Below are 57,671 nucleotides of genomic sequence, written 5' to 3' on the forward strand. Positions count from 1 at the left end.
TGGCTGTGTGTAAGAAGAAGTCTAAATCATAGTTTAAGACATTTGCTCCTGTCCAAGTGATACCTTTATCATAGATAGAGAGAAAGTTTAGCCACTCAAAGATGTCAGATTCTACCTGTGTGGCATTAGATTGGGTTAGAGTGGTGCTTGATTCTGTGATGTTGTTGTCTTTTTTACATTGCTCTGCATCAGTAGAGTTGCAAAAGACCTTATTAAGCTTGCCACTAGAATCTGTGTATTCATACACATAGATTTGCTTGCCATCGCCACTAAGCTGTGTTTGCACTTCTTGAGTGATTGTAGCAGTGTTAGAGATAGAGCCTATCTTCTCTACACACTCTTGCCCACATTTCTCATAGAGATAGTAGCGGATATCGCCGATTTCATAGGGGTTATTAGCATTATTAGAGCTAATCTTTAGCCCAATGTAGTTGTAAGTTAGCACCTTTTCGTATTTGAGTCCCATAGCAGAGAGATCATAGCGATCTTTGGCATAGTCTGGGTTAGAAGAATCTTGGGTAGGGGCATTGCCTGCATAGATTGCGATAAGCTTTTCAATTTGGGCGCACTGCTCTTTGGCACTGCCATCACAATGGATCATCCGCTGTTTCCCAGTAGAATCTACAAAGTTATACTTAATCTCGCCTGCATCAATGAGTCGCTTGACTTCTCCAGGTTTAAAGTGAATGTTCTTTAAATTACTCCCAGCATTAGTGATAGCAAGTAGGGGCTTGCCATAGCCATTGTGCAAGCTAGAATCCTTAATCGATACACCTAGCTCTAGCACACCTGCTTGGTTTTTGCCATTGACTAGTTGATTATCTAGCACGAGCTGGGCATTGGTAGCATCCATCACAATCTGCCCACCCGGAGTTAGGGTTAGGTGGTGGAAAGAGGCAGTGGAGTTAGAGTGCAAGGTGATGTTAGTAGCGGTGGTGTGGTGGATATTGGAGGCGTAGAAGCCGCCTTTGACCCCCACAGAAAGCGAGCCTAGCTCTAGCGTGCTATCTTTGACAAAGGCATTGCCACCGCCGCTATTGACAAAGGTCATTCTAGCCGTATCTGCGGCGAGATCTGTGCCATCATCTAACTTAATAGAGTCAAACTTATACTTCCCGCCCTCTTGTGCCCAAAGCTTCGTGCCTAAGCCATCTTGCCCGCCATTTGTCTGTCGCTTTTGCACCACTAGAGATTTGGCAGAGAAGTCGCTATTCATTCGCACATTAGCAGCGACTATTTCTATATCGCCTACACTTGCTTTGCCCTTGACTTTGCTAAAGTCAAAGGTCGCCCCACCCCAAGTCTGCTGGGCTGTGGCGGTGGTGAGCTTGCCTGTGTGAGTGAGATCCCCACCACTCTCAAACACCGCATAGTCCGACGAGCCCACACCTTCTAGCTGGTTGGTAAGCTTGATATTGGTATCTTTTAGCGTGATAGAATCTTTGGCGATAAACTTCACCACAAATGCCCCGGCATTATCGGTGGAATTATTGATACCGCGCGTGGAGTAGATCTCTGCTTTATCAAGGTTTATGGTATTGGCTTCAAAGGTGGCATAAGTCTCATTGACCGCTGTGCCGACATTGCCGTGTAAGGTTAGATTCTTTATTGAGAGATTTTCTCCAGCCTTGGCGATAAACTGCCCCTTGCCAGAGTGCAGCGTGGCATTAAGATTAGCTATATCGATATTTTTACCCGCGGTAAAATTGATATATGCATCTTTGCTTAATGTGCCAGAATTAAGCGTGGTGCTACCACCATCGATCTTTATATCTCCATTTTTAGATTCAAACACCAAGCTATCGCCTTGTATGTTTGTCGTAGTATTGGTGAAAGTAAGAGAAGATTCTGCGCTAAATTTTGTTTCGTTTTTGTTCCACGCAATATCAGGTCCTGCTATGTTTAGGTTGCTGTTTTTAAATTCGATTATATTCCCACTGAAATTCACCACGACTTTTTCGCTATTTGAAGGCATTTCAAGCGTAAATTTGTCGGCTTCAAGCTTATTTTTGGCACTGACTTTTAGCTCGGAATTTGAGCCTTTAATTTTAAAATTAGAATCCTTGAGAGAAACATCGCCATTTGTTGAATTAAGCGTCAAACTATCGCCTTGTGTATTTGACCACATATCGACGGTGAGATCTTGGGCAGTGAGATTTTCACTCGCGTTAAAGACCAAAGTCGCCCCAGCTCCTGCACCTGTATTATTCCCTGCGCCTAATCGCGATGTGAGATAGACTTCTTTGGCATTAAAAGTGCCGGTAACATAGCCTGTCCAGCCTCCATTGCCAAAGTGGATACCATCATCTCTATTTGTATTTTCCGCTTTTTGAGTATTGCCAAAGACTAGTGTACCGTTATTGTAGTTTTGTGTGAAATTTGAGCCTGTAATACTATATGGATTCTGCCCCTTGGCATAAAAAATATCCGACTCATCCTTAGTTGTAGAACTTAGCCTGTAAATATCACCACCTATATCCTGCGCACTCTGTGCATAGCTAGGCATACTAAGACAAAATGCGCATAAAGCACTAGATCTTATCACTGCGCTACATTTTGTATAGAATCCTAATTTCACCACACACCCCACAATATCACTTACCAGCAATATCGGCTTTTTATGTTAATGATGATCTAATGCAAATCCGCGTTTAGCTCGATTTTGCGATTGCTTCTAAAGGCGATCATCTTGCCGCTTTTAGAGTCCTGCCTGTAATGCACCCCGTGCTTGCCTGAGAGCTCGCGCCCCTTATATAGCCCGCTATCTTTGATAGCAAAGTCCGCATTGATTTGCGCGATTTTCTCCGCTTCTGCTTTATCGATAGCAAATATCGTGCCTGCAAGCACTGCGATACCGCCATCGACTATACAGCCATCACCTAGGCTTATGCCAGTGGAGCTATTGACCCCTAGCAAGCAGTTTTTGCCAATGGTGATAGGCTCGCTATTGCCCCCACTTAGCACACCTAGGATACTCGCCCCACCGCCCACATCGCTGCCTTCACCCACAATCACGCTAGAGCTTATGCGCCCCTCATTCATACAAGCCCCAAGAGCGCCAGCGTTGAAATTCACATAGCTAGCACCGGGCATTTGCGTGTAGCCGCCGCTGCCAAGATATGCGCCAAAGCGCGTTTTGGCAGAATCTAGCAGGCGGATATTGTCGTATTGGGGGATTACTTGCATTAAATATCGGGGGAATTTATCCACAAAGTCAATCGCAGGGAAGCTGCCCTCCATTTTTAGGCGGATTTCATTCTCGCGCAGCCACTCTAGCTCATAAGGAGTGTTCCCACTCCACGCGACATTTTGCAATAGCCCAAAGATCCCATCAAGCTGGAGTGAGCGCAAGGGGGCTTTGCCAAGCGATAGGGCTAGGAGCTTTAAGTAGGCAGACTCTACGCTTTCGCATTTTTCATCGTTGTAAATCACGCAGAATCTAAACCTAGCATTGCAGCCTTGTGCGAGTAGCAAGCCGTTTTTAGCGTGCTTTTGAAGCTCTAAAATTACTTGGATATTTTTATGCGTGGCGGGATTTGCCAAAGATTCTGCCAAAAATGGCTCATACAGCTCTAACGCACGCTTGATGAAGCCCTCTGTAATACCAAAAATCGCTTCACTATCACTAGAATGCAGCGGCGCAGCAGCCTTAAGCGCGTCAAAAAACACCGCATAGCTGCCGAGATTCTCATCTGTCCAATTTAGCAAGGGGTAGGTGGCACTAAGCACAGCTTGGGACTTCTGCCCATATTCTATGCGTGCAATCCCAAAGGCTAGTGGCTTTCTATACTCGGGGAGATTTTGAGTCGCAGCGACAAAGGCTTTAAAAGAATCTTTCATCATAGCTCCTTGAGTAGTTTGAATAAGGGGTATTATATTATAAATGGCTTATATATAGCCAAAATGGCGTGCTAAAAGCTGCGAGTGGCACACCAGCCACGATACAAGAAATCGCCAGCCTAGAATCCAGCCCTGCGCGTGCGATCACCGCGACTGCGCTAATGAGTGGGGGCATAGCCACTTCTAGTAGCACCATTTGGTGGTCTTCTTGCACCCCTATGCCAAACACATACAAAAACCCTAAATACAACATCGGCGTAAGTACCATACCAAAGCCTAGCACGACTCCCACTCTCCTCCACTGCAAGCGCAAAAAATCAAAACGCAGCTGCACCCCTATGGCAAAGAGAGCCACCGGCGTAGCGCACGCTGCTAGAGACAAAATCGGCGCGAAAAGTAGCTCTGGGATACTAAAGGGCATAGCCTTAAGCCCAAAGCCACAAAGCATAGAGAGAAAGAGAGGGTTTGCAAAAAGGCGCACCCCCACCGCGCGCAAGCGGAATTTCGCCCCAGAGCTTAAGCTAAGAAGCAACGGAGTCAAAATAGCTAGCGGCAGCCCCGTGCAAAACTGATCAAGCACGATCGCCTTATGCGCAGCTTGCTCGCCTAGCGCACCCTGCACGATAGGCACACCCAAAAAAAGCGTATTGTGCAAAGAGACTAGAAAGGCGATGGTAAGCGCAGTGGCAAAGCATAAGCGCAAAACCTTTAAGACAAACACAAACGCCAATGCGCCAGCTGCGAGATTACACACAAGAGCTAGGGCAAAAAGCCCCAAAAGCTCTAAGCTCACGCTTGAGTGATACACCCCTGTGAAAATCGCGCTTGGCAGAGCGAAATTGAGCAAGAAGCCTAGCAGGATATTGCCCTGCCTATCGCCAAGCAGGCGCATTTTCTTCGCCAAGTATCCCAAGGACATAAAGACAAAAACACTATACATCGCCACAAGCACGGCTGCCCCCTTATACGCTAGAATCTAGTTGCACGCTTGCGCTCCTTTGCTTGCTTAAAGCAATCCCAAGCCTAGATTCTAGCACTTTCTTCATAAGCTAGCGCAAAAGCCAGCATAGCACACAAAAGCTTCTCGCCAAACTCATCAAAAAGCGAAGTGTCTGGCTTTTTGTCTTGCAAAATCGCATAGGCACGCGCGATTTCTTTCCCCAAGCTAGAATCCACTTTAGATTCTAGTGTTATGCCTTGGGTGATATGAGCTAGGTCGCGCTTGGCTTTAGCAAACACTTCTTGTGCGTTATAAATCGTTGTCTCATCATAATTCATAAGCTGCATATAGGACTCTAGCAGGGCAAGAGTAAGCTGCTCTAGGCTTATGCGCTGGGCGTTGTGGGGCTTTAGCGTGCTTAAAAGGAGGTCGCAAAATGGCGTGGTAGAAGTGAGCTTAGAAATTAGCCCTGTGCTTGCAAGCTGTGTGCCAAAGCGTGCTAGAGTGCTACTAGGCAGAGCGTTTTTGTCAAGCTCCTTTGCCAAAAGGCTAGCAAGCAGCCTGCTTGAGAGCGTGCGAAAGGTGCTAGAATCCACCTCATCTAAAGGCATAAACGCAAAACGCAAGCCCACAAGAGAGCCAAAATACCGCTTTGTGTCTAAATAGCCTAGCTGTATATTGCGCGCGATGGATTGCGGCGTGAAGTCCAGCATCGTGCCTAGATAGCGCGAGGGGCGGATATGGCGCACAAGCGGGTTGCTATCGTATTTGGTTACAAAGTCATTATGCAAGGAAATGGCGATGACTTCACTCGCCCCCATTTTAAAGGCTAAATCGATGGGCAAATTATCATAATACCCCCCATCAATGTAGCTCTTCCCGCCAATTTCATAAATGGGAAAAGCCGGGAAGCACGAAGCAGAAGCCATAACCCAATGCGCGAAGCTCTCTTTAGTCAAACTAGACTTTGTCTGCTCGCACGCTTGAAAGCTAGGCACCTCCAAGCACAAAAGCCCAAAATCCAGCCTTGAATGCACAAGCTTTGCATAGTCTAAATGCGTGGTGATGATCTTCCACAAGGGCGCAGTGTCCATACCTTTGTTTTGCGTGTAGGCTTTGAGAAATGGCAGGAGCTTTTGGGCGTTGTCAAAATAATAGTCCATATCAGTGGTGAGATTTAAGCCACTGCCTATGACTTTTTCTACATCAAGGCTCTCCCACAGCGCGCTAGCCTTATCAAAGTCTCCTTGCGCGATCATCGCGCCATTTAACGCACCAATGGATACGCCTGTAACAAGGCTAAATGAGAATCCAAGCTCGCGCAAAGCCCTATACGCGCCTACTTGATACGCACCTTTGCTGCCCCCACCGCCTAGCACGAGTGCGAGCTTTTTAGCGGGGGTGGGGGCTAGATTCTGGGTGTGCATAGTTAGTAGGCTCGTGCAGAAATTATGCCAGCAGCCACATCATACGCAAAAAGCACCAAAATCCCAGCAGCCCCAGCCACAATCCCGGCTACTACATCATCTAGCACCACGCCAAGACCGCCTTTAAGCTTTCTATCAATGCGCCCAATGATAGAGGGCTTCCAAATGTCAAATACGCGGAATAGCACAAAAGCTAGCATAATATGCGCAAAATGCCCCTCGTGCCATAGAGTGCTCATAGTCAGCCATATATCCGCGCTCTTATCGATAGTGAGCCATAGCGAAGGATTCCCATAAGATAGGATACTCATCGCCAGCCACACGCCCACAAGCTCATCGATGACTATCCACTTTTCATCGTGCTTTTTGCTATATGCTTCCCATTTGTCGATCTCGCGCACCGCGATTATCCCAAGCAAGCACGCAAGCAGGAAAAGCGTCTGCGCAGAGTAGAGCAAAATGGGCAGCCCAAGTAGCACGGAGAGCGCGCTGCCAGCGGTGCCGGGGGCTTTGGGGGATCGACCACTATATAACACACTTAGAAATACCACACGGAGTGTTTGGGGCGATTGAGCTTTTTTTGTTTCTGGCGTTGGCTTTGGGGCTAAAAATGGCGATTGCTGCGGCGAGTCGGCGGTTACATACGCTCTAGTATGCGCCCAAGTCTGCTCTTGCAAAGCCCCATTTTTATCACCCAAATCCTGCCGCCTAGCTGCTTGGCTACAAGACACATTTTGGACTTTGTTTTCAGTAGAATCTTCTGGCTCGCTTACACTTTTGGCGTTTTTGTCAAACGAGGATTCTAGGGCTTGGGCGTTGTTTGGCATTGCTACTTCCTTGAGAATTTATTTTTAAACGAGAATTCTAGCCTAGAATCCATTTTATGGATTGCCACGACTTGCTGGCGCAAGTCTCGCAATGGCAGAGAGATCGGCAGGGCTAGAATCCACTTTTTGATTCTCAGCCCCTTTTTTCTTCAAGGATTCTAGGAATTAGGGCTGATTTTTTATTTTTAGCTTGTTTTGTAAAGCCACTTTGGGATTCTAGGAATTGCGGTAGTGCTAGTGGGGCTTTTTAAGGATTTTAGGGCAGAGCTAGACTTGGTGGTCTGCGGTTGCCCTAAAATCCTTAAAATCGCCGCTATGATTACCCAAGACCGAATCCCCCTGTGTTAAGCAAAATACCCCCTTAACCTCTGCTTCCCCAACTCCACCCCAGGCTGATCATACGCATTCACCCCCAGCAGCACCCCCGTGCAAGAAGTCAAAAGCTCAAAATACACCACAAGCGCGCCGATATGCCACGCATCTAACCTCTCTAGCACGATAGAATCTGTGGGGATAGCAAGCGACTCCAAAGTCTCTAAAGTCGCTTGCTTTTGAAGATTGAGCAAGCGTAAAAATGGCGTGCCATTGACAAAATCGGTGGATTCTAGTCCTGCTAGATGACAATGCGGCACGATAAAGCCAGAATCCTTACTAGAATCCACCTTATCACATTCATCACTTAAAGACAAAAAGCTCACCACCTTATCACGCGCCCCTTGCACGATGAGCTGCAAGAATGAGTGCTGATCGATACTGCCCACAAGTCCCACAGGTGTAAGCCCCACACCCTGTGTGCTACTAGAATCCGCTTGGCTCAAACTTTTGCCCAAGCTTTCCCCCCAGAGCTGCACAAACCAGCGATTAAGCTCACTAAACACACTCCCATAAGAAAACAGCACACTTATGGGATACTGCTTGTGGTGCTTGGCTAGAAAGGCGGCTTTATCGATGATATGCCCCTCTTTGCCAGCAAAAAAGCTCTCCATCATCGCCCTAGCACCTTGCAAAAGTGCGCTAATATCAAGCCCAAGCAGGCTCAAAGGCACAAGCCCCACTAAAGATAGCACCGAAAATCGCCCCCCCACATTAGCAGGGATTGTAAAGCACTCTAGCCCTTGTGCTTTGGCAAAGCTCTCTAGCGGCGAGCCAGAGTCTGTGATACAGGCTAAATGCTGCTTGTTCGCGCTGCTTAGTAAATCAAAATGCGTGATAAGAAACTTCACTAGAGAAATGCTCTCAATGGTCGTGCCAGATTTAGAGATAAGCAAAAAGTGCGTGTGTTGTAGCGCGATGGATTCTAGCACGCGGCTTGTCTCAAAGGGATCTGTATGCTCCAAAAAATGCACGCGCCTAGCACAATCCCTGCAAGAATGCCCCAAAGCCGCTTGCACCGCACGCACCCCTAGTGAGCTACCACCTACACCGATGATGACAAGATCTGTGATAGGAGAAAAATACTCGCGCGTGCTATATGCTAAAGCGGATTCTAGGGCAAGTGTGTCAAAGGGGAGCTTGTAGTAGCCGCTTGCTCCACTGCTAGATTCTGCCTTGATAGCTTCAAGCACAGAGCTAGAATCCACTTTGGCATAGGAAGTGTGGAAGCTAATCATAACCGCACCTTAACGCCCTAGCACAAACGCCGCCATATCCACAAGCCGCGTAGTGTAGCCAAACTCATTATCATACCACGCAAGGATTTTGGCAAATCGCTCGTGCAGCACCATCGTTTTATCCGGCACGATAATCGCGCTATAAGGCGCGCCGATAAAATCGCTTGAGACACATTGATCATTATCGATGTGGAAAATCTGGGGCTTTGCTTTAGCTTGTGCGGCAAAAAGCGCGTTTAGCTCATCTTTGCTTGTGGGCTTAGAGAGATTGACACTTAAATCCACCACGCTTACATCAGGTGTAGGCACACGCATAGCATAGCCGGTAAATTTGCCCGCAAGCTCTGGGATCACAAGAGCCACCGCCTTTGCCGCGCCGGTGGAAGTGGGGATCATACTTAGGGCTGCGGCTCTTGCTCGGCGCAAATCTTTGTGCTTGACATCTAGGAGATTTTGGTCGTTGGTGTAGCTGTGGATTGTCGTCATAAGGGCGGATTCTATGCCTAGATTCTCGTGCAAGACTTTGGCGATAGGGGCTAGGCAGTTTGTGGTGCAAGAGGCATTAGAGATGATAGGCTCGCCCTTATAGCTTTGCTCATTGACCCCATAGACAAAGGTAGGTGTCTCATCAGCAGGAGCAGAGATCACCACTTTTTTGACACTGCCTTTTAGGTGGGGGCTAGACTTTTCTAGGGAGTTAAATTTGCCCGTGCATTCAAGCACGGCTTGCGCGCTGCCAAAATCTAGCGCGGTTATATCGCGATTGCTTTGGATTCTAACGCGCTTGGAGTTGCCGATCTTTAGCGTAGTCTCATCGAGCTTTTCTACATCATATCTGCCATGCACAGAGTCATAGCGCAGTAAATGCACCAGCGTATCTATGCTTGCGGTGGTATTCATACTCACAAGCTCCATATCATCGCGCTTGCCGATGATCCTAGCCGCACAGAGTCCTATGCGCCCTGTGCCGTTGATCGCTACTTGTTTCATCAAACTCCTTTAAAAGTGGATTCTAGTAGTCGCTAGACTTTTGCTCGCTTAAGTTCGCGCGCTTGGGGCTTTTCCTCTCGCATTTTCTCTTCTTTCATCTTTTCTTCCTCTTGGCGCATAAGCTCTTCTTCAAAGGCGTGGGGGTATTTATCCTTGCCCTTAAACTCTATAATCGTGCATTCTGGATAGACTTCTATCAGGTGGAATATATTATCCACGCGCGCTTTGAGTCGCCCTGCGGTGGCTGGGTTGCACTTGGGATTCTCTGCTAGCTTTTCAAAGTCCTCCGCATCAACTACGACATCTGGCTGCTCCTCTGGCACATCGCCCCAGCCATAGTGCTTCATCGCCGTGCGCACCCAATATTTGCCATCGGTGATTTTTACAAGTCGCTTCATTAAAGGATTGTGCTTAGAGGAATTTTCTAGCACAGGCGAAGCAGTGATCCAACCCTTTATGCGAAAGGTATAGTCTTTGTAGCTTTTTTGCTTAGGCATTACATTGACCAAATCTTGTAGCAAAATCGTTAGGCGGAAGGTTTGGTATTTATCTTGCTGGGAGAGGGCATTGCCATAAGCATTAGCAAAGACAATGAGCGACCACGAGAAAAACCCAACCACAACCGCTGAAGCGACAAAAAACGAGCGAGCATAAAAGGGGCGCGAGACAAGGGCATTAGAATTTGTCTGGCGCGTGTCTTCTTGCTTATACGCCCATCCTCGCCACGCGCTCACCACATAGATTGCCATCGCCGCACTCCACACGCCAATACCAATAAATGCGCGCGGTCTTTGCAGCGGCTCTGCAAGCACCAAATACACCCCATAAGAGAGCATTATCCCAAGGCTAAGCAGCAGCACACCTAGAAGCAAGGCTAGAATCTTACTGCGCTTAGATTGATAGATGATTGATAAAAGAAACATTCCCATAAGGGCGAAAAAGCAGATTTTAATCCCCGTCCAGTCAAAGTCGCTCCACAAGTAGCCAAGATACATTTGCATATTGCCAATAAAGCCGCTTGGCAACTCACTAAGAGGAAATGTCGAAGTGCCTGCTTGTGCGTGAGCAAATGGGTGCATAATAAAGACTTTAAAAATCCCAAGTGCAGTGGCATAAGTGAGAAATGAAACGCCGATGAAAGTTAGGGTTTTCTTAATGCCTGCGTTTGTTTGATTAAACATCAAAAAGCCAAAGAAGAGCACAAGGATAATCTCCACCCCACTGCTTGCCTGATAGGTCATACACATACCAAGTGATGAGAGAATCGCCACAGGGATATAAGCGCGAATATGGTGGATAAACACAAAAGGCAGCACACCAAAAAGCACCGATAGTGCCATATAGGGCGAATCGTATTTAAACGATAGCTCTTCTAAAAAGTAAGGAGAGAGCCCAATAGGGATTGAAGCGATGATGGCAAGCGCGGTTAGGCGTTTTTTATAAGGCTGCTCAGCAGAATCCCACTGGGACTCTTCATTTTTCCAAATAACCTCGCGGATACTCCACACCAAAATCAACGATGCAAAGCTCAAAAACCCTATGGCGACAAACTGCGTCAAAGGCGAGACATCTGCTAGCACTGTGTCCATATGCATAAAGGTGGAGAGATAGTAGCTAATGTAGCGCGAGAAGTTATCCCACTCCTTGTAGCCGATGATAGAGCGATTTAGATCATCGATATAATACACATCTGCACGGATAAGGCTAATGATCCCAAGCAAATACAGCCCAAAGGCGATGAGAAAATACTTCCAAAAGCCCTGCGTGTGAAAAAACGCCCAGCACGCCGCTTTAAACTCTTCAAGTGTTTTTACAAAAAGATTGTCCTTAGATTTTGGTGGCATTAACTCTCCTTTGTAGTAGTAGAATGTGCTAGGCTAGATTCTGCTGCGCTAGGGTGTGGCTGCTCTAAAGTGGCGCAAGAGCTTGGCGACTTTTTGCGCGCATCAAGGATAAAATGTGGGCGCATTTTGACCTGCTCATAGATTCTAGCGATATACTCGCCAATGACCCCAAGCAGCATAAGCTGAATCCCACCGATAAAAGTGATGATGACAATAAGACTAGGGTAGCCAGCCACGGCATTGCCATATAAAATCGTATCGATAATGCGATATATGCCAAAGCATACCGCAAACACCGAGATGAAAAACCCAAGCACAAACGCTATGCGCAGTGGCATCGTGCTAAAGCTTACAATCCCCTCAATAGCGTATTTAAACAGCTTCCAAAAGCTCCAGCTTGAAGACTCTTTAAAATGTGGGATATACTCATACTCCAAGCACTCTCGCTTAAAGCCCACCCACGCGAACATCGCTTTAGAAAAGCGGTGGTATTCTCTCATCTGCAAGAGTGCTTCTATTACTTCTCTATCCATTAAGCGGAAATCACGCACGCCAGATTCTATCTTGACTTCAGAGATAAAGTTTGAAATCTTATAAAACGCCTCGCTAAGTGCAGCGCGGAGCTTAGACTCTCCAGCGCGTGTGGTGCGGCGCGCGTAGATGACTTTGGTCTGCCTGCTAGATTCTAGCCAGATTCTAACCATATCGACAATCATATTTGGCGGGTCTTGCAAGTCTGCATCAAGTAGCACGACCCCTTGCCCCTGTGCTTGCTCTAAGCCAGCTAAAATAGCCGCCTCTTTACCAAAATTGCGCGAGAAAGAATGCACACACACCCTGCGATTTTTATTTGTGTCTTTGGCAGCAATATCTTCTAGCAGAGCCAGAGTGTTATCGCGGCTACCATCATTGACAAATATCAGCTCATAGGGGATAAGCTGTGATGGCGTGGCAGTAAGCTGCGCACTATGCTCCAAAACAAATGGCACAAGAGCGTCCATAGTTTTTGTGATTTCTGTGAGAAATACGGGGAGCGAGACCTCTTCATTATAGCAAGGCACAACTATGGAAATACCAATAGTAGTAGATGGGTTCATAGATATACTCTCTAGGGCAAATGTAGTAAGCAGTGGAGCGATTATAACCACATCAAATAAACCAAGATTAAACCCTGCCCCTGCCCCAAACCTTACATAGAAGCGAAGTCGCGCTCATAGATTCTAACCATTACGATAAAAAACGCCGTAATCGCAGGTCCTATGATAATCCCCCAGAATCCACACGCGCTAAGCCCTGCAAAAATAGCAAAAAATATCACAAATTCATTGATATTAAGCGGCTTATCTAAAAGCTTGCGATTGACTATGCGGATAAGGAAAGGCTTGACAATATTATCAATAATAAAGCCGATAAAAACAACACTATATAGCACCAAAACCACCGCTTGCACAATCTCGCCTTGCACATACAAAATAAGCCCCACAGGCAGCCACACAAGCGCACCGCCCACGATTGGGATAAGCGAGCAAAGCCCATACAGCACGCCAAGCAGCACGCCATCTAGCCCAAACACGCTAGCAAGCAGCCCAAAGGCAAAGCCCTGCAAGCAGACATTTAAGATTGTGGAGAAAAACACCACGCGTAGCACGCCACTTACATCTGCGGCTATAAGGTCGATTTGCTCATCTCTAGCGGGCAAAAGTTTGCAAAAATACCCATACCACGCCCCACCATAGTAGAAAAACACCGATAAAAACAGCACGATGAAGCACGCATCAACTACAAACCCCACGCTACTTTTGCCAACTATGGTGCTAAGGCGGCTCACAAAGCCAGCAATCGATGAGAAAGAGAAGTTTGCTAGCACATCTTGTGCTTGGATAAAGGGTAGGTAGTGTAGCGCACTGCGGATAAGCTCTTTGATTTGGACAAACCACACTTCCGCCTGCTTCCAATCCACCCCAAGCAGCCCAAGCGCGCCACGATGGATCACAAAATACAACGGGATAATAAATAACGCCAGCAAAACAAGCACGCTAAGACCAGAGGCAAGGAGATTGCTCTTTAGCTTTGTGTAAAAAAACTCCTTGATCCAATAAGTCGCGATACATAGCAGTGCCGCGATAATTATCGTGTATAAAAAGGCGTAGTAAAGCCATACGATTAGTCCAAGAGATAGCGCAAACGCACAGGTGAAAAATATCTTAGCCCCAAGGGTAGCGCGCGGATTTGGTGGGGTAGAATCTAGCTTATTAGATTCTAGCTCTGGTTGCTTGCAGCAGGATTTTTCTAAAGAAACCTGCTGCGGCTTCGCCTTGCACCGCTGTCGCTGGTTTTCTAAAAAAACCTGTGGTGGCTCACCTGAAGCCAAACTTTCATCAAGGGTAGAAGAAGTTTTAGAAGTAGTATCTGCTTGCATTACTCCCCCACGCTAGATAAGCGCGCCTAGTGGCTCACCGCCTAAAATATGAAAATGCAAATGTGGGACTTCCTGCCCGCTATGTGCGCCTGTGTTGGTGATAAGCCTATATCCGCTCTCTTTAATCCCTGCAACTTCTACGACTTTTAAGATAAACGCGCTAAATCGCTCCATAAGGGCTGGGTCTATCTCATTAAAGTCCTTTAGCTCGCGCTTTGGGATCGCTAGGATATGCACCTTCGCCTTTGGGGCGATGTCATAAAATGCCAAAAACTCATCACTCTCATAGACTTTTTTGCAAGGAAGCTCGCCTCGCACAATTTTGCTAAAGATTGTCATCGCTACTCCTTTGGGGTATGTATATAAGGCTTATGCACTACACAACTCATAGCACCGCTAGAATCTAGCAGCTATAAGTTGTCAAAAACTCAAACGGGTGAGGGCGGGCTTCCCAGGGCCAGATTTCTGTCTCAAACTTATAAGCCTTGTAAGTTTGGATAAACTCTTCGCTAAACACCCCGCCCTCTTTCAAATACGCCTTATCAGCTAGCATTTCTTCAACAGCGTGGCGCAGCGTGTGGGGCAGCTGCTTAATGCCCTTTTCTCTAATCTCATCAAGAGTGAGCTCAAAGAGATTGATCTCCATAGGCTTGCCCGGATCAATGGTGTTTTTAATCCCATCAAGTCCTGCCATAAGTAAGCTTGCAAAGGCAAGGTAAGGATTTGCCGAGCTATCGGGGAATCTAAACTCCATTCTTTTAGCTTTCTCGCCGCTGTTGTAGGGGATTCTAATGCTTGCACTGCGATTTTGCGCAGAATAAGTCAAAATACTTGGTGCTTCAAAGCCCGGGATTAGGCGTTTGTAGGAGTTTGTGCTAGGGTTTGTGAAAGCCGCCAATGCCCTTGCGTGCTTTAGCACACCGCCTAAGAAATGCAATGCCATTTGGCTTAAGCCTTGATAAGCATCACCGGCAAAGAGATTTCTGCCACTTTTCCAAATGCTAATATGCACATGCATTCCGCTGCCATTATCGCCATACAAAGGCTTTGGCATAAATGTCGCGGTCTTGCCATTTAAATGTGCCACCATTTTGACGACATATTTGAACTTTTGCACATTATCGGCTGCTTCTAGCATATCACCAAACTTCACGCCAATCTCGCCCTGCCCCTGTGCCACTTCGTGATGCACGACAAATGTTTCTAAGCCTACTTGATTAAGCACTTTTACCATCTCTGCACGCAAATCCACCATAGAATCCACAGGAGCCACAGGGAAGTAGCCGCCCTTAGTGCCGGGGCGATGCCCGATATTCACGCCCTCAAACTCTTTAGCACGATTCCACTCACCTTCTTCAGAATCTATCTCATAGTATTGGCAATTCACCGCATCTTTAATCTTAATAGAATCAAAGACGAAAAATTCATTCTCTGGTCCATAATACGCCACATCGCCAATACCACTCTCCTGCAAATGCTTCATCGCACGCTTTACGATACTACGCGGGCATTTCTCATAAGGCTCATTCTTATAAATATCCCACACATCGCAAAACACCACCGCAGTCGTATCAGCAGTAAAAGGGTCGATGAAGTAGCGCACCGGATCGGGGATTAGCATCATATCGGACTTATCCACGCTCTGCCACGCTGGGATTGAGCTGCCATCAAAAGGCACACCTTCAAAGCTCTCTTCATCAATCGCGGAGCGTGAAAAGCTCACATGATGCCACACGCCCTTAATATCTGTGAAGCGGAAGTCGATAAACTCCACTGCAAACTCATCACAGAATCTAAAAAACTCCGCCACTGCTGCTTTATCCACCGCCACTTTATCAGTGTTTGTTGCTGCCATTATCGCTCCTTGCTTATAATGCGCGAATTGCGCGAAATCAAAAGTCAAAACAAAGCCGCAGTATAGCAAAACTAAGGTAAAGCTAGAATCCAGTGCTTGTGCCTTGCTTGCAGATTCTGCGACTTTGGAGATAGTTTTGATAGCTTTAGATATAGTGCTGGCAGCTGGTAATAGACTCTTTACTTATTGCTTGATACTTTTGGCTACAATTGAGTGCAAATGTTAGTAAGAGTTGTTTCACCTTAGCTATGAAGGATTCCAATGTATCCCCTAAATCTCCCCGAAGAAGAGCTTAAAAACAAAGTCGCAGCTGATTTTTTCAGCCCAAACCCACAAAGTGAAATTATAAAGCTAGACAAAGAGCAAAAGACCCTTTTGAAAAGCCTAGATTCTACCCAGATTCTAGGGCGGATTGACTTTTGCATAAGCTACAACGCAAAGACGCTTTTCCAGCCTATAAACTTCTTATGGGCAGAAGCCAAAAGGGGCAATAAGGCAGATATTATAGAATCTTTTATCCAGCTAATCCTAACCATAGGCAAGGAAAAAACCTATGAAAACAATCTCCCGCCCATTTTCTTAGGAGCTTTTGATTGCGAGAAAATCGCCTTTATCCCCTACCACGAGCTAGATTCTATCTTCACGCAAAATGACTTTAATTGGCTCGTAACCCCAAGTAACCACGACACAAAAGAGTTTAAAACACTCCACACCAAAACAAAAGAGCTTTTAGAATCTAAAAAGCTACAATTTAACTTCAAAAGCGACTATAAAGAATTACAATCTTTCATACAAGCAAATTTCACGCTAAATAATGAAAACATCACCAAAATCCCCATTACTAAAAACAACTTCACTACCATTTATCAAAAATGGCTTTTAAGCGTAGCCCCTAGCATTAGCATTGATTTTGAAGCAGAAAAGCCAGATATTTTAAGCAGTGATTTCTATCTAGCTGATTTATTGAGTAAAAACAACAACACAAAAGAGATTCTAAAATCCCTTAGAATCCTACTCCAAAACGACTTTTATAAAGTCAAGCTTGACAAACGCGCAAATAGCACAAGCTTTAATTTCACAGAATTTGGCTTTAATGATAATCAAAAAGCCCACACAGCCTTTTGGAATCTCTATGAGAGACCGCCTAAAGAAGAGTATTGGAGCTACATTATAGATAGGCGAGACTTGCTAGTGCCTAGCGACATCAGGGAGCGAAAAGGCGCATTTTTCACCCCGCAAATTTGGGTTAGCAAAGCCCAAAGCTACCTAGAAAAAGCCTTAGGTGAAAACTATCAAAGCGAGTATTATATATGGGATTGTGCCGCAGGGACGGGCAATCTACTCACAAACCTTACAGAATCTCACAGGCTCTATGCCTCTACCTTAGATAAAGCCGATGTAGAAATTATGCAAGAATTATCAAGTGAAAATGCCCTGCACCTACTGCCAAAGCATATTTTTCAATTTGACTTTTTAAATGATGAGTTTTTTGACAAACCTTGTGATAAACATATCAAAAATGAACTAGATTCTAAATGCCCTAATTGCGTAGAATCTAAACTGCCAAAATCCCTGCAAGAGATTCTAAAAAATGATGAAAAACGCAAAAAACTCATTATCTTTATCAATCCACCCTATGCAGAGGCAGCAAGCACCAAAACAACTACTAGCACCAACAATCAAAACAAGACAAATGTCAGCAATCAAACTTTAATTTCTCAACGATATATGGGAGATTATGATAAATCTGTTAGAGAACTTTTTGCCCAATTTTTTATTAGAATTAACGAAGAGATTCCACACTGCATTCTTGCAAGTTTCTCAACGCTTAAATATGTCAATGCTAGTAATTTTGTAAAATTTAGAGAGAAGTTTAAAGCTAAATTTTTAAAGGGATTTATCTGTCCAGCCTATACCTTTGATAATGTCAAAGGCAACTTCCCCATAGGCTTTTTAGTATGGAATCTAGCTCAATCTCAAGCAATAGAAAAAATCACGCTTGATATTTTTAATGAAAAAGGGGCGAGTTTAGGGAAAAAGCGATTCTATCCAGCACAATCTACAAAAAACAATCTTAATCAATGGCTAAAAAGATTTATAGATACAAGCAATGAGCAACTATGTGCGATTTGCTGCAAGGGGACAGATTTTCAAAATAATAATTTCTGCAATATCAATTTTTGGGATTCTATTAAAGGGGTGGGAAATGCAAAAGGAATCACAAAATTTAAAATCACACCAAATAATCTCATTCCAACAAGCATTTATTTCTCCGTCCGTCATTGTATTAAAGCCACTTGGATAAATGATAGAGATCAATTCCTAAGCCCAAATAAAAAATGGGAAAAGGACACAGAGTTTCATAGCGACTGCCTTGCCTTTATGCTTTTTCACGGACAAAATAGAATCACTTGCAAAGAGGGCATAAATCACTTTATCCCCTTTAGCGAAAAAGAGTTAAACGCAGCCGAAGCCTTTGAATCTCACTTTATGCAAGACTTTTTGAAGGGTAAAATCAAGCAAGAGCAGTCATTGCGAGGCAGTGGCAACGCCACAACGAAGCAATCCAAACATAAAAGCATAGATTGCCACGCGGCTCACGCCGCTCGCAATGACAAAGTAAAATCTAAACTCCTGCAAACAAGTCTCTTTAACGATGAGTTAGAATCCTCGTTTATCCCCACAAAGCCGCTAATTTTTAGCGATGAAGCAAAAGAAGTGCTACAAGCAGGAAAAGAGCTTTTCAAGCACTACCACGAACAAACACGAGATTCTAAAGACTATAACGCAAACGCCGCACTCTATGACATCAAAGCCCACTTTCAAGGCTTTAATGACAAAGGCAAAATGAATCCACCCCAAAGAGCCGATGATGAAGCCTACAAAGAAAGATTAGGCACACTCAACTATGCCCTAAAAAACTTAGCCAAAAGAATAGAATCTAAAGTCTATGAATACGGCTTTTTGCTAAAGTAGATTTAAGGCTAGCCTACCAAGTCATTTGGCAAGATTAGCAAGGCGGCTTGCCTTTGCCACTAGCCCTAGGAACTCCTGCTTATAGCTATCATCGCATACGCCCTGCTGGCTTAGAGTGTCAAGGATTGTTTGATAGCCGTTTCTGCTCTGTGTGCTATTTTTGCTACTTGAATCGCCCCTAAAGCTAGAATCCACAAACTTAGAGTCCATAAGCAGCAGCCCAAAGCCCGCCACACTCTGGGCGAAGCGCATATCTGCACTAGGTGTAGCCAAAATCGCGCTAGAATCTAGTGCGCGCTCAATAAGCTTGCTACGCTCATCATTGCGCGCTTTGTTGGCAGGCTCTTTGTAGCGGATTTTGACATTGAGCCACTCGGCACTTCCTGTGCCATTTTCATTTGCGCCATTTGCTTGGCTTGGTGATTGTGTCTTGGTGGTTTGGGTGTATTTGAGCGGATCTATAATGCCCTTGGCATCTGGGGCGAGCTTGGCATTATTGAGAGTAGCTAGGCTAGATTCTACCCCCACAGGGACAATCTCATAAAGCGCGGTAACGCGATGGGAGCTTCCCATTTCACCTGCGTCCTTGCTATCATCGTTGAAGTCTTCATCATTTAGCAATCGCTTCTCATAGCCGATAAGCCGATATGCAGCGACTTTAGCAGGGTTAAACTCCACTTGGATTTTCACATCTTTTGCCACGGTGATGAGCGTAGCACCTACTTGCTCGACTAGGTGCTTTTTGGCTTCAAGGAGTGTGTCGATATAGCCGTAGTTACCATTGCCAGAGTCGGCGAGCTTTTGAAGCATAGAGTCTTTGTAGTTCCCCATACCATAGCCAAACACCGAGAGATAGATCCCGCCCTGCGCCTTTTGCTTGATGAGGTCTAGCAAGTCTTTTCGCTTGTGATCCCCACATTGAAATCCCCATCAGTAGCTAGGATCACGCGATTATATCCGCCCTTGATAAAATGCTTTTGCGCAAGCTTATAGGCGTCCTCTATCCCAGCACTTCCGTGTGTGCTGCCACCTGCACTAAGCGAGTCGATAGCTTCTAGGATCTTTTTCTTATCGCTTGTAGGCTTTAGCGCGATTGTAGAGCTTCCAGCGTAGGTAACAATCCCCACAGAATCTTTGGAGCTTAGATTTTCTACTAGGAGTTTTAGGGACTTTTGCACAAGCCCTAGGCGGCTCTCACCTTGCATAGAGCCAGAAGTATCGATAAGGAAGACAAGATTAAATGGCTTGCGTTTATCCCAGTCAATCGCTTTTGCCTGCAAGCCTATGCGCGCGATTTTGTGCGCAGGATTCCACAGAGCGGGTGCGAGCTCTAGGTTTATGGAGATTGGCTCATCGCCCTTTGGTGCTTGATAATTGTAGGAAAAGCTATTGAGCAGCTCCTCTATACGCACCATATCAGGGCTAGGCAATCTGCCAGACTCTATGACTTTGCGCACAATGGCATACGAAGCGGTATCGACATCGGAGCTAAAGGTAGAGAGCGGATTATTTGCCACAAGTTTGAAGGGATTTTCATCTTTTTGCACAAAAGAGTCGGTGGATTTTGCCATTTCTCTGCGGTTTGGCGCGACTCTCATAGCGTGGGGAGCTACTTTGCTGACAACCGGACCGACATTCGATAGACTTTCATAGTGGAGGGGCATATCGACCATATTGGGCATTCTCTCTTGCAAGCTGCTTTGATGATCAAAAAAGCAGGCGGTAAATATCCCAGACCCCACTGCTACGAGTATGGCAAAGCTTGCTAGGATTTTGCTAAGTTTTTTCATTTTCTATCCTTGGGCTTGGGTTTTATTAGGTGGGAGTGCTTTTTTATAACCTTATCCCTAGAATCCACTTTTATGCCTTGCTTTATGGATTACTAAAGAAGCTACGGCTTTGCCTTGCTTTGCCACGACTTGCTGCCACAAGTCTCGCAATGACAGAAACGCCGCTAGTGAAAAAGTGGATTCTAGGGATAACGCCAAATATTTAACCGCACTGCAGGCGGCGGGATTTTGCGATGATTTTGTGGGTTGTCAAGGTGGGGGCGAAGGGATTTACCTAAGCGGTAATGAGCAAGCCCCCGCCGCAGACTCCCACAAAAGCGCGCAAAAGCCAACGCCAAACATAGAAAGCTGAATCGTTTAAAAACTAAATATAGCCTGCCACCATCGCCAGCACATACCCAACACAGCAAGAGCTAAACACCCCGATAAGCCCGGGCAAGATAAAGCTGTGGTTGATGACAAATTTGCCAATATGTGTCGTCCCACTTCTGTCAAACTGAATGGTCGCTAGATCGCTTGGGTAAGTTGGCAAAATATAGTAGCCATAGCACGCTGCGGCAAATGCCACGATGATCCCGGGCTCCACGCCAATGCTTAGGGCGATTGGCACAAATGCCGCAAGAGCTGCGGCTTGAGAATTAACAAATTTTGAAATAAGCAGCAGCATAATCGCATAAGTCCAAGGGTGTGCCTTAACAATATCACCTAGAGCTGATTTCATCATCGGCGTATGCACGGCAAACATCGTATCCGCCATCCAAGAAATCCCAAACACCGCCACAAGTGCTATCATACCGGATTTGAAAATCTCGTTGCTACCGATCTTTTTGGGATCAACTTTGGTGAAAATGATGATAAGCGAGCCAGCTAGGAGCATAAACATTTGGATAATATGCACCATAGAGATTTTATCCATATCAGGGTTGCCAAGTTTATCGGCTTTATAGACTTTCTCTACCTTGCCTTCTTCTACTTTGCCAAGCTTATCAGCTTTAATCGCCTTATCAAGCCCGATTTTTTCTCCGGGATTATCCACATCAGCGATTTTGACATCTTTAAGCGTGAATACTCCTTTATCGCTCTTTTCTGGAGTCCATTTCAATGTAGTGCCAGACTCTAAAGTCGCCTTGTAGTCATACTTCTGCCCCCACGAAGGCTTGAGCGAGTCAAACGCCCCAATCAACGCGACCACACCGATAGCCCCTAGGAATATCCACATCGCTACCCAGTCTTTCTTAGGAAGTTTTACGCCTAGCAGCGTTTTAGAATCCCCATAGACATATTGCTTAAACTCTGGGTCTTTGAGCTTTGCTTGAAACACTGGATCTTTGTCCAAATCTTTCCCCCTAAACCAGCTAAAAATCCCAATCATCAGCACGCCAAACAATGTGCTAGGGATAGTGATTTGCAGCAAGTTGATATAGCCATCAAATCCTGCAAGCTTATGATCTGCATTGAGAAGTAGCGCGGTTAGGCTCACTACCGCCACGGATACAGGTGAAGCCACAACCCCCATTTGCGAGCTGATAGACGCTGCTGCCATAGGTCGCTCCGGGCGGATATTGTTTTTAATCGCAATATCATAGATGATAGGCATAATCGTATAAACAACATGCCCTGTGCCACAGAGCATTGTAAGGAAGCAGGTAACAAAAGGGGCAAGAATAGTTAGAAACTTTGGATTGCGGCGCAGGATTCTCTCCGCAATTTGCAGCATAACATCTAGCCCACCACTTGCCTGCAATGTCGCACTCGCCACCACAACCGCCAAAATCGTAAGCATAACATCAATGGCAGGCTTCCCGGGCTTAATGTCAAAGCCAAACACAAGCACAAAAATACCAATCCCACCAAGCAGCCCTAGCGTGATACCGCCTTTTTGCGCACCATAAAACAAACAGACAAGCACCACTAGAAGCTGAATGGTAAATTGCCAGCCCTCGCTAAGATTTACAAGAAAATCCATACATAACCCCTTTACTAAATTAAATTTAACTCCTTTTGCAAACGACATTTGCCATAATTTGCAAAATCGGCGGCGATTATAGCAACATTTACATAAAAATCGTTACAATGTGCGCCAATTTTGCATAGTTAAGCACAGAGTAATGATAATTTTAAGCAGAAATAAACCCAACGGATTTCAACAGAATATGCGTAAGCTACATAACAAGTAAATATAAGGCGATAGTATCTATGGAAGACATACTACTACAATGGTTTTATAGCGGCAAAAGTGGAGTAGTGTGGCTTGTGGCATTTGTCGCTGGGGTGCTCTCCTTTCTCTCGCCCTGTATTCTCCCTCTTGTGCCAGCGTATATGTCCTATATCTCTGGGGTTTCGCTAGAGCAGCTAGATTCTAGGAAGCTTGCTAGACATAATCTTCGCGTGGCGATTGTGGGGCGGGCGTGCTTGTTTGTGCTTGGATTCTCCTTGGTATTTGTGGGTATGGGGCTAGCACTCTCAAGTGTCATCTCTGTGCTGCAATCGCCCATCACAAATGTGATTGCTGGGGGGATTGTGGTGGTCTTTGGGGTGCATTTTTTAGGGCTATGGCGGTTTGGCTTGCTTGATAGAAGTGCGCGCTATGAGTTTGCACTGCGCCATAAAGCCCTAGAGATTCTAGCTCCATTTGTGCTAGGCATTAGCTTCGCGCTTGGCTACACACCTTGCACGGGGGCGATATTTGGGGCAATCACGCTGCTTGTAGGGACAGGTGGCTATGGCGCGGGGCTACTAGTGATGTATGCGTGTGGTTTGGCTGTGCCGTTTTTGCTCGTGGCATTGATTTTGGAGAGAGGCTTTTCTCTGCTGGCTAGAATCAAGCCTTTTATGCGCTGGATTGAGCTTATATCCGGAGGGATTTTGGTGGCGATGGGCGCGCTGATTATGAGCGGTGAGCTTGGCACGCTTAGTGCGTGGCTTGTAAGCTAGAGTTATAAGGAGAGATTATGCTGCTAAAAAATGCCCTGCTATGTGATGCGTTAAAAGAGTGCAAGGCGGATTTGCGCGTTGATGAAGAGCGCGGGATCATTAGTGAGATTGGAGAAAATCTAGCACCACAAAGTGCAGAAAGCGTGCTTGAGTGCAGCGGCAAGGTGATCTTGCCTGCTCTTATTGATATGGCATACCCTAAAAACCAAGTCCTATCTCGCAAAAACCTAGAATCCCTAACGCAAAAGGCATTGCGCGGAGGGGTGGGGAGCTTGCTACTACGCCCAGAAAGCACGCCGCGCATAGATCACGCAGCCATTATCGAGCTTGTCTCTTCGCTAGATTCTAGCTTAAGCGTGCATTTTCTCCCAAGCCTAGCCCCCACCACCCTAGAGTCCCCAGAATCTAAGCCAAAAATCGCAGAAATCGCCTCGCTTATTGCATCTGGTGCGCGCGCGATCTACCTAGAATCTAGCGCGCAAAACATCGATGGCTACACACTCTACAAAATCGCCCAATACGCCCAAATGCTCCAAGTCCCCATCATCGCCAGCCCCCAAGAGCCAAGCCTAAGTGAAGGCGTGATGAATGAGTCGCAAGTAAGCGCGCAGCTAGGGCTTCCAGCTATCCCCCCTCTAGCACAAACTATGCAAGTAGCAAAGCTCTGTGAGCTAGCGCGATATAGCGGGACAAGGTGGGTGTTTGATGTCATTAGCGAGATAGAATCCTTACAGACTATCGCGCATTTTACGCAAATGGGCGCGCAGATTCTAGCGCAGACCTCCTTGCACCACTTAATCCTAAGTGATGAGCATTGCGCGGCTTTTGACACGAGATTTAAACTCTTCCCTCCGCTTAAAGACCCTGCCACACGCGAGCAGCTTCGTGCGCATTTAGATTCTGGCATTAGCCTGCTTACTTGCTTGCAAAGCGATAGCTATAAGTCTAAAAAAGACCAAGTCTTTGAGTTTGCTAGCTTTGGGATAAACGCGCTAGAGCATTACTTCTCACTAGGCTTTAGCCATCTTGTGAAGTCCGGGCTAATCACACTCCAACGCTTTAGCGAGCTTACTTCTTATGCACAAGCTAGGCTTCTCTCCCTGCCAAAAGGTGCGCTAGAAGTGGGGCTAGATGCCGATCTTATCATCGTGGATTTACAGGAGAGCTTTTGTGTTGAAGATACTTTCAGTCCTTATAATGGCGAGCGTCTCTCTGGTGTGGTTACACAAGTGCTACTTGGTGGCAAGATCAAAAGTCTTTAACAAGATTTACAAAGGATAGCGATGATTAAAGTCCTGCTTCAAGGTGGTCTTGGGAATCAAATGTTTCAATACGCCTTTGCATGCGCCTTAGCGCATAGAGGGTTTAGCGTGGGCTTAGATGCGAGCTTTAACTATGTAACGCTAAAAACCTTGCGCGCTAATCGTGCTAAAAGCACTCTTAAGCAAAATCTCATGGGGGGCAGAGGGATTTAGCTTGTGAGCTAAAATCGCCGATTCTGCGCGATCTTGAGCTTGCAAAGTTTCGCATTACACTGCCTATTCTCCGGCATTTTTCATTAGCGCAGGACTCTAAAGCAGACATAAGCACACAAGCATATTGCCAAGCACTCTGCACCAAAGCCTTGCGCAAGATCCTCCCGCCTAATAGCAATCCCGCGCGCTATCTCCGCAAGCTCTACACCACACGCGACTCCCCCACCCTAGCGCGACTATTCCAAGCGCACTATCCATTCTCACGCAATGCACGCTTTGAAGGATTTTTCGCTAATGAAGTGTATTTTGCCGAGATAGAATCTATCTTGCGCCAAGAATTTACCCCAAAATGCTTAAGCCCTAGTGCCAAAGCCTTGCAGGAGCACATACAATCCACCAGCGACTCTATCTTCCTCCATATCCGTAGGGGCGACTACCTAGCGCAAGAGAATTGGGAGTATGTCAAGCTAGGAAGCGCGTATTATGATACTGCCATAGCTCTTATGCGCGCAAGGCTTGCTAGCCCGACATTTTTCATCTTTAGCGATGATTTGGAGTGGTGCAAAAGTGAGCTTTATACAAGACTAGGGTCGCTTAAAGGTGCAAAGCTACACTTCATCGGCAATAATGATCAAGGCGATGCGATCAGCGATCTTATGGCTATGGCAGCTTGTCAAAATGCCATTATCGCAAACTCCACCTTTAGCTTCTGGGGTGCGTATTTGATCGACAATCCTGCAAAGCTTGTTATCCGCCCAGCTCAATACACTTGGCGCGGAGATAGCCCGCTATGCTACCCAGAGTCGTGGTGCAAGCTTGATGTGATTTGGGGCGATGTAGTGCGCTAGCTAGAATCTAGGTTTGTAGATTCTAGCGCGGTTTGTTCTGTATGCTCTAGGATTCTAGGAGTTCTAAAGAAACTGCGGCTGCGCCTTGTTTTGTGGATTGCCACGCCACTGCTGGTGCAGTATCTCGCAATGACGGAATAAACGCTAATGCGCCAAAAGTGGATTCTAGCGATGAAGCTCAAAGTCTAAACAAGCCAGCACAAGGATTCTAGGATTTTGGAGCTAGAATCGGGGTTTTGCGAGCGCGTGCAAGGGCGCATACTTGGCGTATGTAACCGCAGCACGCGCGAAGCAATCCACGATTTATCGCGCAAAGCTGAATCCCCCAAGCTAATGCTTTTTGCCTAGGACATTGATGATATATATACTCCCCACCGCTAGCCCTCCCCCCACAATCGTATGCCACCTTGGCACTTCTCCTAGCATTAAAAAGGCAAAGCCTAGCGCAAACACCGGTGCTAAAAGCGCGTAAATCCCGCCCTCTACCACCCCTAGCACAAACAGAGCTTTATAGAAGATCGTTGTAGCAAATACCGTGCAAAACACCGAAGCCACCCCAATAAGCAAGAAAAACTCCGCACCCTGCCCCCAAATGCTTGTGATAAACGCCGCGCTAGAATCCTTAGCGTCCAAAAAAAGTGCCGGAGCAAGCAGGGCAAAAGTCATCACACTTGTGTAGAAATTGAGTGCTATGGCATTGATCTTTTCTGTGGCAAGACGCGAGCTAATCATAAGAGCTGCCCAATCAAGCGAAGCTAGCACATAAATGACATAAAACGCGCTAAACATTGATCGCCAATTCCCAAACAAATCCACCAGAAATGCCCCTGCCAAAAGCCCTAGCATAAGCCCGATTTTGGCTGATTTAGCAAGTGATTCTCTTTTATACACACTCCACAAAAACGCCGCGATAATGGGGGAGAGCACTTCAGTGATCACCCCTGCATTCCCAGAGTCCCCATAGGGCATACCCGCATACATTAGATAGGAGTAGAGCGCATTAAGCGCGCCTGTAAGCAGCGTGGGGACTAGCACGACTCTTGGAATCTTAAAGGAGATTTTCCATAGCCACATAAGCGGCACAAAGCATAAAAACACAAGCAAATAGCGCAAACTTGCAATCTGCGCAGGCGAGCCATACGCTAGGAGCATTTTTGATAGGGGCCACACAAGCCCCCAGCCCATCATCGCTAGCACAAGCAAAATGCGCATAGCCGCTTCTCCATTACTTTTGCGCAAATATGGCTAATTGTGCTAGCACTTCTGCTTGCTTTGCCTTAGCTTCTGCAAGTGCGCTAGCGTTAGATTCTAGGATATCTTTTGGCGCGTTGGCTTTAAATTTCTCATTAGATTCTAGGGCTTGGAGCTTGGTGATTTCTTTTTCAAGTTTTAGATTCTGGTTGTTTAGGCGCGTGATAATGGGAGCTAGGTCAATGCCTTGCAATGGTAGATAGCTTTTGACTAGCGATCCAATATCTGCCACGCAGTCTTTATCGAGCCCATTTTGCGCCTTTGTATCCACGCATTCAATCACGCCCACTTTAGCAAGCTTGCAAATAGCTTGTATCGCGCTAGCAGAGAGCCTAAAATCTGTGGCGATATAGGCAGAGTCAATAGGCTTGTTTGCTAGATCAATTAGTGCTTTCGCACGGCGCAAGGAGACAATGGCATCTTTAATATACTCAAACTCACGCTCCCTAGCACTATCTTGCTCTATCTCACTAGGGTAGCGTGTAATCATTATAGACTCGCTAGATTCTAGTGTGCTGCCGCGCAAGGTGTGGTAGAGTGATTCTGTGAGAAATGGCATATATGGGTGCAGTAGCTTCATCGCTTCTATCATCACGCTTCCAAGCTCGGCAATGGACTCCTTTTGCGCCTTTGCTAGCTCAATGCACCAATCACAAAACTCCCCCCACAAAAAGCGATACGCCACACTTGCGCCATCATTAAAGCGGTAGGATTCTAGCGCGGCTTTAAGATCTTTTGTCGCGCTATTTAGGCGCGATTTGGCATAGCGACCAAGCGGCGTGTGGTAGGCGTTTATAGACTCTAGCTCGCTAAATCCGCCAAAGCTAGGGTCTGCTTGCTTGGCATAGAGTAGGAGAAACTGCGCGGCGTTATAGAGTTTATTAGCAAAATTTTTGGCAAGCTCTAGCTGGGATTTAGCTAGGCGCACATCTCGCCCCTGTGCGCAGGAATATGCTAGGGCAAAGCGCAAAGAATCCGCCCCAAACTCCTCTATCATCGCTAAAGGATCGATGACATTGCCCTTAGATTTACTCATCTTTTGCCCAAACTCATCACGCACAAGCGCGTGCAAATACACATCTCTAAAGGGCAGCTCCCCTAGCAGACTCTCCCCGCTAAAGAGCATTCTAGCCACCCAGAAAAAGAGAATATCAAAGCCTGTGATAAGCAAAGAGTTAGGATAAAAGCGCGCAAGATCAGTGGCATTATACTGCTCCTTACACGCGCTGCCATTCCCCCAGCCAAGCGTGCTAAACGCCCACAGCCCCGAGCTAAACCAAGTATCTAGCACATCAGGGTCTTGCAGCACGCTAGAGTGGCATTTGGGGCAGGTGGATTCACTCTCGTTTTTGCTAGCAAATATATGCCCACACGCGCTATTTTGGCAATACCACACCGGAATCCTATGCCCCCACCATAGCTGGCGTGAGATACACCACGGGCGGAGGTCGCGCATCCAAGCGTTGAAATTATTTAGCCACTGCGGCGGATGGAAACGCGCTTGAGCTTCTTTGGTGGATTCGGCTTGTAGCGATAAATCGGCGATTTCTGCGGACTCTCTGCGGTTACGCACGCCAAGTGCGCGCCCTTGAGAGTCCTTGAAAAGCCCCGATTTCTCATCTACAATCCTAGAATCCTTTGCTTGCTCGCTTAGAGTTGCGGCGGTGCTAGAATCCGCCCTCGTGGATTTGTGGATCGCCACGCCGATTTCATCGGCTCGCGATGACGATTCCTGCGCGTTTTGCTTGTCTTCTTCAAGGATTCTAGGATTTGCGGTATTGCTAGTGGTGCTTTTTGTGGATTTTGGGGCAGAGCTAGACTGATGGTCTGCGGTTGCCCCAAAATCTACAAAATCACTGCTATGACTACCCAAAGCCGAATCCCTTTGAGCATTAACTTTTTCTATCGTGTTTGCGGCTATCCCCTCACCAATAAACCACTGCCTAGAAATGTATGGCTCTATCACACTCCCACACCGATAGCACACACCTACTTGATTGCTATAAGGCTCGATTTTCTCCACCGCGCCTGCCTCTTGCAATGTGCGCACAATATCTCCGCGCGCCTCTAAGCGATCGCGCCCAGCAAAGCCCAATGTGTGGGAGTTTAGCACGCCTTTTTCATCAAAGATTACAATGGATTCTAGCGCGTGTGCCTTGCCTACTGCATAGTCGTTTTCATCGTGTGCTGGAGTAACTTTCACCACCCCTGTGCCAAACTCCATATCCACCGCACTATCGGCGATTATGGGGATTTCTGCGCCCACTAGAGGCAGCCGCACGCGCTTGCCAAGCAAATGTGTATAGCGAGAGTCGCTAGGGTGTATCATCACCGCGCTATCGCCGAAAAATGTCTCCGGGCGCGTGGTAGCCACAATCAGCACTTCACTAGAATCCACCACAGGGTAGCGCAGGTGGTAGAGATGTGTCTCTTGCTCTTTATACTCCACTTCAATATCCGAGAGCGCGCCATCTTTGACACACCAATTCACCATATAATCCCCTTGGTAAATCAGCCCCCTTTCATACCACGCCACAAAGGCTTCTCTCACGGCATTTTGCAGCCCAGAGTCCATCGTAAAGCGCAGGCGCGACCACGCTGGGCTAATGCCTAGGGCTTGCATTTGCTCAACTATCTTGCCCCCGGATTCTTCCTTCCACTGCCATACGCGCTTGATAAACTCATCGCGCCCAAGTGTCTCCTTGCTTAGTCCTTGTGCTAAAAGCTGCTTTTCTACGACATTTTGCGTGGCAATGCCGGCGTGATCGAGCCCGGGCTGATAGAGTGTGGCAAAGCCATCCATCCGTTTAAATCGCGTGATGATGTCTTGCAGCGTGAAAGTAAGCGCGTGCCCTATGTGTAGCACGCCTGTAACATTAGGCGGGGGCATCATTAGGGCAAAAGTTTTATCGCTCTTAGCGATATTGGCGTTGCCCTCTATTTCAAAATACCCACGCTCTTTACAAATGCGATAAATGCGCTGCTCTATGGATTTGGGATCATAGCTCATTAGAATCCTTTATGATGTGGTGCTTGGGGCAAGGCTGCGTGCTAGGGACTTAAACCGCTCGCCGCGCTCCTTGTAGGAGGAGAATTGATCTAGGCTGGCGGCGGCAGGGGAGAGAAGGCAGACGAAATGGTTTTGCTTGGAGGATTGGGCTTTGCTTGGTTTGGGCGTTGGCTTTTGCGCGCTTTTGCGGGAGTCATCGCGCAAAGCTGCGGTTACATACGCCAAGTATGCGCCCTTGCTTTGCGCTCGACAACCCACAAAATCATCGCAAAATCCTGCCGCCTGCGGCTCGCTTACATTTGGGGCTTTGTTGTCAAAAATCCTAGAATCCACTTGTGGCGATTCAGCTTTTGGGCTAGAATCGTGGATTTCATCGCCGCACTGCGTCGATAGACCCCAAGTCTTATCTTCCTTGCGCGGCTCGAAAAGCCCCGATTCTAGCTCCAAAATCTTAGAATCGCTTGGGTTTTTACTAGAATCTAGGTTTGCTCGTGCTTGCGGCGTGTTGAGAATTGGGGCGTTTTGAGAAAACACATTTGAGTCTTTGCTCTTTAAACTCCTAGAATCCTGTGCGGAGTCGCTTAGAGTTGCAGCGGTGCTAGAATCCACTTTTTGACTTGTGGCGTGTTTTTCGTCATTGCGAGCAAGTGCGTTAGCGGTTGCGTGGCAAAGCGCAGCTTCTTTAGAAAACAAGGGATACCGCTCGGCGATAGCCGATGTTTCTTTAGAATCCATAAATCCTGCGATTATCGCCCAAATCTTTTCCATAGCGCAATCCAGCGTGCCGCATTTATGCGCTTTGACACTATGGCGTGCGGCGAGATCTAGGAGCTTTGGCTCATTGCTACCGATAGTGAAGATCTCTACGCGCTTAAGCCCTGCTAGCAGCGTGAAAATCTCACTGCAATCCGCCCCTTTATCATCACCCCCTAGGATCAAAAACAATGCGCGATCCTTATAGCGCGTAATCGCCTGTAAAGTCGCATCAGTATTTGTGCCTTTGGAGTCATCGACAAAGAGCCATTCCGCCCCAAACGCACGGACATAAAACTCCTCCATACGATGTGCGCCGATTGTGAAGCTAGCAAGCGTGGGGAGAAAAGTAGCAGTAGTGATATGGGGACATTGGCGCGACAAAGCAAACGCACAGCAAAGCGCGATATACGCATCTAGCAAAAATGGCTCAAAAAAGGGCAGAGAATCTAGAGCTTTTTCATCTCCTAGCCCATTATCAAGCAAATATGCGCGCAAATCGCTAGAATCCGCATAGTAAATCATCTCCCCTGCAAACTCCTTACACAAGCGATGATCTTTTAAGGCACTAGGCAAAATCGCCACGCTATGCGCTCCCATTCGCGCCAGCGGAGAGAGCTTATCGCATACATAGTTTTCAAAGCCATTGTGCCAGCTGATGTGATCAGGGCTTAGGGGCAAAAGCGCGTAGATACTAGGCGTGGCGGTCCTTGTGTAGTGCAGGGCAAAGGAGCTAGTCTCTAGAATCCACAAGGGCGCGTTTTGCTCATAGAGTGTGATAAGCGGTGTGCCGATGTTACCCCCAGCGCGTGCGCCAAAGGGGGAGAGGATGGATTCTAGCATTTGGGTGGTGGTGGTTTTGCCGTTAGTTCCGCTTACCCAAATTTGTGTGTGGGGCGATTCAGCTTCTTTGGTGGATTCGGCTTTGCGCGATAAATCGGCGATTTCTGCGGACTCTCTGCGGTTACGCACGCCAAGTGCGCGCCCTTGAGAGTCCTTGAAAAGCCCCGATTTCTCATCGCAAATCCTAGAATCCTTTGCTTGCTCGTTTAGAGTTGCGGCGGTGCTAGAATCCACTTTTTGACTTGTGGCGGTTTTTTCGTCATTGCGAGCAAGCGCGTTAGCGGTTGCGTGGCAATCCATAGATTCTGTGATAGCGGAATGGTCTCCCCTAGAATCCACTTGCGTGGATTTATGGATCGCCACGCCGATTTCATCGGCTCGCGATGACGATTGATTTTCTTCTTCTAGGATTCTAGGATTTGCGGTATTGCTAGTGGTGCTTTTTGTGGATTTTGGGGCAGAGCTAGACTGATGGTCTGCGGTTGCCCCAAAATCCACAAAATCACTGCTATGATTACCCAAAGCCGAATTCTCTAGCCACCAGATGAAGTCATACTCACTAACTGCCCTCCTAGCCCCCCCAAAATACCTATGATCTGGCGGAATCCCCGGGCTTAGAATCTCTAGCGCGCTAGATTCTGCGCAAAACTCCCTAGAATCTAGCAAGATATTTTCCACATCGCCCCCGCTGCTAGAATCCGCATTTTTCATCTCCACCCCTTTCCCCTCTGGCTTATCATCATAAATCGCGCAAGCCTTCCCCAATGCGTTCAAAAACGCCACAATCGGCTTGGTCGTAACGCCATAGCCCAAAATACTAATAGAAGGGCGGCTAGTGGGCGAGCTAGATTCTAGGGCATTAGCGATGGCAGCGGCTTGCAGCTCTTTAGGCAGTGGCTCTAGCATACTCGCTCCTAGCGCACTTTCAGGCTTAGGAGCGCGATTAGGTTTGAGAGCAGCGCGATAATCCAAAAGCGCACGATGATTTTGTTCTCCGCCCAGCCCTTTTGCTCGAAGTGGTGGTGGATAGGTGCCATAAGAAACACGCGTTTTTTGCGCATTTTGTAGCTGCCAATTTGCAGCATCACAGAGAGCGTCTCAATCACAAAGATTAGCCCAATGAGTAGCAGCAGCACTTCATTATTTGACACAATCGCCATATACGCCATAAAGCCGCCAATGCTTAAGCTCCCACTATCGCCCATAAAGACTTGGGCGGGGTGGCAGTTATACCACAGGAAGCCTAGCAGCGCACCTATCATCGCCACACCCACGATCATAAGCTCCCCAGCATTCACCACGGGCAAGAAGAGATACCGCCCAAACTCCACATTCCCAGCAAGATACACAAACACGCATAGTGTGCCAATGGCGAAAATAGAAGGCACGCACGCCAAGCCATCAAGCCCATCGGTGATATTGACTGCGTTTGTTGTCGCTAGAAAGACGAGAATCCAAAAGGCAATCATAAGCGCAGGATACGCACTAAGGGAAAAAAGGGGCTTTTTCATAAAAGGGATATAAAAATCACCGCTTAAATGCGCCCCGTAATGCAGCCCAAGACTAATCCCAAATGCTGCTAGCAGCAGTAGCAGCATTTTTGCCCTAGCACTCATACCGGCGTTGGATTTTCTAGCGATTTTCATATAGTCATCACGCGCACCAATAAGCCCAAAAACTACCATCGTTACCACGCCTAGCACGGCAAAGAGATTGCTAAGCTGGATACACAAAAGCGCGGCGATACACGCAGAGATGATAAACACGCTTCCGCCCATTGTGGGGGTGTTCGTTTTGCCTTGATGTGCTGGGACATAGCTGGAGATAGGCTGATTTGCCTTGCGTGCCTTAGCCCATAGGATAAAAAATGGCATACACCACGCGCACAACACAAACGCGACAAAAAAGCTCACCCCTGCGCGGAAAGTAAGGTATTTGAAAATATTTATATCAAAATACGAGTAGAGATAATACAGCACACACACTCCTTAACACAGCTGCCGCAAACCGCAGCACACACAAGCCTAAAATAAAGCGCAAATTATAGTAGTTTTACCTTAAAAAGTGTAGAATGCGCGTTTTTAGCAGCTACCTAGAATCGCAAACTATACGCTATCAAACAAGGAGCATTTGTGCCCATCAAGCCCCTAGAATCTAGCGCGTTTAAAACCACCGCGCTGTATATAAGCCTAGCACTTGTAATCACTAGTATTGCGATTTTGCCTTTTTCTTACTCTGTGGTTTCTATCAAGCTTCCTGTTAATTTGCTTTTCATAGCGTTTGGGGTGTTTGCGCTTGGATTTTGGCGCGAGTATAGGGGGCTAGGGCGTGCGCTTGGGGGGATATGGTTTGCGCTTGTGTGCTTGCTTGTGGTAATCATTATGGCGTATATCTCGCTATTTTGGGCGGTGGATTCTAGGGCGACTTTGCAGGCGATTCGGCAGTATTTGCTAGAGCCTAGCTTGTTTCTTGTGCTTGGCTTTTTTCTCACCACCAAACTTGATGAAAGGGGGCTAAAACTCCTGCTCATAGGGCTTTGTCTAGCACTAAGCTACCACCCCATTGCTACGATATGGGATTTTTTCACTTCTGCGCAATTTAGAGAAAATGGCTTTGCCATTATGGGCTATTATCGTGCGATGAGCCACCTTTTTCACACGCCAGATGCCACGCTTTATGCCTTTTGGCTTGCTTTAGGGTTTTGTATCACACTTGCTTTTGTGGTGTATGCTAAAGGCTTAGGCAGAATACTAGCTTTCATCGCGCTTGTTGCGATATTTTTTAGCTCTTTGGCAAATGGTAGCCGATTTTTAGTCCTTACCTGCTGTGTTTGCTTACTATTGCCATTTATCCTACTTTCTTACAAACACAAGGCTAAGATTCTACTAAGCGTGGGGTTATTAGTATGTGTCGCTGGTTTTGGGATATATGTATTTAGCGATAAGCTCAATCCGCGCTTTAATGTAAAAAATATGATTGATAATTTCCGCATCGTGTGGAGCTACTATCCTGCAGAAATGGGGCGATTTAGCCCAGATTGCTACACATATTTGGATTGTTCAGTATATTCTAAACAAGAAGATGAAAATTCTAAGCATATCCGCTATGAAGAAAGCTCGCTTTCAAGAATATCAGCGATGAAAAGCGGGCTAACAATCGCTTCGCTTAACCCCTTTATCCCCCACGGATTTGGCTCGCTTAATGAGCTTATGAAAAATCTTCGAACAAATTTTGATGAAAAACTTCTGCCTTATCGCTATATGATGATAAACGGCGAGCGATTGCCAATGTTACACATTCATCATCAATGGATTTCTTTCCTTTGTGAGACAAGTATCATAGGGCTAGTGGCTATCTCACTATTTTTTATATATTTTCTCGTGCAAACACAAAAGGCTCTTGTATGTTCTGCAGACAGGACAGCAAACATAATTATTCTAAGCTTGGGGTGCTTTGTCGGTGCGCTGATGTTTATGTTTAATTTTGACATTATGCTGTGGCGAGAAGAGAATCTAACGACTTTTATCCTGCTTGGTTTCCTGCTTGGAGCACGCTATGGCAAGCACTAGCTCTCTAGTCTCTATCATTATCCCTATCTACAATGTAGAATCCTATCTCGCGCAGTGTTTAGACTCTGTGCTAGAGCAGAGCTATAAAAACATAGAAGTCATTTGCATAGATGATGGCAGCACAGATTCTAGCGGAGCAATCGCCAAAGCCTATGCAGACAAAGACCCAAGACTCCGCATAATCACCCAAGACAACGCCGGACAGAGTGCCGCGCGCAATAGGGGGCTAGAGCAAGCAAGCGGAGAGTATGTGTCCTTTATCGATAGTGATGACTATATCGATAGAGAGTTTATCAAAGAGCTAGTAGAGCACTCATCAAGCACCACACTTGCCTATAACTTCAATGTAATATTTGAGTATCCACACGCCCAGTCGCGCTTTAATCTCACTCGTGCTTTTACGGGCGAGTCCCCTATCAATCAAGCCCTAATTTCTAGGCTGGATTTTTTCGTATGTAATGGGCTGTTTTCTATGGAGATTATCCGCGCATACTCCTTACGATTTTTAGAGGATAAAATCTGCGAGGACGCGGATTTTTTGTTCCGCTATTTGGCTTTTATGGATAGGGTGTCTTGCTTTGATTCAAGCGCGTATCACTACCGCCAAAGACCCTACTCTACGACTTGGCAGCTCGCGCAAAATGCAGTGGTCTCTATGGATAGAATCTATGTTTTTAACAATATCGTGCAGTGGTATAAAACGCACGGCATACCACTCCAAGCCCTACCATTTCAAATCCTAACAGATCTACACCCCACACATCATAATGCCGACACCTTTATGGCACAAGCGCACCAAGTAGTGCAAGACCTCCAAATCCCGCGCGCTCTAATCGCTCAAGATACCATTATGCAAGCCTTTATGCGCGCCAAAAATGCTAAAGACTTTTTACTACTGCGATCTATGCTCGCACGCTCTGGTTTGAAGCGGCTTTTTAAGCTTCGCGTTAGGCGCGATGAGTGTATATGCGTAGCATTCGGCTATGTGCTAATCAACTACAAAAAGGAGAAACAATGAAAATCAGCTTACTGCGAAACTCTCTTTTTAGAGAGCGATATATACGGAGAAATAAAGACATAGATCTCTATACACATTCTATGAAAAATCCTTTAGGGGGGGGGGCAGCATATAGGCTAAAGTGCAAGCTACTACAAAAGCTTGGGGCTTCACTTTTCCGCCTGCGATTTTTACTAGGGAAAGTAGATATACCACAGATAGAGATTGTCCTAACGACTAAATGCACGCTTCGTTGTGAGTCTTGCGCAAATCTTATGCAGTATTTTTCAAACGACAAACAATTTAGCACAGATTTTGCACATATCAAAGCCAATTTAGACACTATCTTACGCCAAGTAGATTCTATAAGATTGTTTAATATCTTAGGCGGAGAGCCGCTACTTTTCAAAGAACTGCCACAACTTATAGACTATCTCACAAAAGAGCCAAAAATCAAAGCAGTGGAGCTGATCACCAATGCTACAATCCCCTTTAAAGATGAATTACTAAAAAGCTTACAGCACCCTAAAGTGCGTGTAGCTATGAGTGATTATAGCTCCAATCAAGCCCTTGCAAAAACCTTGCACCAGCAAGAAATCATACAATCTTTACAATCCTTTGGGATTAACTATATCGTGCGTGATTCTGCAGCTGTGTGGAAAGATATAGGCAAAATCTACAAGCGCAATCGCTCCCAAGAAGATGTTAGGAGAAATTATCTTGCATGTAAAATGCCTTGCGTAAGTCTGCTGTGTAATGACAAGGATAAGCCAAGCCAAGCGACCATAAGCGTCTGCCCTATCGCTTCTGCATTGACAAAGCTCCATAATATCGATGAGTTTGAAGGAGATTTTGTCCGTGTGGATTCTAAAAATTTTAGAGAAGACATTGTGCGATTCTATGCGCAAGACTACTATAAAGCCTGCGATTATTGCCCAAACAAATGGGAGCAAGCCAAGCCTATCCCCCCAGCTATCCAAACAGACCAAACCCTAAGCTTAACTCCCTAAATCTCTATCCTAAATAGCCCTGCTTGCTCTGCAGGCTCTATACTCTACCTTAAGAGTGCCTATTTCGCGCCAATTGCGGCGTGCCTGTATCAAAAAAAAAAAAAAACAGCTATAATTCCGCCAATTCACACGATCGCAGCCCAAAGCGCGCATTTGAGATCGAAACTTTCACACTTAGGAAAACTTATGCCAGAGCCCAGTCCAAGCCCCCACGCCACGATCCTTGTGTGCTACCATAAATTTTCTAAGCCTATCATCGCTAGCGAGATCCTGCGCCCTATCATTGTCGGCGCGGCGAATATGGGCGAAGAAGCAAAGATCCTGCAAGAGAAGCTAGAATCTAAACTGCCTAGGAAATTACGATTAGGGGGGGGGCAGCAGATCGCGCTAGATTCTAGCGGGGAGAATATCTCTCATCTCAACCCCCACTTCTGCGAGCTTACGGCGATGTATTGGGCGTGGAAAAATGTGGATTCTAGCTATTATGGGCTGTTTCACTACCGCAGAGTGCTGGATTTAAGCGAGCGAGCTCAGCATATCCGCACCGACTATCCTATCATTGTCTCGCCTCGCAGCTACAACCCCGAGCGCCAAGGGCTCACAAGCGAGAATATCACTAAGCTTTTAGGGCAATACGACATAATCCTCCCACAAGGCTACAAAAACCACTACGATCTCCCTTGTGATGAAGGGCTTGATAATTATGGAATCTATGCGCACTACCACTATGCCAAGGATTTAGACAGGATCATCGAGCTTATCAAATCTCGCCACCCAGAAATGCAAGCTGTGCTAGAATCCACTCTTTTCACCTATCCGCCTAAGTGGCATATCGCTAATGTATTTATAATGCGCAAGGATTTGTATAATGAGTATTGCCAGTGGCTTTTCTCTCTGCTTTTTGATTTAAGCAAGGAGACTGATTTAAGCGACTATACCCCTTATCAAGCTAGGATTTATGGCTTTTTAAGTGAGAGAATGTTTAATATCTGGCTCGCTTATCGCAAGCAAAGAGAGAATCTAAAAATCCTAGAAGCACCGATGCTGCTCTTTGCCAAGCATACTAAGCCCCTAATCGGCTGGGATACAAACTCTCTATACAAGCGATTCTACTTCTTTGGGCTGCGTTTGTATAAAGCCCCCATTAAGCCTAAGAGCTAGAATCCACTTTTGAAAGGTTGATTTTAGCACGATTCTAAGGGTTGCGGTGGGACTGTGGTTGATTGCTCACCCAAGACTCAATCGCAAATCCACTTTACAAAGGACATCAACAATGCCTAACTTACCGCCCAAGTCATTACACATTCTAGTTTGCACCCACCAAGATAGCTATATCTATGGCAGCGAGATCCTGCGCCCTATCATTGTCGGCGCGGCAAATATGGGGGAAGAGAGAGTGCAAAGCTTGCAAAAAAGTATCGCGGCTAAAACGGGGGGGGGGGGAGCAGATTTTGCTAGATTCTAGCGGCGATAATATCAGCCACCTAAACGCAAATTTCTGCGAGCTTACGGCGATGTATTGGGCGTGGAAAAATGTGGATTCTAGCTATTATGGGCTGTTTCACTACCGCAGAGTGCTGGACTTTAGCGGCAAGATTAGACGCAAAAAACGCCTTGATGTCAATCGCAAATCAATCGCGCCTAAGAATATCGCTAAAACTTTCAAGCTCGATCGCCCAAGCATACTCAAAAGCCTAGAAAAGTCCCCCATAGTCCTAGCTAGCCCTATGATCGTCCCGCACGGCTTTGAGCTCTCACACGCGATGAATCAATACGAGATTTACGCACGCGATCATCGCAAGAGGGATTTAGACATTGTCATAGACATTATCCGCGAGCGATTTCCGCATTTGGTCGAGTCTATGGAAGCAGTGCTTTTCACGCCCGGCACGCCTCTTAGCTGGTGCAATATGTTTATAATGCGCAAAGATCTCTACCACGAATATTGCGCATTTCTCTTTGGCACTCTGCTAGAAGCAAGCCAAAGAATCGACCTAAGCGGCTATAATGCCTACCAAAGCCGCATTTATGGCTTTATCGCCGAGCGGCTGCTCAATATCTTTGCGCGGTATAAGAGCTTCTCTGCTGGGATTATGCCAAGCTACAAGCACCACTTCGAGCTAAAAGAGCCTAAGCCACTCTTTGGCGCGCAGGTTACAGGCGATACCAAGCGCATTTATGCCTTTGGGCTGCGCGTGCATAAATCTAGGCTACAAAAATCTTAAAGGAGCAAATGTGAGAAATCTCATCATAGGCGCAGGGCTTAGCGGACTTGTGCTAGCAGAGCGGCTAGCAAATGATAGGGGCGAAGAAGTTCTACTCATCGATAGGCGCGATCACATCGGCGGGAATTGTGCGGATAAGGATTGGGGCGGGATTTTGGTGCATAGCTATGGGGCGCATATTTTCCACACCAAAAGCCCTGAAGTGTGGGAGTATATCACGCGCTTTGCTCTTTTCTACCCCTATATGCACAAGGTCTTTGGGCTAGTGCAAGGGCAGCTAATCCCTATCCCTTTCAATCTCAACGCCTTGAACGCCATTTTCCCCCACTCTCAAGCACAAGAGCTAGAATCCACTTTATTACGCACCTTTGGCTTTGGCTCTAGGGTGAGTATTTTAGAGCTAAGGAAGCATAAAGAGCTAGAGACAATCGCAGAGTTTATCTATGAAAATATCTTTTATCACTACACTTTGAAGCAGTGGCAGTGCGCGCCTGAAGAGCTAGACCCTAGCGTGTTTGAGCGCGTGCCAATCATCATCGCTAAAGATGATCGCTACTTCCCAGCCGACCCATATCAAGGCATACCATTAGAGGGATATAGCGCGGCGTTTGCCAAGATGATTACAAGCAAGCGCATAGAAGTGCGGCTAGGCATTGAGTTTGCCGAGCTAGAATCTAGCGGGATTGATGTGGGGGCATTTGATAGGGTGTTTTATAGCGGGGCGATTGATGAGTATTTTGGCTATAAATTTGGCGAGCTACCCTACCGCAGCCTAGAGCTAAAGACACTGCGCCTAGAGAGAGAGTATTTTGGCAGCAGCTCTGTCATCAACTACCCTAAAAACTACGACTTCACGCGCATAATCGAGCATAAATACTTCCTAGATACCAAATCTCCTCACACCATCATCACCTATGAATACCCCAAAAAGTGGCGACTTGGCGATGAGCGATACTACCCCCTGCCCACCCAAGCCGCCAAAGCCGCCTATGAAGCCTACGCCAAGGAAGCCAAAAAGCTTAAAAATGTCTTTTTCATCGGGCGTTTGGGGGCTTACCAATACTACGATATGGACAAGGCGATAGAAGCAGCACTTAATCTCTATGCAAGCTTGTAGCGATACAATTCGCACATTTCACCACAAGGAGACACAATGCTACACATTCTAAAGCGCAAGCTAACGACACTTCGCCATCTGCTAAGCCAGCTCCACAGGCTTCCCTACTTGCAAGAAGCCCTAGCCGATCCAAATGGGCTTGGTGGCTTGCAGCTACGGCTCTTTAATGCGCACATTCCGCAAGCATACTACGGGATTTTCTACAATATGCTTCTACACACTGATAAAAACTCCTTAAGGGGGGGGGGCAGAATCTAGCTAGCCACAAGCCTGTCTGTGTCGATTGTGGTGCGCACGCTGGGCTCATTAGCGATATTATCCTGCGATGTGGTGGGGTTGTCCATAGCTTCGAGCCTAATCCTTTCCTTTTCAAACTCCTAGAATCTAAATATGCTAATTACACCGATGTCATCTTGCACAACGCCGCGCTCTCCACGCAAAATGGGCAAATGGAGCTACACCTTGACTCACTCGTCTCACAAGGAAGCTACCTTGCAGGCAGTGGGGATAGCAGAGACTGGGAGTGCGGGATCACTCATCAAGTAAAGACCATAGACCTATGCGAGTATTTGCAAAAGCTTTTGCAAGAAGTCCCTAGAATCTACTTCCTAAAAATCGATATAGAAGGCGCGGAGTTTGAGATTATGCATAAGCTTTTAGACCTAGACTTGCACGAGAAAATCAAGTATATCGCGTGCGAGACACACGAGCGGTATTTCAGCGATGGAGAGCAAAAGATAAGCGACCTACGCGCGCACATCGCTAGCAAAAATGCGAAAAATATCTTGCTTGATTGGATTTAGATTCTAGGAGCTAGAATCTAAACGCTGTGGATTACTAAAGAAGCTGTGGCTGCGCCTTGCTTTGCCACGCCACTGCTAGCGCAGCGGCTCGCAATGACAAAGCTTAAATTCTAGCTCTATCTTGCTCGCGGTAGGATTTTCAAAAGTGGATTCTAGGGTTTGCAATTTGCTATCGCCCTGCAAAAGATTCTAAGATTTGCGGTGGGGCTGTGGTTGCTTTGCGGATTTTCTAAAGAAACTTCGCTTCGCTCGTTTTGGGGAAGGTTAGCGACCTTGGCGGTCGTGCCTTTCACAAAATCCGCAACACTGCGAAACACAAAACTGAAAGCGTGAGATAGCCAAGCAACTAGGCAGCAAGATTTTCAAAAGTGGATTCTAGGATTGTAGATGAGAAATCGGGGCTTTGCAAGCGCGTGCAAGGGCGCATACTAAAGCGTATGTAACCGCAGCGCGCGTGAAGCAATCGCCGATTTATCGCTACAAGCCGAATCCACCATTAAAGCACATAGTGCGCTATGTCGATAATCCTATGCGCATACCCCCACTCATTATCATACCACGCCATAACCTTGCACATATTCCCTAGCGTGAAGCTTAAATCCTGCGCGACAATCGCACTACGCGTATCGTTGATAAAATCACTGCTCACCCCATAGCTAGAATCTATGCCCAAAATCCCCTTTAACGCGCCCTTAGATTCTGCTTCAAAAAGCTCATTGATCACGCTAGAATCCACCTTTTGCGATAAATACGCGCTTAGATCTACCATAGAGACATCAGCCACAGGCACGCGCACACTATGCCCGTGGATTTTATCCTTTAGGCTTGGTAGGACTTTGTAGAGAGCTTTTGCCGCGCCTGTGGAAGTAGGGATAATGTTTAGCCCAGCGGCACGCGAGCGGCGTTTATCACTTGCGTGAGCGACATCTAAAAGGCTTTGGTCATTGGTGTAGCTGTGGATTGTTGTAAGGCTTGCACGATCGATCCCAAACTCCCTCTCAAGCACCATAGCAATGGGAGCTAGGCAGTTTGTCGTGCAAGAAGCATTGGAGATGATTTGCTGCCCAGAATATGCAGTGTGATTAACCCCTAGCACAAAGGTAGCGGTATCATCAGTAGCTGGTGCAGAGATGATGACGCGCTTGACACCTTTATCAAGGTGGTGGGCGACATCGCTAGAGCGCAAAAATAGCCCGCTAGATTCTACCACTACTTCTGCCCCTAGCGCGCCAAAGTCTAGCTCCAGCGGATTTGCGCAGGAAAATAGCGGAATTTCGCGCAGGATTTGGGGGGCTTGCTTGGTGGATAAATCTTGCAAGGCTTGATCTTGGCACTTTTGCTCGATGACAAGCGCATTATAGGGGCTGCCTTGCTTAAATCGCACGCTTTGTCCTAGTGCGCCGTGCATAGAATCTTTCTCAAACAAATAGGCTAGATTCTCACTATTTGCTATGTCATTGACCCCTACTATTTCTACGCCTTTTGCAAGTGCAGCGCGTGCGATCGCTCGCCCAAGTCGTCCAAATCCATTGATAGCAATCTTCATCAATGCGCCTTTGTAGGTGGGAATTTTGCGCGTATTATACACCACTTCACACACATTGCGCGCCCTTAGGCTTTAGCAAAGATTTATTAGACTTCGCCTATAATGGCTAGATTTTTTGCCCGCCTAGATTCTACTTACAGATTCTACTTTGCAAGCGCAAAGAGTTAGACTTCACATAGGAGCTTTCAATGCCTAAACGCACGGATATTAAAACGATTTTGCTCATTGGCTCAGGTCCCATTGTCATAGGGCAGGCGTGTGAGTTTGACTACTCGGGCACGCAAGCGGCTAAAACGCTCAAAAGCTTGGGGTATCGCGTGGTGCTTATTAACTCCAACCCCGCTACGATTATGACAGACCCAGAGCTAGCCGATCGCACCTACATCGAGCCAATTACTAAAGAAGTCGTGCATAACATTATCAAGCTTGAGAGAGTCGATGCGATTTTGCCCACGATGGGCGGACAAACCGCGCTTAATATCGCTATGGAGCTGCACGAGAGTGGGCTGCTAGAGGGCGTGCAGTTTTTAGGAGCGAAGCCAGAAGCGATCAAAAAGGGGGAAGATCGCCAAGCATTCAAAGAAGCAATGCTAAAGATAGGAATGGATCTGCCCAAAAGCCACTACGCCTATACAGAAGAAGAAGCCCTAAAGGCTGCTAATGACATCGGCTTCCCGCTCATTATCCGCGCGAGCTATACGCTAGCAGGCGGGGGCAGCGGCGTGGCGTATAATATCGAGGAGTTTAAGGCATTGGCAAAGGCTGGGCTAGAGGCAAGCCCTATTAGTGAGATTCTCATCGAAGAGTCTTTGCTAGGCTGGAAAGAGTATGAAATGGAGGTTATCCGCGATAGGAATGACAACTGCATCATTGTATGCAGTATTGAAAATCTTGACCCTATGGGCGTGCATACAGGGGATTCTATCACCATAGCCCCAGCACTCACACTTACAGATAAAGAGTATCAAAGAATGCGCGATGCGAGCTTCAAAATCCTAAGAGAAATTGGCGTAGATACAGGCGGGAGCAATGTGCAGTTTGCCATAAATCCCAAAAATGGCAGAATGACGGTGATTGAGATGAATCCGCGCGTATCACGCAGCTCCGCGCTTGCGAGCAAAGCCACAGGCTACCCCATCGCCAAGATTGCCACCTTGCTAGCGGTGGGCTTTAGCCTAGATGAGATACAAAACGACATTACCGGCACGCCTGCTAGCTTTGAGCCTAGCATTGATTATATCGTTACCAAAATCCCGCGCTTTACCTTTGAGAAGTTTCCAAAGGCAGATTCTACCCTTAGCACGAGTATGAAGTCTATCGGCGAGGTTATGGCGATTGGCGGGAGCTTTAAAGAGAGCTTGCAAAAGGCGTTATGCAGCCTAGAGTGTGGCTACTATGGGCTAAACTCACTCACAGATGACCTAAGCCTAGCGCGTAAAGAAACCCGCCGCCCAAATGCGCAGCGGCTACTCTATATGGCAGATTGCTTCCGCTTGGGGCTTAGCGTGGAAGAAGTGCATAGTCTCTGCCAGATTGATAGGTGGTTTCTCCACCAAATTAGCGAGCTAGTCGCCGCGCAAGAGTCTATCACCAGCGATGTGCTAAATGACCCAGCAAAGCTACGCCGCCTAAAGTCGCAAGGCTTTAGCGATAAGATGATTTGCTACGAGCTGGAGAGAAAAGAGCGGCTAGAGATAAGCGAGAGCGAGCTTTATAATTTGCGCAAAGAAATGGGCATAGTCGCTGTGTATGAAGAGGTGGATACTTGTGCGGCGGAGTTTCTTGCGAAGACGCCTTATCTCTACTCAACTTTCACCTTAATGGATTCAGCTTTACTAAAGAAACCTGCTGCGGCTGCGCCTTGCACCGCTTCGCTGGTTTTGGGTGAGCATTCCGCAGATTTGGCAAATTTTGGGGCAACCGCAGACCACAATTCTAGCTCTCCGTCATTGCGAGACACTGCGGAAGCAGTGGTGCGGCAATCCGCACAAACCCCAACGCCCAGCGATTCTAAGATTTTAGATGAAAAATGTGGGTTGCAAGGAAAATCACAAGGGAGTTACCTAGATGGTAATGACCGCAGGGATTTTTCGCCGCTCCCGCATTTTTCGCTAAAAGCTGAATCGCCACAAGTAAAAAAGCCAACGCCAGCTAAGGTTATGATTATCGGTGGTGGTCCTAACCGCATCGGTCAAGGCATCGAATTTGATTATTGTTGTGTGCATGCGAGCTTCGCCCTAGCAGATTTGGGCGTGGAGAGCATAATGTATAACTGCAACCCAGAGACCGTAAGCACCGATTATGACACCAGCGATATGCTCTACTTTGAGCCAATTGATTTTGAGTGCGTGCGAGCAGTGATCGAGCGAGAGAATCCCGATGGCATTATCGTGCATTTTGGCGGGCAGACACCGCTAAAGCTCGCCCACTCACTCACCAAAATCCACGCCAACATCATCGGTACAAGTGCCAAAGTCATCGACACTGCCGAAGATAGAGAGAAATTTGCCCACTTTATCAATGCGCTTGGGCTAAAGCAGCCAGAAAATGGCATAGCCTATACCAAAGAGCAAGCCTTCAGCGTGGCAAGCCAGATTAGCTACCCTGTGCTTGTGCGCCCTAGCTATGTGCTAGGGGGGCGGGCTATGCGGATCGTGCAAAATCCCGATGAGCTGCGCGTATATATGGAAGAAGCGGTGAAAGTGAGTGAGGACTCTCCTGTGCTAATTGATAAATTTTTAGACCACGCTATCGAGCTTGATGTCGATGCCATAAGCGATGGCAAGGAAGTGTATATCGGCGGGATTATGCAGCATATCGAAGAAGCAGGAGTGCATTCTGGAGACTCTACGAGCGTGCTGCCAAGCGTGAGTATCGCGGAAAATTTGCTTGATGAAATCCGCCAAAGCACGCGCAAAATCGCCCTAGAGCTAGGCATTGTAGGGCTTATCAATATCCAATACGCTATCCACAAAGACACGCTCTATATCATCGAAGTAAATCCGCGTGCGAGCCGCACTGTGCCATTTGTGAGCAAGGCTAGTGGCATACCGCTGGCAAAGGTCGCTACACGCGTGATGTGGCAGGGCGATTTGCGCGAAGCCTTGCAATTTTATGACAAGCATAAGCGCATAGACTTCACCAAATCTCCCCTAGAATCCAAGCCCTACACACATATCGCAGTCAAAGACTCTGTCTTCCCATTCCACAAGCTTAGTGGCGCAGACTTGCTGCTAGGACCAGAGATGAAAAGCACAGGCGAGGTTATGGGGATTTCCCCAAGCTTTGGGATAAGCTTTGCCAAAGCGCAAAATGCTAGTAAAAACACGCTCCCAACCTCTGGCAAGCTCTTTATCTCCCTAGCAGATTGCGATAAGCCCTATGCCACACAGATTGCAAAAAGCTTCATTGAGCTAGGCTTTAGCGTGTGTGCGACTGAAGGCACGCACAAGATTTTAGAATCCGCAGAGATTCCCTCAACTTGTGTGCTAAAAATCTCGCAAGGTCGCCCTAATATCCAAGACTTGATAATGAATAATGACATCGCGCTTGTGATAAACACCAGCGATGATAGTCAAACCAAAGATGACGCTAGAGAAATCCGCCGCCAAGTGCTTAAAAGCTCTGTGCCATACTTCACCACCATAGCCGCCGCGCTTGTGGGCGCAGAATCTATCCGCGAAATCCAGCAAAATGACATCAACACCCCACGAGCCTTGCAGGATTTTTTTGCTTGAGCGTAGATAAAAAGCAGCGCGAAAAATACGCGCAACGCCCAAGTCAGCTAGGGCAGCACAAAGCGCATAGCTTCAAGCAGCTAGAATACCTACTAACCCAAAGGGGCTTTGTGCGACTGGAGCTATCTTGCGCGCTTAAATTTAGCCTGTGGTATCGCGGAGATCTCGCTTACGCGTGGCTTAAGCACTTTGCTAGTAAAGAAGTGCTGGATTTTTCGCCCATTATTTTGGCGCAAACTGACACCACTGCGGGCTTTCTCTCACTCGATAAGCACAGGCTCAATCGCGCCAAAAACCGCCAAGAAGACCAAGAAATCCTACGCACCTTTGGGAGCTTTGCTGATCTTATGCGATGTAGCCGAGTCCCAAACGCGCATAAACGCTTTATCCGCCAAGCAAGCAAGATAAGCACTATCCTGCCTAATAAAAAATCCTTCCGCGTTGTTAAAGACCCTTTACATATGGAGTTTTTGCGCTATTTTGGGGGGCTTTACTCCACCTCTGCCAATCGCACCAAAGAGCCATTTTCCCTAGAGTTTGCCCTGCAAGTAGCTGATATTATCGCCCTAGATTCTAGGGGGCTGTATGAAGATAAGCCAAGTGCTATCTACCGCCTATCTCGCACGCGCAAACGCCGCACTAGATAGCATAACCCAATCTCACCATAAAGGAATCCTATGACAACACGCCAGATAAACGGGGGGGGGGGGAATAACGCCCACCTAAGCTATACCCCTAGTAACTCCAACGCCTCCCACAATCCAGCCCCCTACCCACGCTGGTTTTATGCTATCTTTGGGCTTTTTATCCTGCTGTATGCGAGCTTTATCATCGCAGACTCTGCTTTCCCTATGCTAAATGGCGATAGTATTTCTTTCTATCAGCAGTTGTTAGAATCCAAAAGCGCGTGGCACGGGCTTGACACAGATATGAAGCGATTTTTCCCCTTTGCTGGGTGGAATCTTGCCCTAATCGCGCAGTTTTCCACTAGTCCTTATGCCTTTATGCTAGGCAATGCCTGCGTGCTTGTGGTGTTTTCGCTCTGTTTTATCTATCTAGCGCGCATGAGTGGGGCTAGGGCATGGTGGTCGCTGGTAATGCTTGTCTGTATCGTGCTAAGTGCTGGTTATACTAAGCTGCTTGTAGAAATCGTCTTCCCAGAGACGACACAAACGATGTTTATGCTGTTATTTTTATGCTGCTGCTTTGGAGTGTATCGGCTAGATGCGAAAGCAGAATCTAGCGCAGATAGCAAGTGCTCTTGGAAAATCTTAGGGCTTGGTGCATTGGCGCTAGTGTTTGGCAATGCTGTTATTTATCTTAAAGAAGTGTCGTTTATCATTGTATCTGGATTTGGGTTTTTGCATGTAGCGCTCTCCTATCTTGCCCAGAAACGCCGCGCAAACTCCCTAGAGAAACGCCCACTCTCTAAGCGCATAATTATCTTTGATAGTCTGCTTATGCTCTCTGGTGTGGTATTTTTGCTTGTCTATGCACTCGCCACGCATGGTGCGCAAAATAACTATGCAAGTGCGGTCGAGGTATTCTCTCCGCTTCGCACAATCATCGTGCTATTCCTTAGCGCACCATTCCTAAGTCTCGCGCTCCCTGTGATTATGGTGCTGCGTGTGCGATCTCTGCTCTCTGGCGAGGCGGAGGTTAATGTGTTTTGGGATTCTTTGGCACTCATCGCGCTTGGCTATATGGGGGCATTTCTTGTGCTTGGCATGGGGAGCTTTCATTATTTCATGCCTGCAAATATTTTAGCCGCTCTCTATCTGCTCTTTTTCCTTGCTAATCACAACTTCACACGCCTAGAAAAGCTCGCTAGAAATCTTGTGCTAGCATTTACAGGCTTTATTCTCTGCACCTCAAGCGTGCCACTAGGCATTCACTATCTAACGCTCAATAAAGCCCAAAATCGCAATATCAACGACACCATGAGCTTCCTGGCAGACTATATCCGTGATCATACACACACTAGAATCTATTTTGAAGGCTTTGGGCGTGGGCGAGATCTTTACTATGGTAGCTGGAGTTATGGGGCGTTTTTCAATATTTTGCCCAGTGTTTATGGCGTGCATAATTTTGACATCGCTAGTAAAGAGCCAAATGGCAAAAACTTTACCCTAGACCTCAAATCACCACTAAGCTTTTTCAACTCCAAGGAAGTGCGCACGCCAGATTCTAGCGACTTGCTTATTATCACAGCACTTAGCGATGTAGGTGTGCTAGATTCTAGGATTGCAGAGCTAGAATCTAGCCACGAGCTACTATTCAAAACAAGCAACCACCCCTATTTCCCACAATACACGCTTATGAGCATAGGGGCAAAGCTTTTGCAAGATTGGCATATCTCCCACCCTTTAAGCAACTATGGCAACCCTTACCGCCTCCCAGCTCAAAGCTATGTTTTCCGCATTCGCTAGGGCAAGAAAGGGGTAAAGTCGCGCCCTTTTGGTGCGATTTTTGAGATTTTCTGCTATAATCGCGCCCTGCGGACGCGTAGCTCAGCTGGTAGAGCAACTGACTCTTAATCAGTGGGTCCAGAGTTCGATCCTCTGCGCGTCCACCACTTTCAATCTCTTTCACCTATACATCAAAATCATCATAGATTCTACAAATGTCAATAGATTTAGATTCTAGCGCGTTATCGCCACTACTCTTGCTCGCTCTCTTGTGTGTCTTGGCTTAGAAGCTTTGAGTTAGGGATTGACTTTTTTGTCTTAGCACCTAGATCTTTTAGCTTATCAAGCCTAGATTCTAGCCCGCCCTTGCCGCGCAGCTTTGTATCCATAGCGACTGCCGCACTTTGCGCACTTTGCAAGCCTCGCGCCATCTTGTCAAAATCGCTGCACACATCGGCAAATTTGTCATAAAACTTCCCAAGCTCTTCAAAGGCTTGCTTGATATTCTTATCGCTTTGGATATGCTGCCAAGTGATAGCAATCGTCTTTAACGCCATAAAAAGCGTATGTGGTGTGGTGAGATAAATCTGCTTAGAATAGGCATAGTTATACAAGCTAGAATCCGCTTCTAAGGCTAGATCTAAGATATTGTTATAGGGGATAAAAAGCAGCACAAAGTCATAGGCATTTTCTATGTCCTTATAGGGCTTGCTCGCTAGCTCATCAATGCGCGCTTTGAGATTTTGCGCGATTTCTTGGGTGTTTATCTCTGTCTCATCATCGCAAGTTATGGCATTTGGCAGGGGGAATTTGGCGTCAATGATGATGTTGCGCTTGTCATCAAGGCGGACAATCGCATCAGGGATATATCGCCCACCTTGCGTGTGGAGCTGCTCTTGGAGGCTATATTGTCTGCCTTCAATGAGTCCGCTACTCTCAAACACTCTTTTAAGCTGCAGCTCGCCGAAGTTTCCGCGCAGCTTTTTATCACCCTTTAGAATCCGCCCTAGCTCTTGCGCGCTTTTGCTCATCTCTTGGGAGTATTTGAAGGCGTTGTCGATGTTTTCTTTGAGCTTGGCTTCGTTTTGCAAAAGGGTCTTTTGATACTCTTCCACGCGCGTTTTTATAGGCGTGAAAACCTCATCTAAAATCGCTTTAGAATCCTTGCTAAGTGCGAGCTTGTTTTCATTCAGCAAGGCGGTCTTTTGCAGCTCTAGATTCTTGGCTAGCTCATTTTGCAAGGTGCTTATGGAGAGTTTATATTGAGATTCTAGCTTGGAGAGATCTTGCTCATATTTATCTTGCAGCTCTGTCTTTTGGCGAGCAGAGTCTGCGCGCTGCTCTTGGAGCCGCTCATTGGCAGTAGTGAGCGTGGCTTTTAAGCTGGCGATTTCTTGGAGTGCTTGGATATGGCTAGATTCTAGGGATTTGGCAGTGGATTCTAGGGCTTGGGTTTTAGTAGCAATCTCTTGGCGAAGTGTCTCGCTTAAATGCAGGGCTTTTTGTGCGGCGATATAGCGTGCATAGAGCAAAGCCCCTGCCCCACCTAATGCAAACAACGCAATAAGCAAAATACTATCAAGCAATGTCATAGTGATCCTTGTGATCAAGTAGTATTGTGTAAGTGCTGGGTATTGTAGCGTAGAATGTAGTGTAAATATGCCCCATAAGGGGCTTAGTTATTTCTTTTTAGGCTTAGGCGGATTATTGTCTCTGCCACCGCCACTTGGGTTACCGGTTGTAGAAGGCCACCCAGCTTTTCCTTTTCCCACCGCAATGCCAATAGGTCCCATTGGCTTATGGGGATTAGGTTTAGGTGTGATATATGTTCTCATTGCTCTCTCCTTTCATAAATTTGCAATGACTCTGCAGACATTGCAAGGTGGATTCTAGTAAAAGACTCTCATAAATGCACGAAACAAGAGCGACACGAATTTACAAAGCTAGAATCTTAACGCTGCAGTTTCTTGTCATTGGCTTTTCTTACACCAATAAGATCGCTTAGATACAATATTTATATCGCCAAACTAAGGAGCTATATGAAAACATTTGCGAGATTTTATGGCGCAAGCGAGATCATCTGTGAGCTATGTAAAATCCTAGAGATTCCACACGGCAGCAAAGAGCTTGAACGATTAGAGATTCCACACTATGGAAGCAAAAAGCTTGAGCGATTTAGGAAAAATGACGAGCTATCCTTGCGTGAGTATGGGGGTATGCGCGATACACTTATAAAGTGTATCGCTTCTGTGCTTCGCACTGATGATCTGCACTCACTTGAAGCGATTTTGGGCAATGCCTTAGAGTATTATGAAAAATATTGCGGGCATATAGAGACACTAGGTGCTAGCCAAAAGCAGCTTGACTTTGCTACTTTGGTGCATTTTGTGATCCCTTTTGTCGCGCCATTGTTTGAATACATTATGGATAGCAAGCACGAGGGCTTAATAATCGATAGGATTTTGCCTGAAATAATTGGGGGGGGGGGGGAGCAAAGCGCAGTGCAAAAAGCCCTTGTCCTTATCACAAATGATGTGGATTTAAAGAAATATTGTGAAATAAGTGGGGATCACAATAGAATCCTTACAACACTGCTAATCAACACCAACAGTGCCCAAGCCCAAGATGCCAGCGATATAAAAAGTGATGAAACTCTAGGCAAAAGTGTCGCAAACTGGCTTAATGGCAGCCACACACCAAGCCACAAATCTATCCAAGCCATCAGCCAGATTGCTTCATATTGTGAAAACCTATCGCCAACGCAAATTAGCTCGCTGCTCCATATCGCCAAGCTTGTTGATGGCTTTTTCAACTGGGCAGGGAAATACTTCGGCAAGGAACTTTGTGAAGTGCTTGTCGCGCACTATCGGCTTATGAATGTGTTTGGTGTTTTGGAGAGTAGAGGGCTATTAGAGCAAGTGCTAAATACCTGTGCTAGCCAAGCACACGGAGCAAAAAACGCTCTTAATATACTAGCAGATTATTTTGCTCACAATATCTTTGAAATATGTATGCTAAAAAATATCAATCAAATACCCCAAGAAGCCTTGAAAAACTTCGCCAAGCAGCTAGGATACCGCTTCCACATTGCACATAAGCACTACTTTGAGTATATTGACTTTTTTGTGCCTTCTCGTGCATTTGTCCCCACTTGTGGTGATAAGATTTTAGATTGTGCAATATATCTGCAATCGTGTATGCAGGCTTTGACAAATCCAAAGCACATTATCAGCTTTACAGAGCCACAGATTCTAGAGCTTCTTGACAAGTCGTTTGAGAGCTATGCTAAGGCGCAGGGCAAGCTTTTTACAGCAAGCTTGCCAGATAAGCCGCTTAATGAAAAGGCATTTACCGATGGGCTAGAGGAAGTAAAAAGCCTAAATGCTTATAAAAATGATCCATATCTGCACTTTATGCAAGGGAGGTTCTACGCTCATAAAGCGCGAAACTCTCACACCAAGCAAAAAGAGCTACTGAAGCTAGCCCAAGAGCATTATCTAAATGCCTTAGAGTATGGCAAAGGCGTAATGGGGGAAAATTATAAAAAAGTAGTAGAAGAAGGTATGGCAGTTAGTGCCAATCTCACACGCCAAAACACACTTGATGTCAATAACGCCAAAGCACCTTTGAGTAAATTCTACAAAAATGCGTATTTTTTAGGGCTAGTGAGTCAGGCAGATGATGTGGGGTATTTGGTGCAGTATTTTAGGCATAAATTTACACTGCTATTCTACAAAGATGAGCAAGGGATCTTAGAGCAAAAGCGTGCAAAAAAGCAGGAGAAGAAGTTTGCACTTTTCTCGCCTAATCACTTTACAACCGATGATGAAACGCTAAAAAATCTACCCATAGATTTTACAAAGCCTAATAAAATGCTCACAATTTACCCTAATCCCGTTAGCCAGCTTGCACACACTTGCGGAATCCTTGATGTAGAATCTAGCAAAAGGCTTATAGATTCTGGGGCTGATGTAAATTGGCGTAAAGATGATGGGGGAAGTGTGCTGATATTTGCATTACAAGGCTTGGGCGAGCCTGAGCGACAACACTACAATGAGGAGCAAAAGCAAAAAGCCCTAGAGCTTTGCGCACTGCTTATCCCAAAGATGAGCCAAGAAGCCCTAAACACAAGACTAAGGAAGAAAAAGCACACCGCGCTATCGCTTGCTATTGCTCTAGGGCTTGTGGAAGTAGCGAAGCTGCTGCTAGATTCTGGGGCGGATATGGACGCACACACTTGTGATAGAGATAATCAAAGCGCGCTGTATTACTGCTTACAGTGTATTGCTTGGGCTAAGGGTAATGTGTCTGATCCATCTGCTGCCATATCCGCAATGAGCAAAGAGCAAATTATCGCCGCAAGCAAGGGGAGCCTAAGTGAGTCAATCTTTGATGATGAGACACTACGCAATGCTTATGCAATGTCTAATCACCCAGAGCTATCGCAAGCAACATCAGCAATGATAACCAAAGGGCATAAGCGTTTTCTCCAAGAGCATTATGCAATTTTTGATCTGCTACTAGAATCCACTAGCAATGTCGATAATGTAGAAAAAGATTGCAACGACTTTACCCCACTGCTCTTTGCCACAGAGATTGGCGAAGTGGAATGTGTCAAAAAGCTTATAGCCAAAGGTGCGAATAAAGAGCATAAAAATAGCGATGGCTACAATGCCTATGCGATAGCAGAGCATTTTCATCACATAGAGCTAATGAGCCTTTTGCGCTAGGGATTTATGAGATCTAGGGCTTTAGATTCTACTAATGCCCCTCAAAAATGAGCGTGAAATCTTCAAAGTTGGCATCATAATTGGGGTGGGCTTGATTGCTATTTGGCTGCTTGGAGCCACCCTCTAAAGGCAGATCGACAAAGTCATCAGCATTGTTTGTAGATTTTGGGGCTTGGGGCTTGGGCTTTTGGGCTGCTGGTGGATTTGGCTGCTTGGGGGTAGATTGCTTGGGTGCGATTGGGGTGGGTTTAGCTTGGGGCGTGGCACTTTGTATGCGGCTATTTATGGTGGCAGCGGATTTGTTTTTATCGTGGATTTCTATCAATACGCTTTGATTTTTCACGCGCGAGTATTTGGGGATATAGGATTCTAGGGCGCGGATTTTTTTGCGGATATTTAGGTAGTAGGATTCTGCGAGTTTGTTGCTAGCTCGCTCTTTTTGCCAGCGGAAGCCTTTGTTGTAGGATTTGATGATGTTTTTGTGGTTGCCCTTGTGGTAGCCGTGCCAATACATTAGCGAGTCTAATGCCACTTGACTAGCAAATTTCCTATCATCGATAAGCAGCTGCCCCATAACATTGCGCGTAAAGGGCGTGTCGTTGTAGCTAGAGTAGTATTTGAGCACCACAGGGATATGCGCGTGGTAAAGCCCAGCAGAAGGGTCGCTAAAATTTAGCATATACGCCCCAGCGCAAGACTCCTGCCACGCGATTGCCGCCATTGTGTAGCCCATACCCTTTGGCGCACCAAAGTTATAGGCATAAATGATATGATCTCTTTGTGCTTTGGTGAAGCGATGAGGGTTGGCACACTCTACTTGGGGGAATTTCGCGCTAGGAGCTGCTTGCGATACGCTAAAGGCGCAGCACAGCGCAAGGATTAGGCATAGCATTGGGGATTTCATAAAAGCCTTTTAATATTGGATTTGCTACAATGGCGCATTATACCCAAAGACTAAGGACACTAATGTCATCTAGCGATTCGCAAGCAGCTAAAGAGCTGCTAGTAGAGATTCTCACAGAAGAGCTTCCCGCACTTCCCTTTCTCAAAGAGTGGGGCAATATCGCGCAAAAGTGGGAACAAGCTTTGGCAAATACGCATTTACAAGCCCCTTGTGAGCTGCACTATACACCGCGCAGGATTGCTATTTATAGTCGCGCATTCCCCACGCATACTACTGCGCAGACACAAGAGCTCTATGGTCCGCCTTTAGAGATAGCTTTCATCAATGGTGATAGGGCGCAGGGACTTAGCAAAGCAGGGCTAGGATTTTGCAAAAAGGCAGGGATTGATGAGAGTGAGCTAGTGGGTAATTTAGACGCTAATCTAGCGCAAAAAGACGGCAAGCAAGTCCTCTATGTCCGCAAGCTCCAAGCCGGACTAGAATCTAAGCAAGTGCTAGGAGAAGTAGTAGCGGCATTTGTGCGCTCTTTGCACTTTGGCAAGAGTATGCGCTGGGGAGACGCTCAAGAGGGTAGTGGGAGTGAGAGCTTTATCCGCCCAATCCGTAATATTATGATACTGCTAGGTGGAGAGCCTATCGCCGCTAAAGCGGGTAATAAGATTTTTGGGCAGGGCTTCTTGCCAGCCACACTCCTACACCGCTCCTACAAGCCACAAGAGCAAGACCTACTAGAATCTAGCTGTGATAATGCCGCGCAAGAAGCGTGGGTGAAAATCACAGGGCTTGATGCATATTTAGACAAGCTTAGCAATGGAGGCGTGATCCTTAGCGCAGATGAGAGAGAGAAGCGGATTCTAGCGCAAATTAGAGCGATAGAGTCCGCCCACCAAGTGCAAGTCAAGCTAGATTCTGCGCTGCTAGCGCAAATTGTAGCGATCACAGAGTATCCTACCGCGCTTTTAGGGAGCTTTGATGAGCGGTTTTTGACACTACCAGAAGAAGTGATCACCACCTCGATGAAAGAGCATCAAAAATACTTTAGCGTGTATAAAGATGGTCGGCTATATCAGGGCTTCATAGTCGTGGCGAACGCGCTTTGCGATGATTTTAGCGCGATTATTAGCGGCAATGAGCGCGTGCTAAAAGCGCGGCTAAGCGATGCGAAGTTTTTCTACAACAACGACATAGCAACCCCGCTTGACAAAGCTCCTTTATCCCAAGTGGCTTATATCCAAGGGCTAGGCTCTATGCTTGATAAAGTAGGCAGAGAAGAGCGTGTAGGCGCGTATCTAGCGCGATTATGGGGGCAAGATAGCGCGCTAATCACTCAAGCCCTTGCGTATGCTAAGGCAGATTTGCTTAGTGAAATGGTGGGCGAATTCCCAGAGCTGCAAGGGATTATGGGGCATTACTACGCGCTAGCACAAGGACTTCCACAAGAGCTAGCCCAAGCTATTAAAGAGCAATACCTGCCAAATGGCGAGAACTCTGCGCTGCCAAGCAGCAAAATAAGCGCGATTGTAGCCCTTAGTGGGAAGCTTGAGAGCTTGCTTGGGCTTTTTAGCCTAGGCACAATCCCTAGTGGCTCAAAAGACCCCTTTGCCTTGCGGCGTGCGGCAAATGGCGTGGTAAAAATCGTGCTAGAGTGGAATCTAGCCTTTGATATAAAGCAGATTCTAATAGATTTAGCCAAAGAGTGCGGCTATGCCATTAGCCAAGAGAATCTAGCGCGCTTGCAAGGGTTTATCATCGAGCGGCTAGAATCCATTTTAGACATACCAGCCCAAATTTTCCGCTCCGCTTCAAGGGGGACAAGCACGGATCTCTGCACTATTGCTAATAATGCTAAAGCCCTAGAATCTTTGCTAGCGCGCGATGATAGAGAAGCACTTATCGCAGTCTTTAAGCGCGTGGCAAATATCACCAAAGATATTAGCGCGGGTGAGCTAGTAGGATCACACGCGCAAAAGGCGGATTCTAGCGATATAAGCGCGCTACTAGAGATTATTAACACTTCGCTGCTAACGCAACCTGAGCAAGCACTCTATGCGAGATTATGCGAGATAGATTCTGCCAAGCGCGGTGGCAAACTCACGCACTCAAGCGATAAGCTTGCAGCACTCTTTGATTTGCGAGATGTGCTAGAGGCGTTCTTTGATAAAGTGCTTGTTAATGATGATAATCCAGCCCTACGACACAATCGCAAATCACTCCTATATGCGATTTATGCGGATTTCTGCACCATAGGAGATTTGAAGGAATTAGCCATTTAGGATTGCTATGCGTTTGCTATGGGTATGGACTATCATAAGTGCGGCTCTCCTAGCTAGCACACAGCCCCAAGCCCTAGAATCCAGCGCATATATCACCACTGCCCCTAGCCCATCGCTTCATTCTAGTAGTAGTGAGAAATCCGCCCCCTTTTTACAAGTTACAGACATTGACCTAGCCTCTTTCACCACTGCGGCGCATTTGGATTCTACTTTATTTAGCGCGCCCTTTGCCACGGGATATAGTGGGCTATGGGCGAAGCTCTCACTAGAGAGCGAGCGATTTTATGGATTCTACATAGGCACGGAGTTTTCTGCTGTTGGAAAGATTGCCGATAATGCCAAGCGACCCATTACACGCACTGATATGCAAGAAGACCCTAGAATCTACTCTTTGCTTATCAACAACGATGAAGCAAAGGATCTCTTCTACACAAGTGATGATGTGCATTTGCCAGCACTTTTTATCGGCTATGAGCATAAAAATATGGGCTTTCGTGTAGGGCGATATGATGCAGAATATGAGTGGATAGGAGACTACTTAGAAGGTGCGGAGATTTATGGAGATATAAAGGGTGTGCGCGTGGCACTTGGGGGATTCTACCGACAAACTTACGCCAACCCAGCAGAAAACACGCGCTATGGCTACATTAAAGAGCTGTATGAAAAGCATCAAGGCTATGCGATCAATAAACACTTCTACGCTGATGCAAATTACCAAAA

46 protein-coding genes, 1 tRNA gene and 1 pseudogene (1 of these 48 running past the window's edge) are annotated in these 57,671 nt (G+C 46.6%); 24 read left to right on the top strand and 24 right to left on the bottom strand.

Annotated elements, in window-relative coordinates; translation table 11 throughout:
• The 5 genes from F4V45_RS03315 to F4V45_RS03335 all read right to left on the bottom strand — a co-directional run.
• On the bottom strand, nucleotides 1-2,545 hold a 2,545-nt coding region (locus F4V45_RS03315; protein ID WP_150337052.1), incomplete at its 3' end, for a vacuolating cytotoxin domain-containing protein.
• An 89-nt stretch (nucleotides 2,546-2,634) separates the two neighbouring features.
• A complete protein-coding gene (locus tag F4V45_RS03320) occupies nucleotides 2,635-3,840 on the bottom strand; it encodes a 2,3,4,5-tetrahydropyridine-2,6-carboxylate N-succinyltransferase (protein ID WP_210670686.1) in 1,206 nt (401 codons plus the stop codon).
• A gap of 37 nt (nucleotides 3,841-3,877) precedes the next feature.
• The gene (locus F4V45_RS03325) at nucleotides 3,878-4,780 is read right to left on the bottom strand and encodes an AEC family transporter (protein WP_246144988.1); all 903 of its coding nucleotides are present in this window, start codon (nucleotides 4,778-4,780) and stop codon (nucleotides 3,878-3,880) included.
• A gap of 83 nt (nucleotides 4,781-4,863) precedes the next feature.
• Complete coding sequence (locus tag F4V45_RS03330) at nucleotides 4,864-6,207, bottom strand: patatin-like phospholipase family protein (protein WP_150337055.1); 1,344 nt, start codon at nucleotides 6,205-6,207, stop codon at nucleotides 4,864-4,866.
• Between the two features lie 2 nt (nucleotides 6,208-6,209).
• The gene (locus F4V45_RS03335; protein ID WP_170235155.1) at nucleotides 6,210-6,758 is read right to left on the bottom strand and encodes a phosphatidylglycerophosphatase A family protein; all 549 of its coding nucleotides are present in this window, start codon (nucleotides 6,756-6,758) and stop codon (nucleotides 6,210-6,212) included.
• Between the two features lie 258 nt (nucleotides 6,759-7,016).
• Here F4V45_RS03335 and F4V45_RS03340 point away from each other — a divergent pair, with 258 nt between their 5' ends.
• Complete coding sequence (locus F4V45_RS03340; RefSeq protein WP_150337057.1) at nucleotides 7,017-7,196, top strand: hypothetical protein; 180 nt, start codon at nucleotides 7,017-7,019, stop codon at nucleotides 7,194-7,196.
• Nucleotides 7,197-7,378: 182 nt separating this feature from the next.
• Here the strand turns inward: F4V45_RS03340 and F4V45_RS03345 are convergent, their stop codons facing one another.
• The 7 genes from F4V45_RS03345 to glnA form a co-directional block, all read right to left on the bottom strand.
• On the bottom strand, nucleotides 7,379-8,644 hold the full coding sequence (locus F4V45_RS03345) for a glucose-6-phosphate isomerase (RefSeq protein WP_150337058.1): 1,266 nt from the start codon (nucleotides 8,642-8,644) through the stop codon (nucleotides 7,379-7,381).
• A 9-nt stretch (nucleotides 8,645-8,653) separates the two neighbouring features.
• Nucleotides 8,654-9,634, bottom strand: coding sequence for a type I glyceraldehyde-3-phosphate dehydrogenase (gap, locus tag F4V45_RS03350; RefSeq protein ID WP_407925325.1), 981 nt, complete (start codon nucleotides 9,632-9,634; stop codon nucleotides 8,654-8,656).
• Between the two features lie 32 nt (nucleotides 9,635-9,666).
• The gene (locus F4V45_RS03355) at nucleotides 9,667-11,478 is read right to left on the bottom strand and encodes a glucosyltransferase domain-containing protein (RefSeq protein ID WP_150337060.1); all 1,812 of its coding nucleotides are present in this window, start codon (nucleotides 11,476-11,478) and stop codon (nucleotides 9,667-9,669) included.
• On the bottom strand, nucleotides 11,478-12,575 hold the full coding sequence (locus tag F4V45_RS03360) for a glycosyltransferase family 2 protein (RefSeq protein WP_150337061.1): 1,098 nt from the start codon (nucleotides 12,573-12,575) through the stop codon (nucleotides 11,478-11,480). Before F4V45_RS03360 ends, F4V45_RS03355 begins: the two co-directional genes overlap by 1 nt.
• A gap of 92 nt (nucleotides 12,576-12,667) precedes the next feature.
• Nucleotides 12,668-13,897 carry an AI-2E family transporter gene (locus F4V45_RS03365; protein WP_150337062.1) on the bottom strand — a complete coding sequence of 410 codons (1,230 nt, stop codon included), beginning with the start codon at nucleotides 13,895-13,897 and terminating at the stop codon, nucleotides 12,668-12,670.
• Nucleotides 13,898-13,909: 12 nt separating this feature from the next.
• Nucleotides 13,910-14,236, bottom strand: coding sequence for a histidine triad nucleotide-binding protein (locus F4V45_RS03370; RefSeq protein WP_023929593.1), 327 nt, complete (start codon nucleotides 14,234-14,236; stop codon nucleotides 13,910-13,912).
• 64 nt (nucleotides 14,237-14,300) lie between these two features.
• Complete coding sequence (gene glnA / locus F4V45_RS03375) at nucleotides 14,301-15,752, bottom strand: type I glutamate--ammonia ligase (RefSeq protein WP_150337063.1); 1,452 nt, start codon at nucleotides 15,750-15,752, stop codon at nucleotides 14,301-14,303.
• A gap of 261 nt (nucleotides 15,753-16,013) precedes the next feature.
• On the opposite strand from glnA, the gene F4V45_RS03380 reads away from it, so the two are divergent.
• The gene (locus F4V45_RS03380; protein ID WP_150337064.1) at nucleotides 16,014-18,728 is read left to right on the top strand and encodes a hypothetical protein; all 2,715 of its coding nucleotides are present in this window, start codon (nucleotides 16,014-16,016) and stop codon (nucleotides 18,726-18,728) included.
• 21 nt (nucleotides 18,729-18,749) lie between these two features.
• Here the strand turns inward: F4V45_RS03380 and F4V45_RS03385 are convergent, their stop codons facing one another.
• Both F4V45_RS03385 and F4V45_RS03390 read right to left on the bottom strand, forming a co-directional pair.
• Nucleotides 18,750-19,622 (bottom strand): YfbK domain-containing protein, encoded by an 873-nt coding sequence (locus F4V45_RS03385; RefSeq protein ID WP_150337065.1) that lies wholly within the window; start codon nucleotides 19,620-19,622, stop codon nucleotides 18,750-18,752.
• On the bottom strand, nucleotides 19,616-20,518 hold the full coding sequence (locus tag F4V45_RS03390) for a vWA domain-containing protein (RefSeq protein WP_150337066.1): 903 nt from the start codon (nucleotides 20,516-20,518) through the stop codon (nucleotides 19,616-19,618). Before F4V45_RS03390 ends, F4V45_RS03385 begins: the two co-directional genes overlap by 7 nt.
• Before the next feature lie 109 nt (nucleotides 20,519-20,627).
• Here F4V45_RS03390 and F4V45_RS09565 point away from each other — a divergent pair, with 109 nt between their 5' ends.
• The gene (locus F4V45_RS09565) at nucleotides 20,628-20,870 is read left to right on the top strand and encodes a hypothetical protein (protein WP_210670691.1); all 243 of its coding nucleotides are present in this window, start codon (nucleotides 20,628-20,630) and stop codon (nucleotides 20,868-20,870) included.
• Nucleotides 20,871-20,882: 12 nt separating this feature from the next.
• Here F4V45_RS09565 and F4V45_RS03395 read toward each other — a convergent pair whose 3' ends face one another.
• The gene (locus F4V45_RS03395; RefSeq protein ID WP_150337067.1) at nucleotides 20,883-22,484 is read right to left on the bottom strand and encodes an anaerobic C4-dicarboxylate transporter; all 1,602 of its coding nucleotides are present in this window, start codon (nucleotides 22,482-22,484) and stop codon (nucleotides 20,883-20,885) included.
• A gap of 230 nt (nucleotides 22,485-22,714) precedes the next feature.
• Here F4V45_RS03395 and F4V45_RS03400 point away from each other — a divergent pair, with 230 nt between their 5' ends.
• The 4 genes from F4V45_RS03400 to F4V45_RS03415 all read left to right on the top strand — a co-directional run bounded on the left by F4V45_RS03400 (nucleotide 22,715) and on the right by F4V45_RS03415 (nucleotide 25,775).
• On the top strand, nucleotides 22,715-23,452 hold the full coding sequence (locus F4V45_RS03400) for a cytochrome c biogenesis protein CcdA (protein WP_150337068.1): 738 nt from the start codon (nucleotides 22,715-22,717) through the stop codon (nucleotides 23,450-23,452).
• 17 nt (nucleotides 23,453-23,469) lie between these two features.
• Nucleotides 23,470-24,714, top strand: coding sequence for an amidohydrolase family protein (locus tag F4V45_RS03405; RefSeq protein WP_150337069.1), 1,245 nt, complete (start codon nucleotides 23,470-23,472; stop codon nucleotides 24,712-24,714).
• Between the two features lie 21 nt (nucleotides 24,715-24,735).
• Nucleotides 24,736-24,927 (top strand): hypothetical protein, encoded by a 192-nt coding sequence (locus tag F4V45_RS09570; RefSeq protein WP_150337070.1) that lies wholly within the window; start codon nucleotides 24,736-24,738, stop codon nucleotides 24,925-24,927.
• 149 nt (nucleotides 24,928-25,076) lie between these two features.
• Nucleotides 25,077-25,775, top strand: coding sequence for an alpha-1,2-fucosyltransferase (locus tag F4V45_RS03415; protein WP_170235146.1), 699 nt, complete (start codon nucleotides 25,077-25,079; stop codon nucleotides 25,773-25,775).
• Here F4V45_RS03415 and F4V45_RS03420 read toward each other — a convergent pair.
• Nucleotides 25,772-25,957, bottom strand: coding sequence for a hypothetical protein (locus F4V45_RS03420; RefSeq protein ID WP_150337072.1), 186 nt, complete (start codon nucleotides 25,955-25,957; stop codon nucleotides 25,772-25,774). The genes F4V45_RS03415 and F4V45_RS03420 overlap by 4 nt on opposite strands.
• Before the next feature lie 34 nt (nucleotides 25,958-25,991).
• Here F4V45_RS03420 and F4V45_RS09905 point away from each other — a divergent pair, with 34 nt between their 5' ends.
• Entirely contained in the window at nucleotides 25,992-26,123 is a 132-nt protein-coding gene (locus F4V45_RS09905) for a hypothetical protein (protein WP_281292472.1), read from the top strand.
• Here the strand turns inward: F4V45_RS09905 and F4V45_RS03425 are convergent.
• From F4V45_RS03425 to mraY, 4 genes and pseudogenes are all read right to left on the bottom strand, one after another.
• The gene (locus F4V45_RS03425) at nucleotides 26,106-26,987 is read right to left on the bottom strand and encodes a DMT family transporter (RefSeq protein WP_150337073.1); all 882 of its coding nucleotides are present in this window, start codon (nucleotides 26,985-26,987) and stop codon (nucleotides 26,106-26,108) included. The two genes, F4V45_RS09905 and F4V45_RS03425, sit on opposite strands and share 18 nt — an antisense overlap.
• Before the next feature lie 13 nt (nucleotides 26,988-27,000).
• Nucleotides 27,001-30,036, bottom strand: a complete 3,036-nt coding sequence (locus F4V45_RS09690) for a valine--tRNA ligase (RefSeq protein ID WP_246144984.1) — start codon at nucleotides 30,034-30,036, stop codon at nucleotides 27,001-27,003.
• Nucleotides 30,037-30,795: 759 nt separating this feature from the next.
• A pseudogene (murD, locus tag F4V45_RS09695) lies at nucleotides 30,796-32,538 on the bottom strand (UDP-N-acetylmuramoyl-L-alanine--D-glutamate ligase); the annotation flags it as partial.
• 8 nt (nucleotides 32,539-32,546) lie between these two features.
• The gene (gene mraY, locus F4V45_RS03445; RefSeq protein ID WP_150337074.1) at nucleotides 32,547-33,611 is read right to left on the bottom strand and encodes a phospho-N-acetylmuramoyl-pentapeptide-transferase; all 1,065 of its coding nucleotides are present in this window, start codon (nucleotides 33,609-33,611) and stop codon (nucleotides 32,547-32,549) included.
• Nucleotides 33,612-33,764: 153 nt separating this feature from the next.
• On the opposite strand from mraY, the gene F4V45_RS03450 reads away from it, so the two are divergent.
• The 9 genes from F4V45_RS03450 (at nucleotide 33,765) to F4V45_RS03485 (ending at nucleotide 41,353) form a co-directional block, all read left to right on the top strand.
• On the top strand, nucleotides 33,765-35,201 hold the full coding sequence (locus tag F4V45_RS03450; RefSeq protein WP_150337075.1) for an O-antigen ligase family protein: 1,437 nt from the start codon (nucleotides 33,765-33,767) through the stop codon (nucleotides 35,199-35,201).
• The gene (locus F4V45_RS03455) at nucleotides 35,188-36,219 is read left to right on the top strand and encodes a glycosyltransferase family 2 protein (RefSeq protein WP_150337076.1); all 1,032 of its coding nucleotides are present in this window, start codon (nucleotides 35,188-35,190) and stop codon (nucleotides 36,217-36,219) included. The genes F4V45_RS03450 and F4V45_RS03455 overlap by 14 nt, the downstream gene beginning before the upstream one ends.
• On the top strand, nucleotides 36,216-37,208 hold the full coding sequence (locus F4V45_RS03460; protein WP_170235148.1) for a radical SAM family protein: 993 nt from the start codon (nucleotides 36,216-36,218) through the stop codon (nucleotides 37,206-37,208). The genes F4V45_RS03455 and F4V45_RS03460 overlap by 4 nt, the downstream gene beginning before the upstream one ends.
• A 186-nt stretch (nucleotides 37,209-37,394) precedes the next feature.
• Complete coding sequence (locus F4V45_RS03465; RefSeq protein WP_150337078.1) at nucleotides 37,395-38,369, top strand: DUF4422 domain-containing protein; 975 nt, start codon at nucleotides 37,395-37,397, stop codon at nucleotides 38,367-38,369.
• Between the two features lie 112 nt (nucleotides 38,370-38,481).
• Nucleotides 38,482-38,673 carry a hypothetical protein gene (locus F4V45_RS09380; RefSeq protein ID WP_170235149.1) on the top strand — a complete coding sequence of 64 codons (192 nt, stop codon included), beginning with the start codon at nucleotides 38,482-38,484 and terminating at the stop codon, nucleotides 38,671-38,673.
• Complete coding sequence (locus F4V45_RS03470) at nucleotides 38,660-39,433, top strand: DUF4422 domain-containing protein (RefSeq protein WP_170235150.1); 774 nt, start codon at nucleotides 38,660-38,662, stop codon at nucleotides 39,431-39,433. The genes F4V45_RS09380 and F4V45_RS03470 overlap by 14 nt, the downstream gene beginning before the upstream one ends.
• 10 nt (nucleotides 39,434-39,443) lie before the next feature.
• Nucleotides 39,444-40,550 (top strand): UDP-galactopyranose mutase, encoded by a 1,107-nt coding sequence (gene glf / locus F4V45_RS03475; protein ID WP_407925326.1) that lies wholly within the window; start codon nucleotides 39,444-39,446, stop codon nucleotides 40,548-40,550.
• Between the two features lie 36 nt (nucleotides 40,551-40,586).
• Nucleotides 40,587-40,808: a hypothetical protein gene (locus tag F4V45_RS03480; protein ID WP_150337081.1), complete on the top strand. Its 222-nt coding sequence runs from the start codon at nucleotides 40,587-40,589 to the stop codon at nucleotides 40,806-40,808.
• Nucleotides 40,809-40,870: 62 nt separating this feature from the next.
• Nucleotides 40,871-41,353, top strand: a complete 483-nt coding sequence (locus F4V45_RS03485; RefSeq protein ID WP_246144989.1) for an FkbM family methyltransferase — start codon at nucleotides 40,871-40,873, stop codon at nucleotides 41,351-41,353.
• A 496-nt stretch (nucleotides 41,354-41,849) separates the two neighbouring features.
• Here the strand turns inward: F4V45_RS03485 and gap (F4V45_RS03490) are convergent, their stop codons facing one another.
• Nucleotides 41,850-42,899 (bottom strand): type I glyceraldehyde-3-phosphate dehydrogenase, encoded by a 1,050-nt coding sequence (gene gap, locus F4V45_RS03490; protein WP_150337083.1) that lies wholly within the window; start codon nucleotides 42,897-42,899, stop codon nucleotides 41,850-41,852.
• Nucleotides 42,900-43,087: 188 nt separating this feature from the next.
• On the opposite strand from gap (F4V45_RS03490), the gene carB reads away from it, so the two are divergent.
• The 4 genes from carB (at nucleotide 43,088) to F4V45_RS03510 (ending at nucleotide 49,211) form a co-directional block, all read left to right on the top strand.
• On the top strand, nucleotides 43,088-46,636 hold the full coding sequence (gene carB / locus F4V45_RS03495) for a carbamoyl-phosphate synthase large subunit (RefSeq protein WP_150337084.1): 3,549 nt from the start codon (nucleotides 43,088-43,090) through the stop codon (nucleotides 46,634-46,636).
• Nucleotides 46,633-47,283, top strand: a complete 651-nt coding sequence (locus F4V45_RS03500; protein WP_150337085.1) for an L-threonylcarbamoyladenylate synthase — start codon at nucleotides 46,633-46,635, stop codon at nucleotides 47,281-47,283. The genes carB and F4V45_RS03500 overlap by 4 nt, the downstream gene beginning before the upstream one ends.
• Before the next feature lie 30 nt (nucleotides 47,284-47,313).
• The gene (locus tag F4V45_RS03505) at nucleotides 47,314-49,065 is read left to right on the top strand and encodes a hypothetical protein (RefSeq protein ID WP_150337086.1); all 1,752 of its coding nucleotides are present in this window, start codon (nucleotides 47,314-47,316) and stop codon (nucleotides 49,063-49,065) included.
• 70 nt (nucleotides 49,066-49,135) lie between these two features.
• Nucleotides 49,136-49,211, top strand: a tRNA-Lys gene (locus F4V45_RS03510).
• A gap of 84 nt (nucleotides 49,212-49,295) precedes the next feature.
• Here F4V45_RS03510 and rmuC read toward each other — a convergent pair.
• The gene (gene rmuC / locus F4V45_RS03515; protein WP_150337087.1) at nucleotides 49,296-50,636 is read right to left on the bottom strand and encodes a DNA recombination protein RmuC; all 1,341 of its coding nucleotides are present in this window, start codon (nucleotides 50,634-50,636) and stop codon (nucleotides 49,296-49,298) included.
• A gap of 87 nt (nucleotides 50,637-50,723) precedes the next feature.
• Nucleotides 50,724-50,879: a hypothetical protein gene (locus tag F4V45_RS09385; RefSeq protein ID WP_170235144.1), complete on the bottom strand. Its 156-nt coding sequence runs from the start codon at nucleotides 50,877-50,879 to the stop codon at nucleotides 50,724-50,726.
• A 204-nt stretch (nucleotides 50,880-51,083) separates the two neighbouring features.
• On the opposite strand from F4V45_RS09385, the gene F4V45_RS03520 reads away from it, so the two are divergent.
• Nucleotides 51,084-53,774: an ankyrin repeat domain-containing protein gene (locus F4V45_RS03520; RefSeq protein WP_150337088.1), complete on the top strand. Its 2,691-nt coding sequence runs from the start codon at nucleotides 51,084-51,086 to the stop codon at nucleotides 53,772-53,774.
• Nucleotides 53,775-53,805: 31 nt separating this feature from the next.
• On the opposite strand, the gene F4V45_RS03525 is transcribed toward F4V45_RS03520, so the two are convergent.
• The gene (locus tag F4V45_RS03525; RefSeq protein WP_150337089.1) at nucleotides 53,806-54,678 is read right to left on the bottom strand and encodes a hypothetical protein; all 873 of its coding nucleotides are present in this window, start codon (nucleotides 54,676-54,678) and stop codon (nucleotides 53,806-53,808) included.
• A gap of 62 nt (nucleotides 54,679-54,740) precedes the next feature.
• On the opposite strand from F4V45_RS03525, the gene glyS reads away from it, so the two are divergent.
• The gene (gene glyS / locus F4V45_RS03530; protein ID WP_170235151.1) at nucleotides 54,741-56,951 is read left to right on the top strand and encodes a glycine--tRNA ligase subunit beta; all 2,211 of its coding nucleotides are present in this window, start codon (nucleotides 54,741-54,743) and stop codon (nucleotides 56,949-56,951) included.
• A 7-nt stretch (nucleotides 56,952-56,958) separates the two neighbouring features.
• Nucleotides 56,959-57,671 carry the 5' portion of an outer membrane family protein gene (locus F4V45_RS03535; RefSeq protein WP_150337091.1) on the top strand. 634 nt of this gene lie beyond the right edge of the window, so 713 of the gene's 1,347 nt are visible here — the first part of the coding sequence; it begins with the start codon at nucleotides 56,959-56,961; its stop codon lies off the right edge, out of view.

Source organism: Helicobacter canis (assembly GCF_008693005.1).
In the GTDB taxonomy this organism is placed as follows: domain Bacteria; phylum Campylobacterota; class Campylobacteria; order Campylobacterales; family Helicobacteraceae; genus Helicobacter_B; species Helicobacter_B canis.

What these genes read in the sequence shown, in the direction of transcription:
- F4V45_RS03320 (WP_210670686.1), bottom strand. Translation starts at nt 3,840, where the DNA reads ATGAAAGATTCTTTTAAAGCCTTTGTCGCTGCGACTCAAAATCTCCCC.
- F4V45_RS03325 (WP_246144988.1), bottom strand. Translation starts at nt 4,780, where the DNA reads ATGTATAGTGTTTTTGTCTTTATGTCCTTGGGATACTTGGCGAAGAAA.
- F4V45_RS03330 (WP_150337055.1), bottom strand. Translation starts at nt 6,207, where the DNA reads ATGCACACCCAGAATCTAGCCCCCACCCCCGCTAAAAAGCTCGCACTC.
- F4V45_RS03345 (WP_150337058.1), bottom strand. Translation starts at nt 8,644, where the DNA reads ATGATTAGCTTCCACACTTCCTATGCCAAAGTGGATTCTAGCTCTGTG.
- gap (WP_407925325.1), bottom strand. Translation starts at nt 9,634, where the DNA reads ATGAAACAAGTAGCGATCAACGGCACAGGGCGCATAGGACTCTGTGCG.
- F4V45_RS03355 (WP_150337060.1), bottom strand. Translation starts at nt 11,478, where the DNA reads ATGCCACCAAAATCTAAGGACAATCTTTTTGTAAAAACACTTGAAGAG.
- F4V45_RS03360 (WP_150337061.1), bottom strand. Translation starts at nt 12,575, where the DNA reads ATGAACCCATCTACTACTATTGGTATTTCCATAGTTGTGCCTTGCTAT.
- F4V45_RS03365 (WP_150337062.1), bottom strand. Translation starts at nt 13,897, where the DNA reads ATGCAAGCAGATACTACTTCTAAAACTTCTTCTACCCTTGATGAAAGT.
- F4V45_RS03370 (WP_023929593.1), bottom strand. Translation starts at nt 14,236, where the DNA reads ATGACAATCTTTAGCAAAATTGTGCGAGGCGAGCTTCCTTGCAAAAAA.
- glnA (WP_150337063.1), bottom strand. Translation starts at nt 15,752, where the DNA reads ATGGCAGCAACAAACACTGATAAAGTGGCGGTGGATAAAGCAGCAGTG.
- F4V45_RS03380 (WP_150337064.1), top strand. Translation starts at nt 16,014, where the DNA reads ATGTATCCCCTAAATCTCCCCGAAGAAGAGCTTAAAAACAAAGTCGCA.
- F4V45_RS03390 (WP_150337066.1), bottom strand. Translation starts at nt 20,518, where the DNA reads ATGAAAAAACTTAGCAAAATCCTAGCAAGCTTTGCCATACTCGTAGCA.
- F4V45_RS03395 (WP_150337067.1), bottom strand. Translation starts at nt 22,484, where the DNA reads ATGGATTTTCTTGTAAATCTTAGCGAGGGCTGGCAATTTACCATTCAG.
- F4V45_RS03400 (WP_150337068.1), top strand. Translation starts at nt 22,715, where the DNA reads ATGGAAGACATACTACTACAATGGTTTTATAGCGGCAAAAGTGGAGTA.
- F4V45_RS03405 (WP_150337069.1), top strand. Translation starts at nt 23,470, where the DNA reads ATGCTGCTAAAAAATGCCCTGCTATGTGATGCGTTAAAAGAGTGCAAG.
- F4V45_RS09570 (WP_150337070.1), top strand. Translation starts at nt 24,736, where the DNA reads ATGATTAAAGTCCTGCTTCAAGGTGGTCTTGGGAATCAAATGTTTCAA.
- F4V45_RS03425 (WP_150337073.1), bottom strand. Translation starts at nt 26,987, where the DNA reads ATGCGCATTTTGCTTGTGCTAGCGATGATGGGCTGGGGGCTTGTGTGG.
- F4V45_RS09690 (WP_246144984.1), bottom strand. Translation starts at nt 30,036, where the DNA reads ATGAGCTATGATCCCAAATCCATAGAGCAGCGCATTTATCGCATTTGT.
- F4V45_RS03455 (WP_150337076.1), top strand. Translation starts at nt 35,188, where the DNA reads ATGGCAAGCACTAGCTCTCTAGTCTCTATCATTATCCCTATCTACAAT.
- F4V45_RS03460 (WP_170235148.1), top strand. Translation starts at nt 36,216, where the DNA reads ATGAAAATCAGCTTACTGCGAAACTCTCTTTTTAGAGAGCGATATATA.
- F4V45_RS03465 (WP_150337078.1), top strand. Translation starts at nt 37,395, where the DNA reads ATGCCAGAGCCCAGTCCAAGCCCCCACGCCACGATCCTTGTGTGCTAC.
- F4V45_RS09380 (WP_170235149.1), top strand. Translation starts at nt 38,482, where the DNA reads ATGCCTAACTTACCGCCCAAGTCATTACACATTCTAGTTTGCACCCAC.
- F4V45_RS03480 (WP_150337081.1), top strand. Translation starts at nt 40,587, where the DNA reads ATGCTACACATTCTAAAGCGCAAGCTAACGACACTTCGCCATCTGCTA.
- gap (WP_150337083.1), bottom strand. Translation starts at nt 42,899, where the DNA reads ATGAAGATTGCTATCAATGGATTTGGACGACTTGGGCGAGCGATCGCA.
- carB (WP_150337084.1), top strand. Translation starts at nt 43,088, where the DNA reads ATGCCTAAACGCACGGATATTAAAACGATTTTGCTCATTGGCTCAGGT.
- F4V45_RS03505 (WP_150337086.1), top strand. Translation starts at nt 47,314, where the DNA reads ATGACAACACGCCAGATAAACGGGGGGGGGGGGAATAACGCCCACCTA.
- rmuC (WP_150337087.1), bottom strand. Translation starts at nt 50,636, where the DNA reads ATGACATTGCTTGATAGTATTTTGCTTATTGCGTTGTTTGCATTAGGT.
- F4V45_RS09385 (WP_170235144.1), bottom strand. Translation starts at nt 50,879, where the DNA reads ATGAGAACATATATCACACCTAAACCTAATCCCCATAAGCCAATGGGA.
- F4V45_RS03520 (WP_150337088.1), top strand. Translation starts at nt 51,084, where the DNA reads ATGAAAACATTTGCGAGATTTTATGGCGCAAGCGAGATCATCTGTGAG.
- F4V45_RS03525 (WP_150337089.1), bottom strand. Translation starts at nt 54,678, where the DNA reads ATGAAATCCCCAATGCTATGCCTAATCCTTGCGCTGTGCTGCGCCTTT.
- glyS (WP_170235151.1), top strand. Translation starts at nt 54,741, where the DNA reads ATGTCATCTAGCGATTCGCAAGCAGCTAAAGAGCTGCTAGTAGAGATT.